The following is a 53842-nucleotide window of genomic DNA, read 5'->3' as shown; positions in this document are numbered from 1 at the left end:
AATACGTACTTCATGGCTTGTTCTTAAGAATGACATCTGAAGCACGGTGTTCAAGACGTGTGCGCGCACACAGCCTTTGAAACACGGCGTTCAGCTGGCAAACTTCGCGCATAGCATTGCCCAATTTGTTTAAAGAGCCCCCTTTATTCCAAGCATTTTTTAAGCATTTCCGGCCAAGGCCCATATCCGGCAGAGGTGTTAAAACGCCCCCACCCCATGGTTCGATAATTACAAATTGCTTTACCATGGAGGTATTGTACCCTATATCAAAGGCATCTCAAAATCCTCTTCTTGTTTGATTATGTTGCTGACGTCGGCAACCTTTTCGGTTGAGCCTTCATCCCAACGGGTGAGAAGCTCTTCGACAACTTCACGGCTCTTGGCATATTTTTCTCGAGACTGCGCGATTATCTCGCGGCTAAAATCTTTATCTTCATATTTGATGTCGAGAGTTCTTCCGGAAAACGCCTCAGAGAGTTCGCCATCGATAGAAAGTTTTGTATAAAATTCTCGTACTCCGAGATTGATAATATCTCGAACAGAGAAAACCGGAGTGTATTCATCAGCGAGGATTATGGCATCTTCCGCACCAACACGAAATGAAATCATAGAACCTACATTACCAAATACAGTTTTGCGGACATCGTCATTAAGCTGCCCGATATACTGATGCGCAATTGTTAGACATAAGTGATACTTACGAGCCTCGGAAAGGATTTCCGAGAAAGTGTCCGTTGCGAAATTTTGAAACTCATCTACATAGAAGTAAAAATCTTTACGATCTTCTTCTTTCATATCGGCTCTGGCCATGGCCGATTGATAAACTTTTGTAATAATCATAGAACCGAGAAGTTGTGAGTTTTCCTCTCCAAGTAGACCTTTTGAAACCTTCATCAGAAGGATTTTTTGGTTATCCATCACGTCACGAATGTCGAAGGTATTGATAGGTTGTCCGATCATATTTCGCACCATGTTTGTAGATACAAGCTGTCCGACTTTATTCAAAAGTGGCGTTATCGCTTCCGCATCGAATTTCTCACTCCATCCGGCAAATTCATTTACCCAGAAGTTTTTTACGACGGAATCCGTGATTCTAGCGACAATGCTCTGACGATAGTTTTTATCCGAAAGCATTTTTAAAATCGAAAGTACCGTTGTGTTTGGCGAATCCAAAAGTGCTAAAGTTGTATATCGAAGTACATGCTCAAGTCTGTCTGACCAGTTGGTACCAAATAGTTTTTTGAAAATATCTATAAATCCGATCGTGAGTTGCATCTTGTATTTTTCATCAACTTTTTCCAGCGGATTAAACGCAATTGGAAATTCCGTATCCCCCGGATCAAAATAAATCACATCTTTCATGCGGTGCTCCGGAACCATGCGAAGAATATTATCAACGAGATCTCCATGTGGATCGAGCACACCTACTCCATGGCCATTGATTATGTCTTGCTGCACGAGCATTTCCAGTAATTTTGATTTACCGGTACCGGACTTACCAACGACATAAAGATGCCGCCTTCTATCTTCACGTTTGATACCAAATTCTTCAAAATTATTATGATAATTGGTCTTACCAAACATAGAAACATTCTCTCCGCCGGTTGGCAGATCCTTTGGTGGTTCATGTTTTTTTGCGAGTACGTGGACGACATGTGGTACGTGGTCTGCATTTGGAAAATGGTAGAGTGTTGCGAGCTCCTGCGCACTCAAGATCGAAGAGGTAGTCATTTTGCGAGCCTTGTATTCTTTCAAAAACGCATCACCTTTTTTTGCCTTACTTAGTATGAATTCATTGTAGTCGGTTTTGTTGAATTGATAAAATGCCTTTGCTATCGCTATTAGATTTTTCTTCGCCTCCGCTGGGGTTTTGGCTACAGCTCCAAACTTTATTTGAATTTCAAATGGATTGAATTCGGTTTTGCTTACAAAATTCGAATTCTCCTCTTCGAAGAATACATTTTTATCTTTGAGCCTGGCGTAATTTTTGAGTCTGAAATTTCTTTTGAACTTATTGTATTTCATTTTCATTTTACGTTCAAAATGGTACGCCCAGTTATCATCCCGAGGGTTCACGAGTATCTGAATCCAAGCTTGATCCTTGTGTGCCATCTTTGAAATCACCGAGAATATTCCGGACAAAGAATCCTCTTCGAATTCATTGTAAATTTTCAATGGATATATATCACTCATCTTGAGGGTGATACTTGTACCCATAAGCGTATTTTCTTCCGGGTTATAAAATCTGGTATAGTCATCCATTGGCTTGATTTCGGCCCCTGGAAAAGTCGAATAAATCAAACCCTCCACAAGTCTGGCGACCTCTGTTTCAACGGCTACAAAGAAGTATGTGTATTGGTTATAGCCGAACATTTCAAAGGCCATTCTTTTGCCCTTAGAGGTATTATGCAAATTATCAAGAAAACTCAAAAAGAGCTTTTCAAGTTTCGGATTATCAGGTGTACCTTGAGACACGATGACGTGAAGAATTTCCATTCCACTTGAATGTGCTGAATGATCCTTTTTTTGTTCTACTTTGTCACCCATAAGTTTATCTTTTTGAAATCTTTTACATGCATTTTAAATATAACGTAAAACCATACATATTTAATATACAATTTTAGCATAAATATGGCTTTTTTACAATGCTCATCGGCTACCTCACCCGCGCCCCAACATTGACCCTCAACCCCGCATCACCAACTTCCTATTTAACCACCACCCAAAAAATTTCCCATTCATCAACTCACATTTTTTTAGCACGCAAACGAAAGTACCTCCGCTTATCCGTCTGCGCCCACACGCCAAAGTCTGCCCGGGCAGACTTTTGGAATTATAGATTTATATATGAAGATTTAGTAAGAATTTTATAGTATTCCGCACCGAGATAAAGACTTCCGAGGCAGATAATAACATCCGTTTTTTGTGCCAGCTTTTGAGCTTTTGCGTGCGCTGTAGCGACTGAATACGTGATATGGGCGTGCGCTCCATTTAGGCACTCGGCTATAGTATCAACATCCAAACCTTTATATTTGGCTTGAGTAAGGATTAATTCATCTTTGGGAGATATCAAATCTTTAAGCAGTATCTCTAGTATTTTGGCATATTTTTTATCTTCCGAAAATCCGGCGATAACTATTTTTTTCTTTTGATTACAGAGTTTGTTGAGGGATTGCACGACTCTTTGTATTGATTTTGGCGTATGCGCTCCATCGATAATTATTGTCGGCATGTTTTTATCTTTCAAATTTATCACTTCGAGTCGGAGTGGCCAACTTACATTTTTGAGTCCATTTCGAATGTTGTTTTCATCTATCTTTACTCCCTTTGTATTCAGTGCCTCGCAGCACATTATTGCGATCGTCGCATTTGAAGTTTGGTGTCGTCCAAGTAGAGGGATTTCTACGTTATTATAATTCATAAAATTAAAAACCTGACCCTTGATAGTTTGACTAATCAAATCCGTGTCAGATGGCTCGAGCACTATCAATTTCGCTTTTTTTTCACCGGCCTCTTTCGCAAAAACTTCGATTAATCGACTATCCGTTTCGGCAGTTATACACACTGAACCTTCCTTAATTATCCCGGCTTTATCCAGCGCAATTTTCTCCAATGTCTCCCCAAGTATTTCAGTGTGCTCAAGCTCGATATTTGTAATAATTGAGACTATCCCATCAATCACATTTGTCGCATCCTTTCTCCCCCCTATCCCGACCTCAACTACGGCAATCTCAACTTTTTGTTCGCCGAAATATCCAAGTGCAATCATAAAAAACCTCTCCATTTCAGTGAGCTCAATTTGAATTTCGCTACATATTGTATCAACCCGATTCTCAAATATTTTCAAGTCTTCATCACTTATATCGACACCATTTACCCTCACCCGCTCATTCCATTTTTGAATATGCGGAGAGGTAAAAAGCCCAACTTTCCACCCTGCCTCTTTGAGTATTGATGCCGTCATAGCGCATACAGAACCCTTGCCCTTTGAACCTGTCACATGAACAAATCTTATGTTTTTTTCAGGATTTCCAAGGACACCCATCACCAACCTTAATTTTTCAAATTTTTCGTAAATCACTTTAATAAAAATCATACTTTAAAACCGGAGACAGCATAACAGCAACGTTTGATTAATCAAGATTGCGATATAGCAACCCTTATAGATTTTTGTACGTCAAAAAACCTCGACAATTTTTTTTAGAGTTTTTTCAGAAAGTTTTTAATAAACTTCCGCTAAATAACACTTCTCACAATAAACTTTCTCAGGACGCTCCGGGGCGTATGAACTACTTATATTAGCTGAACATTTAGTGCAATTCCTTTCCCAAAGCTTCCTTGGATTCCTCAGAGCCAATCTATCAAGGTGTCGACAATCACAGCATTTCCTAGGAATTGGGAATCCTTTTTGGCGATAAATCTTGAGCTCTTGAGGTACTAATTTAAAATTCTTGCCACAGCAGGTACATGCCAAAATTTCTTTCAAGATCCCATCATCTACTTGTGAAATATCTTCGGGAGTTATGTATGTTTGTGCTAAATATTCTTTTGGATCTGGGTCTCGCCATTTGAATCCACGTTCCAGGGCCTGATCTTTAGTCAGTGGATAATACTCAATTGCCATAGTTTCATTGTATCCAAATGGGCTCACCGCTGGTGGAAAGAACGTGCCCCACTCTCCAGTCGATTTCATATAAGTTTTAATTTTTTCAAACATAGGCCCCCATTCCGCCTCGGTATATTGTTTGTTTAAAATGCAAAACTTTTTTTGACGAAGCCCAACGCACCCGAATAAATTTTTATTATTATTCATGCAAACCAGAGAGTGATATATATTGTTGGCCCCAACTCCGGCATAGAAGCTCCCGATTACATTTTGAGTCCCAGCGCCAGCCCCAACACAGTTAAAAACCATGCTTGTATCGCCACCCCAAATATTCACATCGTAACAGTCAGCCGCACCCATCTGTACATTTGTGCAGTATTTGCAATCTCGCAAATTATCACAGTCATAGCATTCGGTCGTGTCCTTGCAGTTATTCAAATTATCCCCAGTGGCATTGTCATTCATAATCCCATTGATATGTTTTCTAGGAAACCCAAGAAAAAACGCCTCGATCTCTGATCGGAATTTCACAAGATTTGAATGATTTGAAAGTCCGTATGAAGCGACGATTTTCTCATATTCTTCTTTGGAATAAGGTTTATTAAAAACATGATATTCCTTTTGCTGAAGATTCACGCATCCAAAACAGTTCTTGCAACCCTTGCAATTAAGTAGGAAACTCGAATCAGAACAATTTTGAGAATATCGGGAAAAATTCACATTGTAACACCCCTTGCAGTTCACCGTTTCATAGCAGAGCTCGCACTCTTTCGTGACAAAAAAATCCATGCAATTCTTGGTGTGAGAGAACGTCTCTCCATAATAGCAATCCCTCGCCTGCTCCCCATCAAATGTTAAATAACAATTCTCTAAGCGATAGGCATCATGCGCATAATCACTATTTATATTATCTCCGAGTACGAGTAGTGCGAGCTTTGGTACAGCCTCATGAAGCTCACGAATTTGATCAAAAGCTGGTCGACTAAAATCAAAATCTCTTCCATAACCAAGTGGATCCCAGCCGTCTCCCCACCAACAAGTCGTGCAATATACGAGGTACGGTTTACTTGTCCCGCCAGCTAGGCGGTGATCAGGCGAATAAATAGCGACAATCGGCTTATTACACAGCCCACATTTATTGTGATAGAGTTTCCGCTCATTACGAAAAGAAAGTTTCAACTGTTGTCGACAATCAAAACATTCAGTTGGTTCCGCCACATCCATTTTCTTGAAAAATTCTATATCCCAAGAAGTGATGGGAATCTCACCATCACAGCAATCGTTTGAACATTTTTTAGTGCGAATAATTCCTTCCATAAATTTTTCTTAATTTCAGAATGCAAGTTTACATTACTCCAGCGCCTTTTCCAATCTCTTATCAAAAGTAAGTACCTCGCCTTCGAGCATTTGGGCGATTGCAATTAGCGAACAATCGGTATAAGAAAATTTATGATGGCCAAGTAGATCGAAGATTGCCATGGTTTCTTCAAAGTGCCCTTCAACTTCATTCATCACCTGTATAAAGTAGCTAGATTTAACAGCTGTAAAAAGCGCGAAGGCTACTTCACTTGAGGATTTGTAAGTAACTACGGTAACGAACTCTTTTAAAACATCATGTGTGACAAGCAAATCATCCTCAATTGTTGCGGCAATTTCAAGAGCCTTCTCATGATGAGGATCTTCCTCGATCAAGTAGCCTATCAAAAAAGATGTATCTGCAAATATCATAATTCATAAACAATTTTATCAATATCTTCAGGTTTGAAGCCTTTGAACTCTGGCACAGAAAAAGTTTTCAAATCAGAAAGCCTCTTTTTACCCTTATTTTTCTTTTCAAGTTCTTTGAGAACAATGTCGCGAATCCATGCGGCCATCGGCTTGTCCTCACGCTTGGCCTCTATTTTGATTTTAAAATATACGCTCTTTGGGAAATACACCTGGGCCGCCTGAGTTTTGTTTTTTTGAGTTTTCATAATTTCAAAAAGTACTGTTACTGTTAACAGTATAGCGAAGCAATTCCTTGAAAACAAGATGATGTTATGGAAAGCCATTTTTTAGAGTTTTTTTTAAACGAGATTTTAAAGAATTTTTAACTTTGTATGCTATCTATATAAACACAGATTTTTATATCCATTGAAATGGTGTAACACTTATGGTACACTATAAACGTAATTTTATGAAAAACTTACTCATGCCAACCAACAAAAAAAGAGTTAACTTAACGCCTTCTGAGAAGACGTATGAAGCTCTGGAGGCACTCGCAGAGCGCGACGGAATCTCTGTCTCGTCAAAAGCCGTTGAGCTTATTGAGGTTGCAATTGAGTTAGATGAGGATGATTTTCTAAATTTGCTCGCAGAGGAAAGGGATAAAAAAGATACAAAATTTATATCCCATGAAGATATTTGGTCATGACGTACAATGTTATATATGTGAGAGAGGTCAAAAATGTTGATATCCCAAAATTATCATCACCAGTTCGAGATAAAATTAAAAAAGCAATTGAGCAAAAACTCATGTCATCTCCCGAGCAGTTTGCAAAACCACTCCGGCGCTCACTCAAAGGCTACAGGAAGTTAAGGGTTGGAAATTTCAGAGTCGTTTTTAGAATAGAAGGTAAAACAGTCAAAATCTTCGCGATCCGCCACCGCTCAGATGTTTATATAGAAGCGGGAAAAAGACTCGCTTAGAGACTTAGTACACATCAGCCAAATAACACTTTTCACAAAGTATTTTTTCGGGGCGGTCTGATTTGAAAGATGATTGTAAGTTTGTATTACAATTTGAGCAAACCCTATCAAAAAGAAATCTAGGGTTTTGTAATTTAAATCGCTCTGTATGTCTTTGATCGGCGCTGAGACGTGGTATCGGCAATCCCATTGTTTTATAAAACTGTAATTCGCGTGGAATTATTTTATAATTTTTATGTGTTACTTCGCATGCTAAAGTCATACCGCATATATCATCAGATACATCATGTATTCGATCGGTTATAGCGAAATTTTGTGGTAGATAATCCTTAGGGTCTCGATCCCTCCACTTCAGATCTTTGCTAAGAGCGACTTCTTTTGAAAGCGGAAATTGCTCATAAGCTTGAGTTTCATTGTAGCCAAATGGACTTAAACTTGCTGGGAAAAATTCACCAAACTCACCACTGCTTTTCATATGCTCTATTATCCTCGGCACCAATTTTTCATATTCTTCTTTTGAATATTTTTTATTCAAAATGCAATATTGTTGTTTTTTTAAACCAGAGCAACCGAACAAATTGTTCGAGCCATTTGTACAAAATTCCGAGTACAAGATGTCGTATGACGAACTGATTATGAAACTGGAAAAAAGTACGTTCAATACAGATTCCCCAACAGTTTGCCCTTCATATACACGTTCGGCCCCGCTTCCGCCCCAGCCATCCATGTCGTAGCAGTCGTTGCATTTTTGACAGTCATTTAAGTACGCGCAGTCCTGACTCGCCTCTACATGAAAACATTCTGCAAGGTTTCGTGAGTTATTAATGTAATCACCGGATACATTTTCATTATTTATTCCATGAAGATATTTCATTTGAAATTTAAGCAAATATTCTTGGAACCGCCTTTTGAATTCCTCAAGGTAGCTATGACTATCAAAGCTGAATTCTTTTAATTTTGCCTCGTATTGCCCTTTCGTGCACTGCTCATTGAAAATACAATATTCTTTATTTCTTAAGTTGACGCACCCGATACAATTCTTGCATCCAACGCAATTTTTCAAAAACCACGAGTCATAGCACAACTGTGAATCGTAGATAAATTTACTATTGTAGCAATTAAATGAATTAATAAGCTCATAGCAAAGTTCATTTCTATTTGAAAATGAACAGTCTAAACAACTTACATTATAAAACGAATCCCCAAGATAATATGACTGTTGATTACGATCGGAATAAAACACAAGGTAGCAGTCTTTATTCCACCCTGCATAGCTTGTATATTCTGAATTCTCATTTGCTTCATTGAGCAAGCAGGCTCTTGGGGCCACCTGAGACAGTTCATGAAATTGCTCAAAAAATGGACGGTTGAAATCAAAATCTCGCCCATATTCAAGCCCATCCCATTTGTCCGAATACCAATGTTCGACAGAGTATACGGGGAAAGGCGTCTCAGGATGATATACAGAAATTATATCTTTGGAAGTGCCATCACACTTCCTTTGATAAAGAGTCCTTCCATTTCTATATGTAAGCCGTCTCATACTTCGACATGCCGGACACAAAGTCGGACTTGGGATTGAATATTTCACACCACTAAAAACCGGAGAAATTTTATCATAAAACTCACGGTCATTTCCAGTAATTTCAAATAGAGTTTTGCATTGTTTGCAGTTTTCCATGGTGGCGACGGTTCATTCGAGTTTTAAGTTGGGTAAATAGTATAGTACTCTTGAAAAATTGTCATTTATTTTATAGTTTTTTTTACTAAAGATTTTAAAAATATTTTAAGATCTTATGATATAAGTGCATTTACGTTTTTTTAAATATATGCATTGATACATATTCTAATATATAGTAAAATATATAGTGAAATCAGTATTTATCTATATAACTAAATATATATGTCTAAAATTATAACAACAACACAGGCGCAAAAAAGAATGTGCGAAATCGCAAATAATATCGAAATGACTACTTATATAGTCACGAATCGTGGGCAAGGAAAAGTTGTTATGCTCCCATATTTTGATGGTTGCCAAAGTTTGATCGAGGACTATTTGGAAGATTATGAAATAGAATTAAACAAGGAGGCCTTGAAGAAACAGATGCAAGAATCACATGATTCTGGCCCAAGCGGTTTTGTAATATAAGCAAATGAGTATTTTTGAATTTACAAAAAAGGGTAAAAAGACATTTGAAAAACCGTCACAGGATATACAAGGGCGGATAGTAAATAAGCTCAAATCAATTAAACGTCACCCCGACATATTTTCCATACTTGTTTCGGTTGAATGTATAGAGCCGGCAACCCATCGTTTGCGCGTGGGCGATTATAGGTTGCTTCTTGAGTATCTAGGTCGAGAAAAGAATGAGGATTATTTTATGATTCTTAAAGTTCAACACAGAAATGGCATTTATAGAGACTCTATATAAATTCTTCCCTATAAGCCTCTTCGCAGTAAACTTTTTCAGGTCTTTCTGGAGAGTATGTAGTCCAGATTTCCTTGTGAGTCTTGGCGCATTGTCTTTGATAAAGCACCCTTGGGTTTCGTCTAGCCATGCGATCGGCGTGCCGTTGGTCTGGGCAGCGTCTTGGGATTGGTAGATTCATTTTACGCAAAAATCTCAGTTCCTGTGGAATGACTTTGTATAATTTCCCACTAACTTCACAGGTCAAAATTTGCGAACAAATATCCTCAGGCGCATCAGTTATATTATCGGGGATTTCGACTTTCGGGCCTTGGTACTTAGCGATTGCATCTGCCTCTTTCCACATATTTCCTCGAGCCAAAACTTCCTCACGATTGAGAGGCGTATATTCAACAGCGAGCGTTTCATTGTACGCAAACGGCGATCCTGAAGTTGGGAAAAATTCGCCAAATTCTTTAGTTTTTTTCATATGCTCAATTATCCTCGGTACCAATTCTTCATATTCTTCCTTGGTATATTGTTTATTCAAAATACAATACTTTGCCTTTTTTAAACCGATACATCCGAAGCAATCAGAGCTTGAGAAACAGTGGTCACAGTATGTGAGATCCGAGCAGTTGCTCCAACAAAGATTACAAAATCTCAAATTAAAAAGATCATATCCGCAGGCTTGGCATTCATAAATTCTTTCGGCGTTTCCTCCCCAGTATGTGTAATCCATACAATTCCTAACTCCAACTTCAACGCTTGCGCAGTGCGTCGCATCCTCACAGTCAGTCACCATATAACTCCAAAAACTATTTTTGCAATTTGTTATATGGTTGCCTGTTACATTTTCGTTATTTGTTCCGTGGTATTCTTTTACGATCATGCCGGATTTCATTTTTTCAAATGTCGCGACATGCTCACTAAATTTTTTATTTGAGCCTAAATTCATTTCCTGTTTGAATTTTTTAAACTCATCTTTTGAATATTTTTTATTAAAAATACAGTACTCTTTGTTTTTTAAATTTGTGCAAAAAATAATATTTTTACAGCCGATGCATGCTTTGGAAAAATACACATCATTGCAGTTATGGCACTCTTCGGAGTAGACACAATTGTAACAGCTTTCGCAGTCGTTGGTTTCGTAAGCTAGTTCATTTTTAAGTGAGTTTTCGTTGTCCACGCAGTCTTTTGAAAAATTAATCCACGAGCCGTAATAGCAATCCTCGCAATGATTGGTTGAAAAACACAGATAACAATTTTTATTCTTCGAAGCACAGTTGCAATATTCACTATTGATCATTGGGCGTTGCTGTTGCAGCGCGAGGCGCGGCACTTGATCACGCAGCTCAAAATATTGTTCAAAAAACGGCCGACTAAAATCAAAGTCACGCCCATAATCCAGCGGACTCCAATCATCGCTCCACCAAGCATCAGCGCAGTACACAGGATATTTTTTATCTTGAGATGCAGAAGAAATAATCTGCTTCCCAGTGAGATCGCATTTGCGATGATACAAAAGTCGTTCATTTCGAAATGAGAGTCTGCGTCGCATTCTTTCATATGGCGAGATGGTCGGAAGTGGCACTTCCATTTTGCGTAAAAATTCTTGTTCCAAATCACTGATAACGAACTGAACTCCGGACAGGCGACATGTTTGAGTGATTGGTGTCATATTAATTAACATTTTCTAAATAGCACTTTTCGCAGTATACGATTTCTGGGCGGTCTGGTGCGAAGGTCGTCTGCATTGGGGCAGCGCACTTAGCACAATTTCTATCAAAAATTACACGGGGATTTCGGAGGTTCATTCTGTCTTTGTATCTTTGCTCAGGAGAGCGCCTAGGGATTGGTATTTCATTGTTTTTGTAAAATCTAAATTCTTGTGGGATGATTTTAAATAATTTTTCAGAGGTCTCGCATTTCAAAATTTGTTTGCAAATAGATTCATCAATATCATTTATATTGTCAGGAGTACTCGGAACAACTCCTTGGTAATCACTGGTATACCCAACCTCTTCAAACCTAAATCCTTGCGATAAAATCCCTTCTTTTGTAAGTGGGTAGTAGTCTGTTGCTACTGACTCATTGTAAGCATGTGGGCTTAAATTCGCAGGGAAAAATTCACCCCACTCGTTTGCTTGCCCCGAAGGAAGCGGTTTTCTTTTCATATGTTCTATGATTCTATCAACCATTTCAAAATATTCTTCCTTTGAATATTGCTTGTTAAAAATACAATACTCAGCATTTCGTAGTCCTATACATCCGAAGCAATTTTTGGATTTGGTACAAAGATCACAGTACAAAAGATACGAATCATTACCCCAACAGTTTGTTGAGAAGGCGCAGTTTTTTACGCCCCCAGCAGAGCTTTGCATCTCGTAGCACAGTTCTCCATCAGAGCCATAATAATCCCAATCCATTGAGTCTTTGGCGTTGATTATATGAGAGCAATATCGTAAATCTTGAGATTCTTTCACATCAAAACAGTGGTAACAATTTTGTGAGAAAAATACATAATCCCCAAGTACATTTTCGGATCCGGTGGTTTCGACCGCACGCCGCGGGAATTGTAAGAAGAATTTTGCAATTTCATTCCTTGCATTATTCAGTCCAATTGCAGAATGCAGATTCCATGCATCAACTTTTTGTTGCCATTCTTCAGGGCTTAATTTTTCATTGAAATAATAATATTGTTTATTACGAAGCCCGATGCATCCGAAACAATTTTGGCATCCAATGAGATCTCTGCTCAAAATACAATCTGAGCTATTTGTAAGATTTTGTGAATACAGGCAGTGATAGCATTTTTTTACATCAGTGCATTCATAACAAAGTTGAGACTCTGTAATAAAACATGCATCGCAACAATCGTTATTTTTTAATGCGTAATAGATGTAGTAGCAGTCTTCATTATAATCAGCAGTACATGTGAGATAGCAGTTTTTGCTCCATCCTGCGAAGCTGGTGAAGTCACAATTTTCATTGTTTAGACCATTTACGGAAATGCGTGGAACGGTTTTTAAAAACTCTTCGAATTGTTCAAAAAACGGCCGACTGAAATCAAAGTCATGCCCATATCGCATCGGATCCCACTTATCCGTCCAATAAATATTTGCATCATAAATCGTGTATGCGCATTCACTTGGGTATTGTGAAAGAATTTGTTTATCCGTTAAGTCACATTTTCTATAATAAAGAGTCCGATCATTTCGAAATGCCATCCGTCGTCTTTGCCTTTCTTCTGGGCAGAGTGTCGGAAGTGGCAAGTCGTATTTCTTTCCATTGAGCACCGGCGACAATTTACTGAGCATAGCTTGGTCTTCATCGCTTACGATAAATTGCTTTCCTGAAATCCTACATGTTTGAGTTAAATGTGCCATTAGTAAATTACTTTTAAAAATTCTTGTTCAGAGTATACAGGGACTTGGCTTTCAGGTGGGTATGAAGTCAAAATCTTCTCACCGCTTGCAGCGCATTTCCTTTCATATAATTTATATGTATTTCTTCGAGCGTACCTGTCCGCATGCCTTTGTGCAGGGCATCTGTGCGGGAGCGGTATACCAAGTTGTCTATAAAATTTCAATTCCTGTGGAATGATTTTATATAATTTCCCAGACGATTCACACTTGAGAATTTGTTTACAAATCTCGTCATTCACTTCATCGATAGAGTCGGGTATTTCAACTTTTGGGCCTTGATACGCATTGGAATCATCTTCGTCGCGCCAGCTATATCCGAGTGCAATTGCCTCAGGTTTTGTAAGTGGGAAATTCTCCATAGCAATCGATTCATTGTATGCGAACGATGATATTTCTTGCGGGAAGTATCTGCCCCATTCCCCAGTTTTTTTCATGTGCTCAATAATTTTCGGCACAAGTGCCTCGTACTCTTCCTTGGTATATTGCTTGTTGAATATGCAGTATTTTTTCTTTTTAAGGCCGACGCATCCGAAGCAATCACTGCAACTTGTGAGCATGTAGCAGTAGGTGCAATTACTTACGTTTGTGGTGCAGCTACTACAGAATTTCAAATTGTATACGTTGTCGCCACAAGCACTACTCATATATATTAGCTCAGCTTTAAATCCCCAAGAGGTGTAATCCATAGCGGACTTAACTCCTCCCGCAACTCTCACGCAATTTATGCAATCTTCTAAATTTGATGAATCGAAACAATTCGAACTATTTTTTGAATGGTATAAATGATCACCAGTTGAGTTTTCATTATGTTCTTGTTGCAACGCTTTGTGCGGATGTTGGTTAAAAAAATCTTCACATTTTTTTCTTAAGTCTGCAACTCCAGGGTGTGTATTCAATTGGAATGCCGTCTTATATTTTTCATATTCAGCTTTTGTATATTGCACATTGAAAATCATATATTTTTTGTGATTTTGGTTTATGCAACCAATACAGTCACTACAGTCTTTGCAGCTATATAAAAAGTAACCGTCGCGACATTGTGTGCATTCTTCAGAGTACAAAAGTCGGTTACAGCCTGTGCAGTCAACGCATTGATAACAAAGTTCAGATTCCGTGCAATTCGATGAATCCATTACATCTTTGCTATGATAAATTCTATTTGAAAAATAACAATCCTCATCATAATCAGATTCGGAAATCAAATAACAATTTTTTATATATCCGGTGCAATTTGTATAGTCGCTGTTTTCAAGAGTCCCACTAATTACAAATGCTGACATGTGTGGTACTTTATTTTTTAGCTCCAAATACTGTTCAAAAAATGGCCGATCAAAATCAAAGTCCACTCCATAATCAAGTCCATCAAATGAATCGCCCCACCACTGCGTAGCTTCATATACGGGGAAAGGGCTATCGGGATGATGTTGAGAAAGTATTTGCTTCCCGGTTAAATCACATTTTCTATAATACAAATTTCGCGCATTTCTTTCATTCATAAGTCTACGAATCCGCTCCTCTGCGCAAATATCTGGAACTGGAACTTCCATTTGCTCGCAGAATTTCCGCTCCTCCTCCGTGATAATAAAGGGTTGATTTGTCACTCGACATGTTTTTGTGATTGGGTTCATTTATGATGCAATAAAATATTACAAGTGGCAAGTGTACCAACTTCTTGTAAGGGAGTCTATACCAACGTATTGCATTTGGCTACCAAAAGCGCTAAAATACTGTAGAAAAATATTTACAACAGCTTGGGCCGGGTCTCGATTTAGTTGCTTTTAATAAGTATTAAATGTATCTTTCTAATGTCATAATATGACTATATGGTAAAAGCTGTAAAAGACAAAAAGGCGATAAAGAAATTCATTCTTGATAATAAGAACGTTATCGAAGGGTACGGGGCGAAAAAACTTGGACTTTTTGGATCCTTTGTTCGTGGCGAGCAAACGGACAGCAGTGACATTGATTTTCTAGTCTCGTTTCATAAAGAGAAAAAAAACTATGACAATTTTATTGACTTGGCCTATTTTCTCGAAGATGGTTTGGGTAGAGAAGTCGAGCTTGTCACGGACAAGGCGCTGAGTCCGTATATTGGTCCTTATATTTTAAAAGAAGTTGAGTATGTTATCGAAGAATCCAATTGAATATTTATGCCACATGAAAGATGAGGCGGAGTTTATTTTGCAAGAGTCAAGGGGGCTTGATTTTGATAGTTTTTTTGGAGATAAGGTTTTATGCAAAGCGTTTTGTAAAAGTATTGAAATCCTTGGTGAGGCTGCAAAACGAATTCCAAACGAATTAAAAGAAAAGTATCCGGAGGTTGAATGGAGGAGGATTGCTGGCACACGTGACAAATTGGTTCATGACTATTTTGAAATAGACTACGAGTTACTGTGGAGTATTATTCAAAATAAATTACCAAAATTGAAAAAGGATCTTGAAAAGATGATTTTAGAAAATTAAAACTTTTCGTGCTTAACTCAGACCTTCAAAATATCGGCCTAACCAAAGATGAAGCTCAGGTTTACCTTACAATAATTGAGCTTGGTGGTTCGTATGCGAGCTCAATTGCAAGTAGGTCGAGCGTCCCACGCGTGAATTGTTATCACATACTTGAAAAGCTGAAGAAAAAAAGACTCATCACAAGTTATACAAAGGATGGGACGAAATTTTTTGTAGCTGAGCCTCCTCAGGTTTTGATTAATCAACAGGAAGAAAAACTCGAGCTCGCAGAAAAGATAGTTCCTGAACTTCTTAAATTAACAAACGTAGATGCGTTCAAGCCGATTATAAGATCATTTGAAGGTATCGAAGGGATAAAGGCTTTGTTCGATCAAACACTCGAAGCAAAAAGCGAAGTATTAGGTTATACAAACCTCGAGGCACTTGGTGAATTTTTACCAGACTACCTACCTGAATACACAAAAAAACTTGTGAAAAAAAACGTAAAGGCTCGATTTCTCTCGCCATCAACAGAGGCTTCACGAGCATTTCTCGACACTTTTTACCCAAAAGATTTTCCACGCGAGCTTGTAGAAATTCTCTTCGTAAACCCAAAAGAATTCGACTTCGAAAACCAAATCTCTATCTACGATAACTCCGTCGCCATAATCTCACTTAACCCAGATGAACTTATCGGCATCCTTATCGAGTCTGCCGTCTACGCCAAAACCCAGCGTGCTGTATTCAACCTTTCTTGGCTTGGAGCTACCGCATTCGTCGCTCAGTAAAAATCACTCTCCAACCATCCTTAAATAATCTTTCAGACCCTCAACGATTACACTCATAGTAAATTCATCAAAAGCCTCTTCGCCGTTTTGAATACTGCGTATATATTCGAGCCTGCGTACAACGGGAACGATCACAGGTGGAAATCCATTTTTAACAAGAATCAGGTTCATCAACAATCTCGCCATTCTACCATTTCCATCTATAAAAGGATGTATTTTAACAAATTTATAATGAAATTTTGCAGCGAGTAAACATGGGTTTAAATTCTTTGACTCTTCATACCAAGAATACAATTGTCGCATCAAAGAAGGCACCTCTTTTGCTGGCGGTAATATATCTTCACTACCCGAGATATATACTTGTACATTTCGGTAGATGCCTGCATTTTCTGTATCTATATCATTAAGCAACACTTTATGAAAATTTAAAATTACACCCTCCTCAATTTCACCTTGCCCTTTCACAAAATCAAACATTCTCTCAAGAACTTCCTTATGATTTTTCACCTCATATATTTCACGTAAAGGCTTGCCACCTATTGTTATCCCGTCCTCTATAACAACTTTTGTTTCAGCGAGCGTGAGTGAATTTCCTTCAATTGCATTTGAATTATAGGTGTATGTTACATCGTACCATTTACGAAGTTCTCGCAGCTCACCTTCATTGAGCGGTCTCTTTTTATCTAACTCGATTTTAAGCTCACGAATTTTATTTAGGTATTCTTGAATTGTCATATTTTGGATTTATTTGTAGGTTAATTTTAACGTATAGATATCTATTTTGACATAGGAACTTCAACACCGTTCACTCATGAAGCTTTATTAATTTTATGGTTTTTTCAGCTTGTTCTAGGAAGTGTTTTTGGAAATTTCCATATCTGCCTTCGACTGCTTTCGTGATAGCTTTGCAATGAGAGGCGTGATTTTCGGTAAAGAAAACTATCGGCATATAGTCAGTGTGAAATAAAATTGCATCAAACAAGATTCGGCCAGTTCTTCCGTTACCATCTATAAATGGATGTATCGATTCGAATCTTATATAAAATTCAATTGCCAAGAGTGGCGGATACATCCTTCTTTTTTCCATTTTCCAACTATCAATGGATCGTCCAAATCATTCATTAGAAGATAATGGATTTTACGAATATTCAAAGCATTCCAATTATATAAATCTGGTAAGCATAAAGTTTTAAGGCAAGTAAAAGAAGCACTTGTTAACGGTTGAGACCGTTCTGGGTCCGAAGATTCCCTACAAATGCTTGTACGTATATTATCAAAAGCACTATATGTTTGCAATTAAAAAGGAGTTAAAACTTTCTTAAATTACTTCCCTTCGAATCTTACAAAAACCCCACATGGCAACACCATATCGCTTGCGCTAGCTTTGAGCCCTATCTCTCCGAATTTGATTTCGCCTTTGTGGGCTTTTCCGACTGTCGATTCGATCATATTTTTAATAGCCATTGATGAAAATCCTGCGGTATATGAATTTACTATAAAGAAGAGTGGTTTTTTGGAAAGTAGCTTCGCACATTTTTCTATAAATTTATAAAGGTCATCTTCGCATCTCCAAGTCTCACCTTTGGGCCCTTTGCCATATGCCGGAGGATCCATGATGATTCCGTCATAGGTATTACCACGACGAAGATCACGATCTACAAACTTAATTGCATCGTCGACCATCCATTTTGTTTTCGCATTCTTAAGCCCTGAGAGTTCCGCATTTTCACTGGCGCAATAAACCATACCTTTGGCTGAGTCGACGTGCGTAACCTCCGCTCCGGCCGCAGCAGCAGCGACCGTCGCCCCCCCTGTATATCCAAACAAATTCAATACTTTAATAGGTCTTCCTGCTCCCTTGATCGCTTGCATCATATAATCCCAATTTACACCTTGCTCAGGAAAAATCCCGGTATGTTTGAATGACATAGTTTTTACAAAAAATTTCAAATCCCCATAATTGATTACCCACTTATCAGGGAGTTTTTTATTGTACTCCCAACTCCCTCCACCCCGAGCACTTCTATGATAAACAGCATCAGCATTCTCCCAGAGCGACAAATCAAATTTCGGCCATATCACTTGCGGATCAGGACGACGCAAAATAGCATCTCCCCATCGCTCTAATTTCTCACCATCCCCCATATCGATGAGCTCATAATCCTCCCAATTGTCCGCAACCAAATATTCCATATGGGCGCATTATACTTAAATCCAAAAGAAACTTAAGTCATTTTTATGATTTATTAACTCGACATTCTCACTAAAAGTATGATATAGTAGTACTACTAATTAGTACGATAATTAATTCAAATCATATGAAAAAAGTACATACACAAAATAAATTCAAAATATCAGTGACCATTTTGCCATCTATCAATGCAATGTTGGACCAGTTAGCAGAAAATATGAATACGAGCAAAAGTTCAATAGTAGAGGCTGCATTGAGAAATTATATAGATCAAAGATTGGAGCAGGAGGCCAAAGAGTTGTCAAAAATCACATGCGACGACTTACCCTCGGAAGATGAATGGCTTTTACTTGGGGACGAAATATCATTTTAAATATGAAAGAAACTTTAATACAACAAGGGGATATTTGTCTCGCAGATTTGAATCCTGTTAAGGGTCACGAGCAGGGCGGCTTTAAGCCTGTGTTAATTTTGCAAAACAATAGATTGAACGAACATCTCAATACGGCGATCATCGCCCCAATTACTTCTAACTTACAAATGCAAGGTTACTCAACGACATATTTTCTTGAGAAAAAAATATCACAACTAAGCCAAGATAGTGTCGCATTACTTTTTCAAATTAGGACACTTGATAAAAAAAGATTAAAGAAACGAGTTTCAAATTTGGATAAAGAAACATTCCGAGAGGTCAAAGGAAGAATGGCTTTGGTGTTTTAACTTACACTATCCAAATCGCTTTTCAACTTCCGAGTTCCTGGTTCTTTAGCCTTTTGTATTGACATGGGTTAGTTTAAGGCGTAATACTTATACCTTAAACGATTAAATAATTGTTTAATCAAAGAATCGAAAGTCTTTACATATAACTAACCCATGAAAACTTATGCGTAACAAAGCACCGATTTTGGCAACCTTAATGGCCTTGGCGGTCGGCAGCGGATGCAGCGACACCTCGTTGTCCTTAGCTCCAGAGATAGAGCCCGAATCACTGTATTCGGATACACCGACATTACCTTCGCCTACTCTAAATATCACTTCAAGTGGTATACGTGGATGTATTTCTGATGCATTAGGAGCATTGTCTGCGAATTTAATTTGCCCCCATCCTTTAGATGGTATTGCGAATGCCGATTTTATCACTGCACAGGCAAACTATGATTTGTGTGCGATGAAAGTGCCAGATGTGAAGGATGCGATGTCTGGAGAAATGCTTGGTTTATTATTGCCATATCTTCCATCTAATATTGACCCAAGCGACCTTACTGAAGAGGAAATTGAAAACCTCATTGAAGACGCTGAGATTCCTATTACTTTTGTTTCTCAAAATGAAAACGATACTAATTCTGAGCCTTTACGAAAAATTCGTACTCAGATCCTAATTCCCGGCTTTCCGGGTTTTGCCAATGGTCCGGAGTTCAGAGCGAACCCACTTACTTATTTGATTAATGAGGGCGACACCGGGTTTACCAGTCTCAGAGCTGTGACTCATCATAATTCTGAAGCTGAAGACCTTATGGAAACCGAAATCGCAGTTTTCCCTAACGGTCATTCTGGAGCTGTTCAATTTGATATGCGTAATTGGTGGACAGCATTGCACATGAATTTGGACGATGGAATTAATAATGATGAAGCGGAAGGGCCTAATGAAGATGCGATCATTCGATCAGTAGATTTTAGAGATCCCTCGCTCGATTTTGATGATGCATTCAGCAATCGAAATACAGCTCAATTTGTTCAAGACGGTATTGCCAGTTGTATTGAGGATGCCGTTCGTCGTGTTCAGGATCAGCCGGGCATGTCGGTAATTCATGTGCAGTAGAGACATAAATAATAATACCATTGACGTATTTTGACCAATAGAGTATCAATTAAATAATTGTTTAATATTAAAACTATGTTACGTAAAAAAAATTCCCCTAAAATAAAAAAACTATTTAACGAAAAAAACAAAGATATTGTCGCTGTATTCAAAGCGTTGAGTGATGTCAATCGTTACCATATTTTTTGTATTCTTATGCATGAACCGAATTGTTCGGTAAGTGAGATAGCGGAAATCTTAGGTATTTCTTTGCCACTTACTTCACAGCATATCAAGATCTTAACACTCAACAATCTTCTCCAAAAAGAACGTGAAGGAAAAAAGATCATTCCAAAACTTGAAAAAAGCAATCCACTTGTAAAAGCGATCATCAAGATACTTCAACAGACTTCAAAGTGATATTCATGATGACTACGCGGGAATTCTTTTAGTCATTTCTGTTATCTACCCAATCAATTTTAAGTATTCTTCTTCTGAGTAAACTTTTTCAGGGCGATCAGGTGCGTAAGTTGATTTAAGCGCTACTCCAGAGGCAGAGCAAGTTCTGTCATATAAGTGTCGTGAGTTTCTGAATTTCGCACGCTCTTGATGACGAGTTTCCGGGCAAAGATTTGGAATCGGTAATCCGACTTTTTTGTAAAACGCAAGTTCTTGCGGAATGATGCGGAAGTTTTTCCCGGTTTCGATGCAGGAGAGGACTTGGCTACAAATCGAATCATCTATGTCTTTCAAGTCATCAGCTACGGCTATGGATTGAGGCACGTATTGCTTATCATCAACCTCCTCCCATTTAAATCCGCTCGCTATCGCTCGCTCTTTTGTCAGTGGAAAAAAATCCATCGCCACACTTTCTTGGTAAGAATATGGGCTCAAATTTCCAGGGAAAAATTCACCAAATGAGCCGTCATTTTTCATATGTTCAATGATTTTCGGTAACAATTCTTCATACTCTTCTTTGGTATATTGCTTGTTCAAAATACAATATTGTGATTGTTTGAGGCCGACGCATCCGAAACAATCTCGGCAGTTATTCATACAAGAGTCGCAGTACATTAGGTCTGATCCGGAGTAGCAGTTTACGCAGAATTTTGCGCCAAATGGCATCGGGAAACATTCGCAATTTTCATAGCCGAACTCATTATTCACATAGCAACAATCCATCGCATCTTTTACTTGAAATGCGCCTTGAACGTATTTGCAATCTTTGGCTTCAGTTGCTTCGAAGCACTCTTCGCAATTCTCGACATCAGTCAAGAAATCTCCTGTAGAATTCTCAATCCGTCCGTTACGTCGCATATATAGATATGGCGCATCTTTGATGAATTCCAAGAAATGATTTTTGAAATAATCGTAATTTGTTCGTGACGTAAGTGGATATTTTTTCATGTAATCCTCGTATTCCTCTTTTGTAACTTTTTTGTTAAACAAGCAGTATTCTTGATTGCGAAGTCCGAAGCACATGAAGCAATTGGTGCAGTTTTTGCAATCAAGTAGAAATGCCGAGTCGGAGCACAAAGATGAATACATGCACGTTTTACAGTTGTAGAGTTTTTTTGAGAAAATACAGTCGTAAGCGAGCTCTGAGTCATCGAGGAGTAAGTTGTCGAGACAGTCATTTGAGCGCTGAATCCAGACCCCGTAATAACACGAACGATTGTAATCGGATGAGAAGAGTAAATAGCAATCTTTTAAATTTGTAGCGCAATTCGTATAATCCGAATTTTCATTTTGCTCTTGGAGCACGCCGAGTCTTGGGACTTTTTTTTGTAATTCGGCGAATTGCTCGAAAAATGGACGGCTAAAATCAAAATCTTGCGCATAATCTTTTGCGTTCCATTTGTCGCTCCACCAATGTTGAATGCTGTAGACTGGAAATGGGGCTTCGGCTCGATAAGTTGAAATAATATCTTTACCGGTACCGTCGCACTTTCTTTTGTATAAATTTCTTTCGTTTCTGTGCGCGAGCCGACGCTGTTGTCTTTCATCCGGAGTAGTCGTCGGAAGCGGTATCTCAAATTTCTTCCCATTTATAACAGGAGAAATATTTTCAATAAATTTTTTATCCTTGTCCGAAACTTCAAATGTAATGCCTGATTTTTTCGATGTAACTTGTGTCATAGTAAGTGATGGTTAGGGGTTTATATATGTAGGTGATCTTTCGTAAGCTATTATAAAACATATTCAAAAGTTTTCAATAACCTTTATTTTATGATGCAATAAATATTGCTCGTATAAGCCAATTTATGCTATACTAAACTTGTCAATAATTTTCTGACAATCACGCAACTCGCCGAAGGCTTGAGTTGCGAAATAAGGTACGAAGTAACAATTTCCTATGATTTCAAATCTTCTCTCAACTTGCGGATTCAATCCTAGCGAACAGGCTGTGCTGATACATCTGCTCAAGCGTGGGGCTACGACTGCGACTTTGATTTCCAAGGCGACGAACTTAAAACGTCCGACTGTTTATGCGATACTCGAAACTCTAATCGCTCAAAACTTAGTCGCGAAGCAAAAGCGAAAAGATACGACATATTTTGCGTCACTCTCACCGCAGATGATTTCAAAAGTTTTGACAAAAAATGCTGAGCGAAAATTTAATGATCTCAAAACTTCCGCGCACCTACTTGAAACTCACCTCGACGAAATAGCATTTAAATCAGATCAAGACTTTGGCGTGTTCGACATTCGCGCTCTTGATTCTATAGACACTGTATACGCCTCGCTCGAGACCGCGCTCGGCGGTGGGGATTACTGTTCGATCTTCAATCCGGGGATTGTATTTCATTCAGATGAACTTAAGAAAATCGGACTCGAACATCTCAAAGAATCCGCTATAACAAAACCGCATATCCGCGACATAGTTGTTGACGGCCCGGAAGCGGATTGGTTTATAAAGAATTCAAAAAACCCCAACCATAAATTCAAAAAGATTTCAGCCGACAAAAAAATACTTTCGGACATGATCTTCATGGGCGGCTCCGTCTACCTACTTCACTACGCACCAAGCAAAGAAGTTGCTATCAAAATCACCCAACCGGACTACTTCGCATCCATGATGACAGTATTCGAAATGCTTTGGGAGCAGTTATAAAAAAAGACCTCCGCCAAAAGCGGAGGTCTTTTTGGTCAATCACTTTATTTTTTCTTTGTAGCCTTTTTCTTCTTTGCCTTCTTAACAACAACTTTTTTTACAGCAACTTTCTTAACTGCTGCTTTTTTCACAGCAGCCTTCTTCACAACCGGCTTTTTAGCAGTAACTTTCTTCTTAGCCATTTTTTTCGCTACAACTTTTTTTGCAACAGTAGGCGTTGCTTTTGCAGGAGTTGGTAGAGAAGTTACTCTAGCCGGCCTGTCTTCATTTATAAAACTAAGACCAAATGCGATTAGGACCGCAACGCCACCTGCAGTAAGCAAGCTCCATGACTCTGTTCCAAATCTTTCAAACCATTGTGTGTAAAAATGCAAAGCTGCAAAAACAGTGACAACATTCAAAACAAAAGCACTGTTTTTTCTAACAGCCCATATTCCGATAAGTATGATTGCAACAGCCCATGCGATAGCAAAGAAATTTGGAGAATATATCACTGCCCCACCGAACCATGATGGCAACAAAGTGTTGTATGCAGTTGCAAGCTTATCGTAATCCGCCTCAGCCATTGCTTCATAATTTATTCTTCCAACAGTATCTCCAAGTAGTGACCCTGCCCAAAATGCAACGTTGATTATAACAAGAGATGTACGTGCAAAAACAAGAGCTATTCGCCCCCCGGCCGGCTTAAGTTTTTTAGATAATTGTAGCGCGAAAGCTCCAAGAATAACGAAAACTACTATAGCAAGAATTCGAGATTCAAGACCTAGTAGGTAACTACTATTGAAACCATATTCAGCACCACCACCTACTGTCGCAGCAATAGCTATAGCAGACAAAGCACTGAGGAATCCGCTGTTAGCAATGACTGCAACAAGCATAAATAAAACTGCAGATACAAGTGCCGCAATTTCAACATTTGCAAGTTCCATGCTTATTCCACTAGCAGTCAAAAGCGAACCGGCGACCAAGGCAACGAAGCTCACAAATGCCCATGAATATTCACCTTTCACTCTTCCAAAAACAATTCCAAGACCAAGCATAACAACACCGAGAAGCGTCATCATTTCAGGCCCCGGTTTCATAGCAAAAGCTCCTGCTCCGAGTGCGAGTAAGCCAAATATCATAAGTAAACTAACAGCGAACTGGAACGTAGCCTTCATAGAAAGGCTTTTAAATCTACTAGCTTCCGAGCTTGTAATAAGCTTGTTCTCAAGTAGATGTTTTAGATTTAGTACGACTCTCATATGTACGTAAATTAAAAAATAAATACAAAAATAAATACATCTTGTATCTTATATCACAAAACTTTTTAAATAGAAAAACAATTTAATTCAAAGTACCCAAATAACATGCGTCGCAATAAACTATATCAGTTTTATCCGGAGAGTATGTTGTTTTAAAATCGGTCGAGCATTTCATACAAACCCTCTCCCAGAGCCGCCTTGGGCTCTGCCATGCCACTCTTTCAAAGTGCCTGCAGTCTGGACATTTTTTTGGAATCGGTAATCCAAGTTTCTCATAAAATTTTCCTTCATAAGGAATAATCCTATAATTTTTTCCGCAATCAACACATGCTAAGATTTCGTTTGTTCCGGGTAGGTATTGCCTGATATCTTTTTCTCTCCATTCCCAACCTTTTGCCAAAACTTCTTGCCGAGTCATTGGGAACCACTCAAAAGCTTTGGTCTCATTGTATCCATACACAGTTAATTCAACTGGGAAAAATTCTCCATATGATTTTTCTTTTTTCATGTGCTCGATTATTTGCGGCATCAACTCTTCATACTTTTCTTTTGTATACTGCTTATTCAAAATACAAAATTTATTATTTTTCAAACTCATGCATCCAAAAGAATCATGTGCATTTTGACAGTTATCGCAGTATTGCAAGTTGCTTGAGTAATAGCAGAGATTACAAAACTTACTGTAATTTAAATCTATAATCGCTTTACATTCGTAAAGCATTTCTCCCGTGCCGATCCTGGTACAATCACAGCAGTCTTTCATATCACCTGTATCCTGGCAGTACCTTACATCTTCCAGATTTTTTGAGTCATAACAATTTGTAGCATTTTTTGCATTTACCAAATTATTTCCGGTGCAATTTTCACAATTTTTTTCCATCGCAAAACGCTTTGGAGTTTGCGCTTTTAATTGATCGTAACTTTTCAAAAATTCTTTTCTGTATTCCGGGTTGGTTTTTAATGCATGCAAATATTTTTCAAATTCTTCAGGAGTAACTTTTTGATTTAGGACCATGTATTCTTTGTTGCGAAGCTCACTGCATCCGATAAGATTGTTTGAACCTCGACAATCAAAACAAAGGTAAGAAAAATTCAAACCTTCAGAGTGTTCAAGGTACATACTGCTATAACATTTTTCACAAGAAAAACAGAAGTAACAAAGTTCGCAACCGGTACACATATATAGATCGAGAGAGTCCTTACAATAAAACCCCCAATCCGTGTAATGAACATCTTCGCAATCGACAAGCGAGGAAGACATGTAGCAATTTCGGTTACCACCACTATGAACGGTATATTCGGAGTTCTCACTTTTGGAATTAAAAATCGCAATCCTTGGGACTTTTGACCTCAAACTTTGCATAGATTTTTTCATCTATATCTGTGATAGGGAAATCCTTACTACACGTTCCACATTTTTGATTCCTCAAGATATTTTCCATAAGACAAAACTAATAAACTTAAGTACCGGATCTTACACTACACACAAAATTACTCAAGTAAAAACTGGGCTATTTCTTTTTTTTGCTACCTACAAATGGGCATTTAGCGTCGCATCGGTTGTATAGCCATCCGAGTAGGAACATGCCGATAAATCCATCGGCGAAGCCATAGGCGAATCCAATAAATGCACCTGGAACAGATAGTTCATATCCTGGATACATACCCATAAGCATGTCAAAATAACCAGACGCATAACCTACGAAATACATTCCGATAAAAGTAGAAACAAGCATACAAGATCCCCAAAGCAAACCTCCGGACATTCCTAGCGCTTTTGCATTTAACATAAATTTTTGATTAAGAATAACTTACCCCCGATTGTATCAGACTAAGTGGTGGATGTAAAATTCAGCGACCTCTTCATGCTACTACCTTCTTCTTCGAGCTCTTTTGCTCGCCTGTGCCGCAAGCGCATTTCTATGAGATGCGGCGCGTTGCAAAGTAGAAGCTAAGTTAAAATGCAAAGCTCGCAGAGCAGCTATTCTTTCCTCGAGAACTTCTTTGCGATTTGGCATGCCTTTGGTAGTTTTTGGTATACGTATATATACAATCTCAACCACTGTTTCAGCAGTTAATTTAGCGCTGGGCGCATTACCTGTTGCAGCGACCATCTCTCCGGTTAGGTTGCCCTCGCTTATTCTTGCGAGAACCTTATTTTCGCCAAAACCTGCAGTTTGATTTTCCGCTACACTTAATACTCCACTTTTTATATAAGCTACATAACCTTGAAGTAGCTCAATATCATCACCGGCGTAATATGATCTGGCAGTTACATCTTTTCCACTTTCAATATCCTCATCATAAGTTGAAATATCTGCAGCATTCACAGCTTCAGCCAATCCGGAATCGATAAGCCAATTTAGAGTTTCTTTTGGTAGGCTATTCATCGGAATTGTATATGGAGCGGTATCCTCAGCTGTATCCATGGTCATATCAAGATTTAACCCACTTAAATAATTTCTGGCTTCGAGCCCTCTTGTCAGCAATTCAGCTTGAGCGTCAGCAGGCAGAGCCTGTATTAGGCTAGCCGGTATAAAAAGTGCATTTAGGGGAGACCTACCCATATAGCTGACAGTTGCTGATGCGGGTAGACCATGACTTGTCGCTTCTCCTACTACTCCCGCATGAGCTTTTTTGAAAGATGAAGCCAAAAGCCCATCTCCGGTATCCTTTGGACTTGAAGCCAAGAGGGTGATGTCTGTATCAGAATCCTCAAGGTTTAATATATACATGCCTGGACCCTTGATAGGATTCTTAGATATTTTATCGGCATCACATCGTATAAGTACATCCAAAGATTTTATCCATACGAAGCCGGCTTCAGGATTTTCCAATATTAAGTTTGCAAGTCTTGCCATAGCTTTTGGAGAAAATCTTCTAAACATCGACTTGCAATTATCAAGCAAGATTTTTATCTTCGCTTCTTCAAGCTTTTTTTCTAAATCATCATCCCATCCATCCGTCATTTCAGTGAGAGCTTTAGCAGTATCGGTGCGCAAGGCCTCCATAATTGGGACGGTACGGTCCGAGACTCCAAAGCTCCCATCCTCCTCCAAAGGCTCGAATGCAACTACTGCGCCCCCTGTTTCAGCGGCACGTTCAGGTATTAGAGTTTCAACCCCAACGCTATTATCAACAACAGGAACTGAAATTTCAGGATCAACCTCTTTGGCCTCTTCAAAAACAGGCTCTCCATTAAAAAAACTATCAGCATCAGTTAGAACTCTACCGGTAGCATCATCTTCTACTTCATCTACGGTTGGCATTTGCCTAGTTGGACCTGGATCTTTTCTTCCCATGATTTTCCTTTAAAAGGAAGAATAGTACCCTACTTATAGGTTTTTTTGCAAGCAAAAATGGCGGAGAGACAGGGATTCGAACCCTGGAGACCTTGCGGCCTGACGGTTTTCAAGACCGTTGCATTCGACCACTCTGCCATCTCTCCGCAATGTAAAACGTTTGGTCGAAACAACGCTATGTATTAATAGCCAGTTTGCTTCACTATTGCAAGGAAATATTACATTCTCTCAACAGTTTCAATACCGAGCAGATAAAGTCCGTTTGCGAGTACGTTCTGAATTGCTTTTAGGAGTTCAACTCTAGCGCTGAGCAGTCCGGCTTCGGCTTGAGCCACGCGGTTGTTCTCATACCAACGAGAAAAATCAGCTACGAGACTGACCAAATAATGAGCTGTATTGTGAGTCGTGAGCTCGTTTGCAGAAGCCGTTACTTCTTCTTCGAACCTAAGTATTTGCTTAGCAAGGGTCCAGTCCAAATCATTGAATTGTGAAAAATCAGCATCTCCTGACTGTCCTTCGATTTTTTTCAAAATCGAAGCTATACGAGTATATCCGTATTGTAAATAAGGCCCGCTATCTCCGGTGAGTTTGAGGGATTGCTCCATATCAAAAGCGATATCTTTTTTGGAATCGGCATGAAGCATGGTAAATTTCACCGCTCCTATAGCGACTTTTTCTGAGACGTCTTCTTTTTCTGATTCGCTTAAATGTGAACTCCCGGACTTTATGTTTTCATTTAAGATATCCATTATTTTTGTTTTGGCATCATCGATCAAACTCTCCGCCGTGACAATGTCCCCGGTGCGACTCGACATTTTCCCAGAAGAAAGCTTCACCATTCCGTAATCGACATGAAATTGCTTTCCTTCAAATTTTGGCTCAATGAGCTCTATAGCCTTGAATACAACTTTGAAATATCCGGATTGTTCATTTGCAACTATATGTACGATTTTATCAAAATTCCAAACGCCGTATTGTGTCTCGACATTAGCAAGTTCTTTGCCTTCATAGGTTGAATTCCCTTCGCTTGTGATAAAAACACGAGTGTGTAGTCCATAATTTTCACCTTTGAACACAATCGCCCCATCTGATTCTTCAAAAATCTTCCCCATATATTTTTTTACAATTTCAGCCCCTCGCTCGTACATTTGGCTTTCAAAAAATAAGTGGTCAAAACGGCTACCGAGGCGGCTATACGTGTAATCAAAATAATCCAAGCTCCATTGGCGAGTCACTTCCCATAGTGGCATGATAGCAGGGTCTTTTTTGTAAATTTGCATGTTAATTTTTTTGATTTCAGCCTGAATTCCTTTTGAACCGTCTTTGTCGGATTCGTACGCTTTGCCGCCGAAGGCATAGGCAGCACCAAGATATTCAACTTTGCGCTCTGGCGAAGTTAGATAATTAGACTCAAGCTCCCTCGCCTCAATCTCGCTATGAACAGGGCTGAGCCCATCCTTTTCAGGCATATTTTTCATACCCCATATACATTTTGCTACATGCGGACCGATATCACCTTGGTAGTTGGCACGGAAAACATGAGCACCTTGTGACTCCAAAAATCTTACCAAAGATTCACCAAGGCAGATATTGCGCAAATGCCCTATATGAAACGCTTTATGGGTGTTTGGGTGTGCAAATTCCAGCATTATTTTTTGCCCTCCCAAGCCTTCTGAATTGCCAAATTTATCACCTCTTTCGACAGCATCTTTGATAGAATCAATAAGCACTTCATTTTTCACACGAATATTTATAAATCCGGGCCCTGCAATCCCCGGAGTGCCATCTATAATTTTTTCAACGCCGTCAGTTTTCAAAATAGCCTCTACCAAAATCTCAGCAACTTCTCGAGGGTTTTTCCCAAGAGGTGCTGCTATCTGCATAGCGACATTTGTCGCATAGTCTCCGTGTAGAGCCTCGCGCGGATATTCGATGTGTATTTGAAAATCGCTCATCCCAGAGCTTTTTAAACCCTCCCAGAGGCTCGAATCTTCAAGCGCGCGCTGCACCAAAACCTGAATTTTTTCTAAAGTTGTCATTGTTTAATATAAGAACCTCAGCGAGCTTAACAAAATGATAAGTTGAGAACAATAGACACATTTAGACATTCCTCAATAATTTTACCAGCGACTCGCCGCTAAGAACTTACAACCAATGATTTCAACCTCCCCATTTGGATACACCTTAACCAAGCCATTAAGCCTCGTGGCCAGAGCTTCAGATATTGCAGTCCGGGTCCCGGTCTTAAGCCATTCTATTGCCCCTAGTCTATAATACTTATCTAGCTCATAGCTCATGATAACTCCAATTCTAGCATCCCATTTGTCGCGCTCATCAGGAAACTGAGGCTTACCCCTAGGAAAATAATCATAATGCTTTTCAACAATTGCCATTGGAATTCTTATTAAGATAGACAGCCTTGTACGTCAACACGCAAATAAGTTGATAAATAAGATTTAATAACAAACTTATCTGCTTGGTTTTAAGCGAGAGAGGGTTAAGAGCGTTTTATGAATTCTTTATGCCAACACCAAGGCCTCCCCCACTTGTAGTGAGCCAATGAGCTTGAGACCCGTAATGATATTGCGCAATGAATTCATAAAGATTCTTTTTGTATGGAAGAATAATACCCATATGACAAATTTTGTCAAACTTATTCTGTGTTTACCTTTATAATAGAAAAATGATATTATTAGGGGTGTACATAAACGTATGCACAGAATAAATTTTAAAGATTTTAATACAACCCCCTTAAATGGACCTCCCCAGTATACTTATACTACTTATCCTAATTGTATTATCCGCCTTCTTCTCGGCATCAGAGACAGCATTAACGAGTCTAACTCAATCAAAGGTTCGTGAGCTTTGTGATAAAAAACGTAAGTTCTCACACGTAGTGGCAAAGCTAAAATCTGACCCGGAGACATTACTTATTACGATTTTAATTGGTAATAACATAGCGAATATTCTCGCTTCAGTCTTTGCCACGGTAGTATTTTCAAGGATTTTTGAGTCTAGTGCTATCGGTATTACTACCGGAATTATGACATTTCTTCTTCTTGTTTTTGGAGAGGTGATGCCAAAAACATTTGCAGCCAAGTATGCTGTGAAGCTTTCACTCTTAGTGAGCCCTGTGTTATTCGTACTTTCCAAAATTCTACTTCCAATAATTTGGCTTCTCAAACTTATAAATAAAGCCGTTGAAAAAGTGGCTGGAGCGCAAGGTGTAGTAATGCATGCCAGTGAGGATGAGTTACTTGCGATGGCGTCACTTGGAGCGGAGGAGGGCTCGATAGAGCACTCCGAACGCGAACTTATAGAAAACGTCCTTGATTTTGATGATACGTATGTAGAGCAAGTTATGACACCTAGGGTATCGATTGATTTATTGCCAAGTAATGCGACGGTCAAAGAGGCGGGTCAATTTGTATTGGATCATACTCATAGTAGAATCCCCGTTTATGAAGATTCAACGGATAACGTTATAGGGGTAGTCACAGTAAAAGATATACTGCTTCATTTACAAAAAGGTGAGTTTGATAAACCTTTAAAGGATCTTGATTTACAGCAAGTGTTACAGGTCCCGGAAACTAAAAAAATAAATGAGTTATTTAAAGAATTTCAAAAAAGCCATATACATATAGCTATGGTGCTCGATGAGCATGGTGGAGTCACTGGACTTGTGACATTGGAAGACCTTCTCGAAGAAATAGTCGGTGAGATTATAGATGAGCATGATGAAGCGGAGGATGAAATAACAAAAATCGGAAATATGGAATGGGAGGCTTCCGGTGGAGTTGAAATCTATGATTTAAACAAGGCGCTAGGAGTCATATTGCCATCCCCTCCGCACAAGCCATTGTCATTTTTTATACTTTCACGCTTAAACCGCTTCCCGCGCAAAGGAGAGCGAGTTGAAGTATCCGGATTCGTGTTTATCGTTGAAGAAATGAAAGGTAAAAAAATCGAAAAAATTTCTATAGAAAAATTAACTGGTTAGTAAAAAGTGATTTTTCATCGTTACTTTACTTAAAAACATGAATGTTATTACAGAACATCGTATTCGTCGAGTCAAGACCTCATGCATGAATAAGAAGTCTTTTTCTGCTATAATCTTATGATTTGAATTTAAAAATAAATACAAAAAACAATATTTAAACCCAAAAAAAATGAACACAGAAATGTATAACATAGATGCCGCTCCCAAAGAGGCGCGAACATGCGGGCCGCGAATGGATACGAGCTTGGCTTGCACTATAGGGAGCGAAGCAACAGCATCCAACTTTAATGCGCATGGCCGCACATCTACACTCAGGAAATTACTCGCAATGGTAACAGGATTCGTTCTGGTTACCGCTATGCTGGTGAGCTTAAGCTCGCTTGTCTTTGCAGAAGAAGGACCTGCCGACCTAGAGACTCCATCTGACGTTGAAAACGTTAGAGCGACTGCAAGTGACTCGATGATAGATCTAACTTGGGACGTTGCAACTGATAATGTTGGAGTTGAAGGTTATAAGGTCTATTACGGACTTGAGTCTGTAAATGCGCAAGGTGGTCAATACTCAAATACATTAGAAGTTGGTGATACGATTGAATATGAAATAAAAAATATTGAGAACGATGTAACATATTATTTTGCTGTTACTGCATACGATGCAGCCGGGAATGAAAGTGAGAGTTACAGTTTTGAAGTTGAGGCGACTCCGGAGGCGGCATTTGTTGAAGAGGTTGTAACGCCACTTCCACTTGGAGATGATGGCAAGGCTCCAATGGTAAAATCAGCCGAGGGATATTCAAACGTACAAATCAAGGTAGTATTCTCAGAGCCGGTGCAATTGCCTGAGGATGAGCCTCAAACTGCATTTTTGGTCGAAGATAATCTAACCGGAGAATTTCTTCCATTACTTGGAGCAGAGATTTTGAATACAAATAAGAAGGTTGTAATTATTGAAACTGCCCCACAAGATCCTGATAGTGAATATATTTTGACAGCAGGTATAACTGTTGAAGATCTATATGGTAAATCAGTACGTAGTGGAACATCAGACACAGCTACATTTATAGCAGGTACCGGTGATTACGTTACAATTAATTCAGGATTGAATGGTGCTATGGATGACATGTTTGGAGATTTGACTCCTGAAGAAATGGCTGCTTTAGAGGCTGCGCTTGGAGAGGCTGTTGAAAATGGTGACATCACCGGAGGTACAATTCTTGATGAAGAAGAATTAGGAAATTTATACAATGCAGCGGAGGAGAATTTACCGGAAGGTGTTACTTCCGTAAAAGTTGTATCAGATGCAGAGCTTGAAATCATGTTTTCAGAGCCGGTACAATTTGTAGAGGCTGAGACACATTTTATGGTTACAGAAAAAGATGCAGTGGCCGACCCTATGACCGGAGAAGTGCCTATGCTGGTAATAAGTCTTGAAGAATTAATGGAAGACAGTATGTCAGCTAAGCTTATAGTAGAAGGTATGGAGCCAGGGCATGACTATGTTTTATCTATTATGAATGTAGTGACTGCATCCGGAGCTGTTATAGATTCAGGCGATGGAATCGAATTTCAAGCGCAAACACTTGAACTTATAGATGTTATTCCACCGGAAGAGGTAACTAATTTCTTAGCAAGTTTAGGGGACAAAATGGTTCATCTTACATGGACTATCAGCGTCTCGGAAGATGCTATAGAACAGATCATCTATCAAAGTACGGATGGTACTGATTTCTCTGAAAAAATCGTGCTTCCACCACTAGTATCGGAATACGATATCAGTGACTTGATGGCCGGTATGACTTACTGGTTTAAGATTACTTCTAGAGACGCTGCCGGAAACGAAAGCGAAGGAGTGGTTGTAGAAGTAAAACTTCCTGAAACAGGGCCTGGTCTTGCCCTTATGTTCGCTCTTTCAATGCTGGGGACAGCATTTGTAAGTCTACGTAAAAAGAGATCTATCTAATACTGGTAACCGGCTTTTATCACTAAACATGATACCGGCCATCATACCACCACTCCCATTTAAAATCGGGAGTAAAAACAAAAATCCTAATGCCGTGAGGTATCGGGAACAAAAACAAAAAGGAATGCGCCATAAAGCCGCACTCCAGGGAAAAGGTCACTGAATATAGAGAGGTGGCCTTTTTCTTTGTAGTGGAATAAAGCTGATGCCTTAAACAAACTTGACAAAAATCTATCAGAATGCAAAACTCACGGACTAAGTTTTATTATTTAATATAAATCTTTATGACAAGATTTTCAGATAGAAGAATGCATCGTCAAGTATTGAGTGACGTCCCGGTTGCACAGCCACAGGCTCCCAAAATTAATTCAAGCGATAGTGCGACCAGGATTACATTATTTGAAGTGAGGTCAAAATTGAAGTTGCTTGAAGTTCAAGCCGAACGGAGAGTGGAAGAAGGAGTTTCAAATCGCCCAGCAAAGGGATTAAGAAAAGGTATTAGAAGATTGAAGGCTGAGGAGCGTAGTATTCTGGAAGGAACGAATCAATAGATTCAGTTCATTCGAAATATATAAATTTATTTATTATCTATAATTTATTATGACTGGATTAGAAGGCGGTACTTTGGCTAGAGCAAGAGCCAAGGGACCAAAACCAATTAGAGCTGGGAATCATCCTGATAAGCATCATAGGGCTCGGAGTAGATGGGTCGAAGCAGAGAAGGCGCGCAAGAAAGCCAAAAAGCCCTTTAAGATAACTGAGTCGCAAGGCGATAATGTCGTATTAATAAATGGCGTTAGTTATAGGTATAGAAGGTTACCATATAGCAAAGTGATGGATGGCATACCTCCATGTGATATAATTTTAGATATGTCGCCTGAAGAACGAGTACGGTTTGGAGTAGAGGCTTTGATAAGTGAAGAGGGGATTGCCAATATACTTGATGGTACGAGGGCTCAGGTCTCATTTTTGAAAAAACGCATAGAGGTGCCAAAGGATTTGCAGGATATATATTGGGGAGATGAGTCGCCTGTGCAAAGGAGGCTGCCAAATATTCGCCCTGAGCCGACATTGGATGACATTCGTGAGGAATTATTGTTCCTACTTAGGCGTGCTTACGAGAAAGCTCTTGAAAAAGAGATTATAGTAAAGAAAATTGGAGACGAAGAGGTTGAAATTATTCGTAAGGGAAGTTTGAGTAAAGGTGAAAGAAAGCAAATTCGAAAACTTAAAATGGAGTACAGGGAGAAGTCTTCAGGTATTGGGATGCTTATACCGGCGGCAATAGGTTCCGGGGCTTGGATTGAATTACTAGAAAAGCAGCCCCTTGCCGCTTAGTGGATTTTAAAGTTTTTTTAACTTTGTAGAGTATAAAAGCGGTATTCTTACTGACTTTTTATGCTTCAATTCGTTTTAAAACACATAAATAAGCTAATAATTGGACTTCTTATCGCAGTGGCTTTGCTTCATTTAACATTCGTTAAAATTCCAACACAAGCTGAGGTAAATTTTCTCGATATTGGGCAGGGCGATTCTGTGCTTATAGTTACGCCGGAGCTCCATACTATACTCATAGATGGTGGCCCGGGTGAAACCGTACTTGAGCAAATCGGAGAGGTTCTGCCATTTTTCGCACATGATATCGATCTTATGGTTTTAACTCATCCGCATAGAGATCATTTGGAGGGGCTTCTTGAGGTAATCCAGCGCTATAATGTGCATCATTTACTACTTGCCGGCGACGATTATGGGAGTGGTTTATATAGACAATTCCTTGAATTTGCCCGTATGGAAGAGGCCTCTTCCGGCCTACAAATCCACTTTGCAGAAGCTTCTACTGACATCAAGGTTCCGTCCGGCGATGGGGAGATTTTACTAGATATTTTTCATCCGATTAATCTGATAACCGGTCAAAAGTACGACAATGCAAATAATGCTTCTATAGTTATTAGAATGTCATACATTTCAAGGCTCCGGAGCCTTGAATCTTATTATAGGAGTTTTATGTTTACCGGTGATTGTGAAAAAGAATGTGAACAACAAATTTTAAGTGTATATCCCGCAACCGCACTTACAGCCGATATTCTCAAAATTGGTCACCATGGCTCTCGAACAAGCTCTTTGCAAGCTTTCCTCGATGCAGTTTCGCCAAAAATAGCAGTTATTCAGGTCGGGGCAGATAACCAATTTGAACACCCACATCCGGAAACATTGGAGAAGCTTTCAGCTATGAATGTAGAGGTTCACCGCAACGACCTCGAAGGCCGGATAACAATGCCTATGAATTTAACTAACCAATAATCATTAACTATTAATCACCAGCAACTATTGAGCTGTTGGTCAGCCATCATTACAGCCACATTAGAGCGAACCTAAAAATCCGACATTCGTTACTCGCACTAACACAGCACTTACATAGCACTATTTTCGCACTGCCTATGTGTCTGCGTAGTTTTAAGTCTCAAAGCTAACCCGACCAGGAGACACCTCTATTATGGGAAATAACAAACCTTACTATGTTCAATTACACCATCATGCCCTGCACTAACTTTGCACCAACAATGCATTTATATCGCATCAACGGCGTAAGTGCACATCGTACTATTGCCTTTTACTCATCATGCAAACTCAGTCCAATATTTCGCTACATCCGGCATCCAACTATATGTTCCAAATTAGAACCTAAAATTATTACCATTTAACATCTTAAGCATGGCAAATTTTACAATTCGTTTAGATGAATCGCGGAGGAGGCGGGCGCTTGAGCAAGCCAAAAAGCTTGATATACCACTGACCTTGGTTGTGAAAACCGCACTCGAAAATTTCGTCAAAAACCCTATCATTATAATAAACGGAAAGGATATTATTGAGTCAGCGGTGAGTATGAAGCGCGAGCTTGATAAGCTTGAACTGCTACTCGCCCGCAGGAACTAATTTATTCAATCCTGTTGATGTTTGCGCCGAGCGCTGTTAGCTTACCTTCGAGGTCTTCGTAGCCGCGGTCTATGTAGATTACATTTGAGATTTCTGTTTCGCCATCAGCGATGAGGGCGGCGAGTACCATTGCGGCCCCGGCGCGAATGTCGCAAGATGCGATTGGTACTGCATTTAGTTGTGTAGGTCCGAAGATTTTTGCTTGATGAGGATTTAAGAAGGCGACTTTTGCGCCCATCTTTTCGAGTTCAAAAAGATATGCGAGCCGTCCTTCAAATAATGTTTCAAATACTTCACTCAGGCCTTCGGCCTGAGTCATGAGTACGGCAAATGGAGCTTGAAGGTCCGTAGGAAATCCAGGATGAACGGCAGTTTTAATATTTACTGCATTTAGTTTTGTCACCGGTTTGAATGTCACAGAATTACCATCGAATTTAAACTTCGCGCCAGCCTCTTTCAGCTTATAGAAAAAGAAATCCAAATCTCTGAGATTGACATCTTCAAGAGTAACTTCTCCGCGCGTAAGCACAGCGGCAAGCGCCAAAGTTCCGGCTTCCAGGTAGTCGGAAACGATAGAATATATGCCTCCGGATATATTTGAAACTCCTTCTACAACTAGGCTATTTGACCCAATTCCTGAGATTTTTGCTCCAAGATGATTTAAGAAATGGCATAAATCTTGAACATGCGGCTCGCATGCAGCCAGGTGGATTTCGCTCACTCCTTTCGTAAGAACTGCAGCCATAATGATATTTTCAGTAGCGGTCACACTCATCTCCGGCATGATTATCACGCCTGATTTCAAAGGCCCCTTTATAGTGATTCCTTTTTCATTTTCTTCTATCTCTGCTTTGAATTGTCGGAGCCCATCGGTATGTGCACTCATAGATCTTTTCCCAAGTACGCATCCTCCGGGAAATGCCAAGCTTGCCTTTCCGCATTTTGCAGTCAGTGGGCCAAGAAGTAAGCTGGAAGCCCTCATCTTGCTAACTAGGTCGTGTGTAATCGGAGCGCATTTGAGCCCTCGCGGATCAATTATCAAAGTATTTCCATCGGCAGTTCCCGCCTTCCCTTTCCATTCTGTCTTCACACTGAGTGCCTTGAACACAGTTCTCATTGTATTTACATCTGAAATCCTCGGTACATTTTGCAAAGTAACTTTGTCATCTGCCAAAAGAGCTGCGCACATAATAGGCAAGGTCGCATTTTTTGATCCACTGATTTTCACAGTCCCTTTTAGGGCATGCCCACCTTTTACTAGGAATTTTGACATCAGTCATGCAGTTAGTTTGTACGAATAAAGTTATAGAGGATTAATACGCCTTAAGTCCAATGTATTTTAGTATATAAATTATAGTTCTTATTGACTCAACCTATACTACTTTAGTACTATCCCTACGCTCTTTTAAAGTGTATGGATTTAAGCCACCTTAGCTCAGTTGGTAGAGCGTCCGCCTTGTAAGCGGATTGTCGTCGGTTCGACTCCGACAGGTGGCTCCATCTTTTTTTAGAGAAGTAAGCTGTGGGCAGGTTCCGGAGTGGTTAAACGGGGCAGACTGTAAATCTGTTGGCTACGCCTTCAGGGGTTCGAATCCCTTCCTGCCCACCATTTTTTTTACATCACATAGTGTTTAAGGCATTTCCACAATTAAGAAGGGACGAGCCTCTTAGCAAGCATTGCTGGTACGCCCTCGGTGGGCCTGCTGATTTTTTTGTAGAAGTTGATAATACGGATGATATCCCAAAATTAATTCGTGAAGCACGTGAAAATAATTTGCCTTATTTTGTACTTGGAGGTGGCTCAAATACGGTATTTCATGATGAGGGACTTAGGGGGCTTATAATAAAGGTAGCCGCTAATAATTTTGGATTTAAAGATGATTTTGAAAATGATAGCCTTGTAATTGCTGCCCCTGGGGCTTTGACTTCTCAGATCGCAAAAGAGTCAATCGACCGAGGCCTTACGGGGATTGAATCTCTTTATGGATTGCCGGGCACCGTCGGTGGGGCGATCTTTGGCAATGCTGAAGCTCACAAAGCAAGCATTGGAGATTTCGTGGAATCGATAATTTTGTACGATGCGGATATGGATTCCATAAGAGAGGTCAGCGCAGAATATTTTGGATTCGCATATAGGCATTCAGCCCTGCATAAGACTGGTGAAATTATTTTGAAAGTAATTTTGAAACTTGAGAAAATAGATAAAAATGATGAAGCCAAGCAAAAAGCGATAGATGCGCTAAATTTTCGTAAAGAACATCAGCCAGCTGGTCGAAACAATGGGTCTTTCTTCAAAAATCCAGATGGAGACTCTGCTGGTAGACTTATAGATGTTGCAGACCTTAAAGGGACAAAGATTGGCGGTGCCTATATATCTGAGAAGCATGGAAACTTTTTTATGAATGACGGCACCGCCAAAACACAGGATTTAATTGATTTAAAAAATCTCGCACAAAGGACTATAAAAGAGAAATTTGACATAAATTTACGCCCTGAAGTTCGCATTATTATGCCGGATGGGACGTGTTTAAGTGATTAGAAGTCTTATTTGTAAGTTAAATATATTGGATATTTCTAGCATTATTGCTTGTATGAGCTAAAAATCTTTGTTAAAATTACTAAGAACTAATAAAAAAACTCAAATAGATAACCAAAATATCCATGAAAAAAGCACTTAAAACACTTTTTTCGCGACAAACTTTGTATTTCATTCCACTTTTAGGATTGGCAGTTTTGTTCGCGTACCACTTCAATGCGCCGGATTTGGCGTTCGCACAGACAGATCTTATTACACCTACAGATAACCCAACTCGTATAGGTGATGCAACTGGAGGAGACTTTCGTATGTTACTTCTTCAATTCCTGAATTTCTTCCTTGGGTTCCTAGGACTGCTCGCAGTACTACTTGTGATCTACGGAGGATTCTTATATATGACTGCAGCTGGTGACGACGGTAAGACTGAAAACGGTAAGAAAGTTATTCTTTACGCTGTGATCGGTATCATCATAATCTTGATATCATTCGCACTTGTAAATACTCTAATCAATGGATTACTCGTAGGTACCGACTAAGACGTCCGCAATTTAAGTGCTATAATTTAATTACAAAAACGCCCCATCAAAAATGGGGCGTTTTATTTTCGCGCTCCGCGCGAAACCACCCTCAATCTATATTTACCGTATCGCCTATATTGATGTCATGATTTTCAGCGAACCCGCTATTTACTTCAAGTACATACAAACTTGGGATAACTGGTTTAAAAGAAGTTGGATAAGTATCTGGGTTTACATTTTGTCTTATATCAAATACTCGTAGTTTGCCGTCTTTAGAGTCATCAAGACCTATCCAGATTATATCTATTGGAAAATTCATATCTTTCATCCAGATACTATGGAGCCCCGGGTTCTCAAATACAAACAGAAGTCCGCTATCCTCACTTAGAGATTCCCTGCCTGAGAGCCCGAGCATGCGATCAGAGTCGCTCCGCGCCACCTTTACCGGCACATCTACCCCATCTATCAATACATTAGCTTTCTGCGCACCGCACGAAGCGAGCGCGAGCGCTGTGAACCCGAGTACCGTGAAGGATTTGAATATTGGAAGTGCTTTGCACGCCTTATTTCGCAACGCAAGCTGCGCGCGTTGCGTGAAGTTTTTTTTCATCATAACTTAAGCGGTAACAACGGGGACAGTTTTAGCTTTTATGGTTTCATGCAGATCTTTTACAATTATTTTATCAGCTTTTATCTCTACGATGCTCTTGTATTGGATGAGCGTTTCAAAAGTAGTGTAAAAAAAGAATTTTTTCTTTATAAAAATCTGCCATAGCATCATAGCTTTGGTTTCGATAGAAAAATCATACACACGCCCGATAAATTCATTACTTTCGGTGTAAACCGGCTTGTAGAGTATGTCATCAGAACCCTTTGGGATAGTTTGCAGGCGAATCACATTTTCCTTGGTAGTCAGTGCTTCGCTATCATTTATATGTACAAATTTACCCCATTTAATAATATCAAAAGGAGTCAAAATTTGCTTGAACCCACACTTAAGAGCAATCACACTCCCATTTTCAGGATCAATACTAACACCGGTCACCAGCGAAATCACGCCTTCAGCTTGATTGCTCACCACATTTGTCCCCAATATTTTTGAAAATTGTATTTTCACACGCATTATTATAACTGAGATCCCCCAACTCTCCAAAACGATGTGAACTCCACCTTGCCAAAATTAAACTTGATAGTTTAGAATCCAAAACTATTATTAATTCAAGCATTATGTTATCAAAATCAGAAAGGGAGGATAGAATTGGCGATGTAGAGGATGTAGCGGCTGGGTTGTATGGAAGTGAAAAATTCGTTGGAGTTTTCCGAGGTACCGGATGGGGTGGGCTTTTATCAAACTCTCTACCAATTGAGGGTACACGTTTGGATTATTGGCCTCTCGTTCCCGGTGTCGAACTTGGGCAGGGTGGGCCGGATGGGCATACGGAGAAGAGAGCGGAGGTAAGGGAGGTAGATGGCGTTGAATATCTGGATCTATCAAAAGTTCATGGATATGAAGGTGGGCAAGAGGCTTCAGATATAATAATAACAGGATTACGTAAGAATTTACGCGGAGTGATATTGTCATGTGGAGCCGGGTCTCTGGCCGGACCTCTGCCACTTGATGAAGATATAGAGAAAACTTTATCTCGATCAGAGGCTGATATTATGCGTAAAATGATCAATGAAGCGATTGAAAGAGATGCGTTGGTCGCTCGTGGAGGACGTCCACTTACACATATGCAAGTTGGACAAATAGGAATTATACGTGAAATCGCACCTGAAATGGTGCAGACTGCTATGCATAGGTATGCAAGTGGATTTACAGGCCCGTATTATGCATGGCTGCACAGCCATGATGATAGATACTTTGCTTTTTTACGAAAGACATTAATGGAGGTTCAAGGATCTGCTCCGGAAGTAATTTATGCTGATACGTTTGGACCCACTTGGGAACCACCTAGACTTCAAAGGGTACTTGCCCGTAATGGTGTTGATATGGTTGGAATGAGTCAAGCTAGAGATGCTCGGGCTTGTGCAGAAAATAATATTCCCGGAGGGGCCATTGCTCTCACAACAAATGGAGTAGGCGTTCATAGTCATGAGGCAAATCAGGCCGTAGGCAGGAGTAAAGAAGATGTTTTGCTTGAGTTTGCAAAAAATGCGATTCGAAACTTCCCAAGGGATTAATATTGATACACTGGAGTTTTGTAAGGTGTTTTGATATTATCGGCGTATGAAAACAAAGTTTACAATAAAAAAGTTTTTGATATCGATTAGTTCGGTCATCGTAGCTTTGTGTTTTTATGTGAATTCGGCGTACGCATCTCAGGATATTTATTATGGGGACGCGCTGAATTGGGCGGTTTCTGAGGGGATAGTAGATGGGTCGAGCGTGAGCTCGGCCACTAATTTTGCATGGTTTAGGCCGGGAGATAGTGTAAATCGGGCGGAAATGGCAAAAATGATGATGATTGCACTTAAATTGCCGGTAGAACACGGGCTCACGCAGGCATTTTTGGATGTTTCTCCATCGGCATGGCATTATGATTATGTGCATTCCGGTAAGAAAAATAATCTTTTTGGTGGATATACAAATGAGGATGGTGTTGCGACGGGCTTTTTTGGGCCGCGTGACGAAGTCACGCGGGGAGCTATCGCAAAAGTGCTTACACAAGCTTATGAATTTGAGAATGTAGCCTGTGGCACTGTATTTAAAGATGTAGATTATTATGCCTGGTACTCACCGTTTATAGATACTATGTGTGTCGCGGGGATTATTAGGGGAGATATTTTGGGACGCGCTCGTCCCGGCGTCGCCGTGACTCGCTCCGAATTTGTAACCATGCTCTACAGAGCCGCAGGCTCACCATATGTTTTAACTGAAGAGGATAAAAAGGTTGTGCCGGTTACAAGCATATTCCCGGAATTAGATGCTGATTTTATACCATATTTAGAGCCGAACGTTACTGTAGGGCCAAATGTCGAGATGGATCCAATTGAAGAGGACGTACTAATTCCTGAAGTGGATTTTCCGGATTTTGACGCCGTGACATATAACAATTTTGCTCGGTTAAATGCGCCCACTGGAACTTGTCCGAATGGATCTTGCGCAGCACACATCGCACAATTCGAAATCACACCAATATACGATAGTATTATCTTCCGTGGGCTTACACTCAGGAACGATGATGATTCAAATAATTTCAGCGGTAGATTTGGTACATTTTTCCTTGTCCACGAGGGCAAAGTTATAGATACGGCCTCTTTTAGTGATACGAGTGGGGGCGGTGACGCAATTGTGAATTTCAATGGATTCTCACATGTTTTACCCAAAGGTAAGCGCCACAAATTAAATGTGCTTGCAGAGATTCATGATATTTCAAACGCAGACCGGTCCGGTTCATTTCTCAAGCTTTATATAGAAAATGGTGGCGCTATAGATGCTATTTCAAATACCAATGGACTTTCGGTAGCTTCAAACAACATAACCTTAAACGCAGGTCCAACGGGCCCTTATATTCAAACTCATATAATAAGAAAGAGCTACCCTATTATAGAAGTGGATAATGAATTTATTCCAAAGAAAATTTATACCTCACTCAACAATACAAAAGTTTATAAATTCAAAATGAGCGCGCATCCAAATGGAGACGTGGAATGGAGTAAGCTTACATTTAATATCCAAGAATCTAGCGGGATCACATCTTCAAATTACAAACTTTATGTGGAAAATTCAGGCAATGCTATCAATACAGCCGCATCAGTTTCCGGCGGCAAGGTAACGATTGTCCCGGCAACGCCTATGAAAATCCCTTCCGGTCAAACTGTAACATTTATATTAAAAGCAGATATTAGCCTTACCAATACGGCTCAGTCGCAAAACCTTGCCCTGACCTTAACGGCAGCCAATGATTCCACCCTACTCACCTCTTCAGCTACCGCCCTCTCAAGTAGCGATTTCATATGGTCGGATATCTCCGACAAAAATCACAGTCTTTCAACCCTTGATTGGACAAACGGTTTCGAAGTCGACACATTCGACTTCGAAACCCAAAACATCAGCTACCAAGGATAGTCTTATAACCAAAAATGGTCGCAAATACTGAACGAAGCGTTTTCGTAATCTTCGTGCTCGTAAAGCATGTCGGCATATGCCCAAATCCAGTTAGGGTGATGTGGATTTTTTTCAAGTGCTTTTGTGTAAAATTCGCTCGCCTTACAGTTTTACTCTACGTAGATAGAAAATTGCGTACACAACCATATATGCGAATGGGATGAGTGACAGGAACAGACCAAGGCGTTCGTTGGGCATATCGGTGGATGGCACGGAGTTGAGATGCGGGAATGAATGAAACAGGATAAAATACATACCCAACGTGAACACTCGTGCCTGGAGCCATCGGTCTTTATTTGTGAATCCGATAATCAACGCGGACGCAAGCACGGCAATGTGCTGCAGGGAACTCTGAAATCCAAAATTGAGATATATGAACATCCAATTCCATAACGTATACCCGATAATCCACGGCAAGGTCATGCCACTCCAGTACAAATCCATATATCGTCCAATCTTATCGATATGGATTGTGCGAAGTTTTTCCAAAGTTGCCACTAAGAGAAAACCGGTCACGACATTCAAATAATTCGCAGTGTCGCCGGTGACCGCGTCCCTCATGGTCGCCTCTAATATGTTCACCACAAGAAACGCGTAAACTATCAGTTGAATGATCGTGGCATTACCGCCGAGTCTTGTGACTCTCAATAAGGAAAGCATAAAGATCCCACTCGCAATGGAAAGGACCTTAACCCATGGGAACCAATCTATGTTTCCCACCAGCAATATCCAACAGGAAGACAGTATAACTGTGGCAATTGAAAAAAAAGCCAAAGCAAACCGCGGATAGCGATGAAATATCTCCTCCGTAAGAAGGAGGCCGGCGAACAGCCATATGGTGAAAAAAAACATCTCTTTTGCTTCTTAATTTTTTAAATGTCATACGGTCTCCCTGGACTTTACTACAAAGGTCGAATTATGCAAACTCTTTAATTTTAACAAAATTGATTTCAAAAAAGTTGAGGAGGGAAAGATAGACTTCCCAGAGGATGAAGGGAAAGGTCGGTTTTAAGGACGAGCGGAAGGATAAAGATTGCCTCCCCACAAAATTTTCCCCGGGGAAAAAGTGGTTGAGTTGGGCTTGTATAAGCCGTTTTAGTATTTCCTTGTTAAATTGTACCCTCATTTTGTGTTTCATTTTTTTTGCATTGGCATCGCATCTGTTTATAATGTTCAGTTTTTCCACCTGTTTTCTGACTTTCAAAAGTGTGCGGGCGCACACTTTTAGCCTCATATAATAGCTCAAACAAGCCATTTTGTTCTGATAAAATGTAAACTGCATTCAATAGCTTACCTAAACCTAAACCTAAGCCCCATCGTTCGCCAAAGCCAAAACTAAACAGGAAGAGGAACTATTTTTTACCTATATCCCCAAATCTACGCCTTTTTCGGGGCGGAATTAGGGTGAGCTGGGTGGGTTTATCTATATTTCTTTTATCACCTTAACTTACTTTTTAATTGTTCCATATATATTTCGCCGCAACTCTCATGCATTCTGAACAAAATCAACTGAATTGTTTTGTATGAACCGGTCGGCAAAGAATCCACATATTTATATCTTTTATATTTAGGTTCCCACATATAGCCCAATAACTCATTCAAGGATACATATAAACTCAACAAAATATAATTTGATTTTTCCGATTTTGATTTACTGTGCTCATATTCCGGACAGCGAATATGAAAAGTCAGCGGCCCAAGTTCATTTTCCATCATACGCCTAGCAGCATTTCTGATATTACCATTTTGATTTTTAAGCAGATACAAAAACCAGGGAAACAAAAAATCCGGCTGCTGTTCTCTGCCATGCAGGAAATATAAGACTGACACGGCCACAACAAAATTTTCCATCCGCCAATCCTCAATAATGTTTACATATTCATTCGGTGCATTTTCTATGATTGATTGAATCTCGTGATATTGTCCACCGCTTTTAGAGTCATGCAAAAGTTTCCTTACCCCTCTTGCCGCTTTGCGGCTCTCCTCTTTATCTCCGTTCAAAATAACATCAAATAGTTCGGTGAATGTTTTTGTCGATTTTGTTTCCATGTGTTTTCAATTACTTGTCTCTGTATCAATTCTCTATCAAATAAATTCTATCTTCTGCTTCGTTAATTAGGAAGACTAGATTTATACTTCACTGATTATATCAAACCCTTTGGCGGAACCGGTAAGACTTAGCCCAAAAACTTTTTCGGCTTGTTCCTGATGTTTCATTTTTCTGGCGATTTCGTGCATGGTCGCTCCGGAACCGACTGCGTCATCAATCACCAAAACTGTTTTATATTTTGGAGATTTTAGCACATACATTGTCGTGGCGGCATTCCCAATTCGCTCATGAAGCTTGGAAAGTGATTTCTGTGGACGAACAATTTCCATCCTAGCCTTTTGAACTTCTATTTTTGGCAATTCAATATTGAGCTGTTTTTCCAAAACATGCATGAACTGAATTTCTCGTTTTATTGAGGGTGGCGTAAAAGCCACGGCATCAATTTTTTTCCAAGAAAGAAACTCCTTAAATTTGGGTTGCGCAATAGTCAAAATTTCATCAATCAATTTTCGATCCTGACCTTGTTTCGCATACAGTAAGAGTTGTCCAAGTTTTGTTTTCCCAAAAATAGGCCAAGCGTAAAAATCCATATACCACATGCCATCCAAAATAGAATCATGGAATGTTTCTTTGAGTTTTTCTTTTCCATTAAAAAAGCCGTTTTCTTTTTGTTTTTCATATTTTTTGAAAAGCTCAACATATTCTTTAGCTTTTTGGTCAACCAAAAACTCACGCTCTTGGCACCACTTCGTGAAGCCGGCAGTTCCATATACCTTTTTACCCAAAGGAGTAATGAGCAGAAAATTATCATCAATAATCCTCTCCTCTTTCCCAAATATCATTGTGGAATCTGCTTTCTCTTGAGATTTTGTTCGATCAATTGGCAGAGCTCTTATTGTGGGAACATAGAACACACGGGGAACTTTCCCTATTTTTTCTACTGAACCGGATTCTATCAGTTTTTTGAGATGGTATTGAGCCATGCGCCTTTCAATATCAAACTGCTCCACCACTTCCTTCACGGTAATTTGTCCGTAGCGTAGGATAGAATCCATTATTTGCTGTTTTGTATTTTTTGGCATATTAGTGAATTTATTGCGTATTGCATAATGCAACGTGCAATATACATGAAAAGTTTAAGAAATTCAAGAAAAAGGCGGTGAGGACTATAGATTGCTGATTGTTTTATGAAAAGTTTATGGATGCTAGCATCCATACTTTCCGCTAAAATAGGTTCGAGCTTCGTTCAGTATTTTCTGGTCGGGGTGAAAGGACTCGAACCTTCGACCTCGCGGTCCCAAACCGCGCGCACTAGCCAACTGTGCTACACCCCGATGTGTATCAAACTCCTGATTGTCGCTTTATTATCAGTAAAACATCCGTTTCAAAGCACGGGGAGTATATAAAATCTGCTATTTGAAGTCAATTACTGATTTGAAAAATGTTGGACGTTTCCAATTTCACTAGATGTGCCGTTCAAGCGTGCACTTATATTATCCGGCATCGTGCTAAATAAGATTGCTCCTATCACAACGAGTGTGAGAGCGACAACGAGTAACCTAATTGGTTTCATCTTTTTTGACATTTTTTAAATCTTTATAAATCTAAATCGTATAATTATACCACAAATAAGCCTACTGGTCAAACATTTAGGATTTCAAGATTATAGATGACTCTGGTCATTTCACGCTAAGTTCTACGCAAAATCTCATAGGCGATGCTCATCATTTCTTCTTCTTCTTCGGGGGTCATGTGGTCGTAGTTGAATATATGTAGGATGCCATGGAGGGTTAGGAAGGTGAGTTCAGTGATGAAGCTTTGGCCGATTTCATCGGCTTGTTCTTGGCATTTTTCGAGTGATATGTAGATTTCGCCAAAAACTTCCTCAGGGAGATTTGGTATTTCGTTGTTGTGTAGTGAATCAGTTAGTCGAAGTGAGAGTACGTCTGTTGGACTATCGATAGATCGAAGATTTTTATTTACTTCTGCGATTTGGTCATTTGACTGAAAGTTCACTTCGATAATCTCTACGGAAGCCTCATCTATATGGTTTAGAGCTATGAGTTTTTTGTTTGCAGCCAAGATCAGTTCGTTGAGAGCGGTCTCCCATCCATCCGGAAGAAGTCCTGCTAAAGTATCTGCGTGTAAAAATGTTTTTAAGTGAATCATAGTGGGTAATATATTATTAACGGCTAACTACTCCAAGCCATTTTTCGCGCCAGGTCTTCCATTCTGATTTATCTGTTGTCCATCTGGCATAGATAGCGAGGCCTATGAGATCGTCAGGGTTTGTACGTATATTTTGCAGTCCGATTTTCACTCCATCTATGGCGGTACTTACATTCTCTATATTGGAATCAAAATTATTGCGGACATCTTCGTAAGATGGGATCCCCATGAGCGCTTTGCCAGGAGCTACTTTGAGTAAAAATATAAGCTCTTGCTCCATGAACCATTTATAAAGTTTAAGATCTTTAAAGCTTGTGTCATAACTCATCATAACGACGTAGTCGAGGTTTCCTGCTATTTCTTTTGTGTATTTTAGGCTGCTATAGTTGAGGGATAGATCATGGCCAAGAAATGAGTCTTTGGAGATCAGTTTAAGAGCCTTTATCGGCAATTCCGGCACTATGGGGCTGATTGCTGCAGAGAGCTCCGCCGGAACCCCCTCTGCTTCAAATTCTCGACGTAACTCCCAGATAAGTAGTGCGAAATCAGGGTCTGACTGCATAGGTTCTATATTTAGATGAATTCCATCAAAACCGATGTCTTTGATTAAGTGAATTGAATCTTTGATAATATTTTGTCGGATTTCCGGATTCTCGATATGTAATTCGTTGCGTACCTGCCCTATCCAAGCGTGAAATTTCATATCCGGAGCAAAGCTTTTGGACATCTCCAAGAACCTTTTAGCCTCCGGATAACGAGACTCCGGTATGATGCCATCATCCCCTATTGGCCCTGTATGTAGGAATATAAGTGAAATGTCATTACTTATCATTTCAGAAAGTAGGGTGTGAACCTTTTCATTCGGAGATTTTATTTGCACCCATTCATGAGCCATCCATACAGCGTTTGTTTTTTTGAGTCCGATGTCGGCTTTGATATTTGTATGAACTCCAAATACAAAATATTTTATTAACCCAAGCGCAAGTAACCCGAGCACAAGTAGGAGGATAAGTATCTTGGAGCAAATTTTCAGAAAAGTATGCATTAGTTATTTTTTGTCAGTTCAAAGTAGACAGACTAACTGTACAAAGAATAAGTAGACATGTCTAGGTTGGCGGTGCAAAACTTTGTCTATAGACGTCTATTGACATGTCTATAGAAGAGTGTCACACCCTTTGTTACACTCTTTATTTGCCAATCCAAAAAGGTGTGGTAAAATGTCTGCAAGATAGGTGGTGGCACTTCCTTAAAAATATTGTATTATATAATGTAGACACGAGTAGACATGAGTAGACAAAGTAGACAAAACATGGATGGGAGGATAGACAGGCAGGCGGCTGCTGATATTTTGTCAATTAGTCAAAGAACACTCGATAGACACGTGAAAAATAAGCGTTTGTATAGCCGAAAGGTGAATGGCCGTATTTGGCTAGATGAAGAGGAGGTTAGGATGTTTAAGAAGGCTCGTGAGCAAGGTGTCCTCGAAGATTCGACTAGACAACATCAGGGCCTAGAAACTGGCGAAAATCATGGTATAATCAATATAGACACGAGTAGACACGATGTAGACAAAGTAGACACGGGGTCGTCATTGACTGAGACGCAGGAAAAGGTGTTGTCACTTCTTGGAAAACAAGTTTTGCACAATGACAAAATCGAAGAAAATGTTGTGATTCGGCCGTTACACATTGCTCAAAACACCGCTCCAAGCATGACTCCGTACGCCCCGCAAAATTCATCTTCTCAGTTTGCATATTATTATTCTGAGGGGATTTATCAGAAACTATATGAGGAACTAAAAGAAGAACACAGATTGAACCAAAAGCGCATAGAGTCGGCAAATTACAAAGTAGGGCAACTTGAGGCTCAAATAGAGTCTATGATTCCTATGCTTGAATACAGAAAGCAGAAGGAGCAATTTCGTAAACTTGAATCCGGCCTAAAGGTGCAAATAGAAAAGCGTGAGATCCAACTCAAAAAAGCTCGTCGATTGGTGCAGAGCGAGCAGCTCAATAAATGGATTTTCGCAATCCTAGCAATCTCATTGATAGTTTTGCAGCCAATTATCTGGTTGATGAGTAAATAGGTTATCTAACGGCATTCATTGTAATACTGTCAATTTGACTGACATTTATTTTGATACCAGGGTAAACATTTGAGATGCGAGCGGAGATAGATCCTTGCTGTACCAGTATTTTCACCAATACATCCGCATTACCTATGGCCTCTATTTTGTATGGCACACGAATTGGGACTTTATTTAAATAAATCTGTCCGTTGAAATTTTCAAACCCTTTGGTATACGGCGAAAGCCGAATACCATTTACTGCGATAGCCTCGGCCCCTGCTGTCCATAGCTCGTTTTGCGTATCTACAAGCCATGACGTATCAATCTTTTTATCCAATGTCATCATTATCCCGGGGCCTTGCACAGTTGTTAGCCCGGCGATGATTCTGTTTTTCTCAAGTGCCGTACGAATAGATTCTAGAAATGAACGCCCATCCGTCAGATTTTCTAATTCGAGAGTCAGTTCGACAATTTCTTGTTTGAGCTCATCGTTTGTAAGTTTCAAAACCTGTATTTCACGAAAAATATTATTTGCATTGCTATCACGAACTATATTTTCAACTTCTTTAAAAGAGCGAAATTGCAAAACTATAAAAAATCCGCATAGGGCTCCAACTATTATGAGAAGAGGCTTTAACTGTTTGTATTCCTTTGAACCCATTTTTATAGATAATTATTGTTGTATTTCTGTAATTTTCGCCAGGTTATCCGTTCTAAAATTCCCATTATATAGTGGAAGTGAAATTGAATCTTTGGCTTGAAATTTTAGCACAATACCATGATCCTCTACCCTTCTGTATATATCAAAAAGTAGTTTGTCATCAGTAAGAAGCCGCAATATCTCAGTTGGATTATCGGTGACAACTGAAATTGTAAATGGTGGAAGCATGTTAAAGTTATTTACAAGGATCGTATTGCCTACGCAATTGATAGGGGAGCTAAATATTATACGCTGGTTGTTTATGGCAATTCCCTTGGTATTTGTAGAAAATATCAAATTGGTCAAATCTCTTAGATCGGCGGCGTGTATTAGTGCATCGTTATTTACATCGAGCTCTGGACGATTTACGGTAGGGGAGTCTTCAAAAATTATTTCGATCCCGGGGCCGGTGATTTGTGTAAGCCCAAGATCCGATTTAATTTTATTTAATTTGTTTTGCTCTTCCGTTGGTATAAAATATGAATTTTGTTCTTGCAGATCAGCGATAGAAGAACGGAGGTTTGTAATTTGGCTCTTGAGCACACCCTGTTCCTCAGTATACAGCATAACGAGCTCATGCTGAGCTTCTATCACCTCGGTTGGGTGTGAACCGGGGATTAGGAGGTTTTCTGTAAACTGGGTGCTAAAAAGCACACCAATCAAGGCTCCGGCCATTAGAAACAAAAATGTAATTGTGATAGTCGACCTCATCAATAGCCTTGATAATATAAATATATCAGACAATAGACATCTTAACGCTAAAGTAAGTATTGTGCAAAACTTTGTCTACCGGTGTCTATAGACAAACAAAAAAGGCCTGATCTTGCGATCAAAGCCCCTTTTGCTCAATATTTTTCACCCACAATGAGTTTATATAACAATCTTTTCTATTGCAACATTAAATAGACCAAAATGTAGTATGTAGACACCTCTGTCAACACAAGATGCAGTGTTACTCTGTGAAATCTTTTAGTTGGCGTTTCCTAGTTGGGTGCCGCAATTTGCCAAGAGCTTGAGCTTCGATCTGCCTAATGCGTTCACGGGTGAGGCCAAATTCTTTACTAATTTCTTCAAATGACATTGGGGCGCGTAGCTTCGGATATCCTTCGCATGGTAATCCAAATCGCAATCTCATTATTTTTTCTTCACGTGGACGCAGGTCAGCGAGTACATCATTTAGTCGTGCCCTTAATTGATTGTTATCAGTGGGACATTCAACAACTTCAGCCCCATTATTAGAAATATAATTTCCAAGTGTATTCTTACTATCTTTTCCAATAGGCGTTTCAAATGAGAGTGGGTGTAGGCTTATCAGTAGAAGCTCTCTTACCTTTGTTATTTTAATATTTAGCCGCGCTGCAATCTCTTTGGGTGTTGGGTCACGATTGAGCTCATTCGTCATTGCTCTTATAGTCATCATGATTTTATTTGTATCTTTTACGGCATCTATACTTCGGTGAATTAGATGAGACTGTCCGGATATTCCTCTCTTTACCGCTTGCTTTACCCACCATACAGCATAGGTGGAAAATCTAACTCCACGATGATATTCAAATTTTTCGGCCGCACGCATAAGCCCAAAGAAGCCCTCCTGGACTAAATCTGCAAATGGGAGGTGGGGTGCTCGCCAACATTCTTTTTTTGCAACAGATATAACCAGTCGTATGTTATGTTGTACAAGTTTAAGTCGAGCAGCGGCTTTTATATCATCATTTTCGCCTTCTAAAGATAATTTGCCGAGATCTTGCTCTTGCTCCCTTGTGAGATTGGGAAATCTTTCGGCGGCTTTAAGTAGTTTGCCAATCAAACTTTGCTCTTCATTACCTTCTTCACTTCTTGGTTTTGATCTGGCTTTTTGCTTTAAAACAGCATCCCCTAGGTTTATAGCCTCCAATAGGTCATGCCGATTCGGTGGCAGCTCATCATTTGCAATAGCGTCATAATCGTAACCACCACCAGTTACTGAGTCATTAGTATCTCGGCCTTTTTTCGTCGCCGAGCCAATTTCAAGACTAGCTTCTTCAGGCCATTTCCCAGCAGAGTCAGACATGTTTTTTTATTAAAAATCTTAGAGGTAAAGATACCATCCCTTTACTAATTTACAAGATATTCTGTAGTAGCGATTGAATTAAAGCTTCACCATTTTTCAAATAACGAGGTCTGTTTTTTTGGTGCGGTTTTGTTACCTGCCTCCAACCTTCGTTTCGCTTCCACCTGGCAACTTTCATGATTTCACCTCACTTTTCCCCACCTCACCCGTCACCATCACTTTCCCCCCTTCATCTTCAAAAACCTCTCGTCAATCGAGTGAGCGATGTCATGGTGCGCTTTGCAGAATGGCGCCATGAAATACGGATTGTGGCTATGGGTAAGCTCAAATCGCTTCGTTCGATGAATCTGTTCAGCGTTTTTTTCGCAATTCCGCACCGCACATTTTGTGCCGAATTCTTTTTTCACAATTTCCTTAACTTTTCGTGGCACATACCTCGATACTTCTTCGCCATTCGCCATTTTTTCTTGCTCTTTTATAGCTATCTCTTGCTCAATCTCCGCCTTCTCCTCCGCGATTCCTTGGTTTCTTTTTTGTAAGAATTCATTGAACAATTCGTCTATTTTAAGCCCTTTTTCTTGCAATTCCAAAAGTTGGTTAAGCGTATTTTCGGAAAGATTAAGTTGAAGTTTTTTGCGCGCTGACCCGTTTTTCACCGCATTTTCAACTTTCGTCCCACAATCTGCTGCCACCTCAACTTCTCCTTCACTCGTTTTATCATCCTCGATCACCC

General features: G+C 39.6%; 53 protein-coding genes and 4 tRNA genes. 24 read left to right on the top strand and 33 right to left on the bottom strand.

Translation table 11 applies throughout. The features are described 5' to 3' along the window. Positions 1–261 precede the first annotated feature (261 nt). The 5 genes from Q8P68_00645 to Q8P68_00625 all read right to left on the bottom strand — a co-directional run bounded on the left by Q8P68_00645 (position 262) and on the right by Q8P68_00625 (position 6579). Positions 262–2547: a type IV secretion system DNA-binding domain-containing protein gene (locus tag Q8P68_00645; GenBank protein MDP4007680.1), complete on the bottom strand. Its 2286-nt coding sequence runs from the start codon at positions 2545–2547 to the stop codon at positions 262–264. 286 nt (positions 2548–2833) lie between these two features. Next, positions 2834–4096: a folylpolyglutamate synthase/dihydrofolate synthase family protein gene (locus tag Q8P68_00640; protein ID MDP4007679.1), complete on the bottom strand. Its 1263-nt coding sequence runs from the start codon at positions 4094–4096 to the stop codon at positions 2834–2836. Positions 4097–4222: 126 nt separating this feature from the next. Then, the gene (locus Q8P68_00635) at positions 4223–5923 is read right to left on the bottom strand and encodes a hypothetical protein (GenBank protein ID MDP4007678.1); all 1701 of its coding nucleotides are present in this window, start codon (positions 5921–5923) and stop codon (positions 4223–4225) included. A 33-nt stretch (positions 5924–5956) separates the two neighbouring features. After that, positions 5957–6334, bottom strand: a complete 378-nt coding sequence (locus Q8P68_00630; protein ID MDP4007677.1) for a PIN domain-containing protein — start codon at positions 6332–6334, stop codon at positions 5957–5959. Next, the gene (locus Q8P68_00625) at positions 6331–6579 is read right to left on the bottom strand and encodes a hypothetical protein (GenBank protein ID MDP4007676.1); all 249 of its coding nucleotides are present in this window, start codon (positions 6577–6579) and stop codon (positions 6331–6333) included. Before Q8P68_00625 ends, Q8P68_00630 begins: the two co-directional genes overlap by 4 nt. 203 nt (positions 6580–6782) lie before the next feature. Here Q8P68_00625 and Q8P68_00620 point away from each other — a divergent pair, with 203 nt between their 5' ends. Both Q8P68_00620 and Q8P68_00615 read left to right on the top strand, forming a co-directional pair. Further along, positions 6783–7019 carry a hypothetical protein gene (locus Q8P68_00620; GenBank protein MDP4007675.1) on the top strand — a complete coding sequence of 79 codons (237 nt, stop codon included), beginning with the start codon at positions 6783–6785 and terminating at the stop codon, positions 7017–7019. Beyond that, positions 7016–7294: a type II toxin-antitoxin system RelE/ParE family toxin gene (locus tag Q8P68_00615; GenBank protein ID MDP4007674.1), complete on the top strand. Its 279-nt coding sequence runs from the start codon at positions 7016–7018 to the stop codon at positions 7292–7294. The genes Q8P68_00620 and Q8P68_00615 overlap by 4 nt, the downstream gene beginning before the upstream one ends. Positions 7295–7298: 4 nt before the next feature. Here the strand turns inward: Q8P68_00615 and Q8P68_00610 are convergent, their stop codons facing one another. Next, complete coding sequence (locus tag Q8P68_00610; protein ID MDP4007673.1) at positions 7299–8975, bottom strand: hypothetical protein; 1677 nt, start codon at positions 8973–8975, stop codon at positions 7299–7301. Positions 8976–9197: 222 nt separating this feature from the next. Here Q8P68_00610 and Q8P68_00605 point away from each other — a divergent pair, with 222 nt between their 5' ends. Then, complete coding sequence (locus Q8P68_00605) at positions 9198–9446, top strand: hypothetical protein (GenBank protein ID MDP4007672.1); 249 nt, start codon at positions 9198–9200, stop codon at positions 9444–9446. Between the two features lie 275 nt (positions 9447–9721). Here Q8P68_00605 and Q8P68_00600 read toward each other — a convergent pair whose 3' ends face one another. The 3 genes from Q8P68_00600 to Q8P68_00590 are packed head-to-tail and all read right to left on the bottom strand — an operon-like array spanning position 9722 to position 14761. Further along, on the bottom strand, positions 9722–11386 hold the full coding sequence (locus tag Q8P68_00600; protein ID MDP4007671.1) for a hypothetical protein: 1665 nt from the start codon (positions 11384–11386) through the stop codon (positions 9722–9724). 1 nt (position 11387) lies between these two features. Further along, positions 11388–13094, bottom strand: a complete 1707-nt coding sequence (locus tag Q8P68_00595) for a hypothetical protein (GenBank protein ID MDP4007670.1) — start codon at positions 13092–13094, stop codon at positions 11388–11390. Next, positions 13094–14761 (bottom strand): hypothetical protein, encoded by a 1668-nt coding sequence (locus tag Q8P68_00590; GenBank protein MDP4007669.1) that lies wholly within the window; start codon positions 14759–14761, stop codon positions 13094–13096. The genes Q8P68_00595 and Q8P68_00590 overlap by 1 nt, the downstream gene beginning before the upstream one ends. A 195-nt stretch (positions 14762–14956) precedes the next feature. Between Q8P68_00590 and Q8P68_00585 the strand changes: the two genes are divergently transcribed. From Q8P68_00585 to Q8P68_00575, 3 genes are read left to right on the top strand one after another with little or no spacing between them, the layout of a single operon-like run. Next, positions 14957–15277, top strand: a complete 321-nt coding sequence (locus Q8P68_00585; protein MDP4007668.1) for a nucleotidyltransferase family protein — start codon at positions 14957–14959, stop codon at positions 15275–15277. Further along, entirely contained in the window at positions 15255–15596 is a 342-nt protein-coding gene (locus Q8P68_00580; protein ID MDP4007667.1) for a DUF86 domain-containing protein, read from the top strand. Before Q8P68_00585 ends, Q8P68_00580 begins: the two co-directional genes overlap by 23 nt. 8 nt (positions 15597–15604) lie before the next feature. After that, positions 15605–16363 carry a helix-turn-helix domain-containing protein gene (locus Q8P68_00575; protein ID MDP4007666.1) on the top strand — a complete coding sequence of 253 codons (759 nt, stop codon included), beginning with the start codon at positions 15605–15607 and terminating at the stop codon, positions 16361–16363. Between the two features lie 3 nt (positions 16364–16366). On the opposite strand, the gene Q8P68_00570 is transcribed toward Q8P68_00575, so the two are convergent. The 3 genes from Q8P68_00570 to Q8P68_00560 form a co-directional block, all read right to left on the bottom strand. Continuing rightward, positions 16367–17098, bottom strand: a complete 732-nt coding sequence (locus tag Q8P68_00570; protein MDP4007665.1) for a Fic family protein — start codon at positions 17096–17098, stop codon at positions 16367–16369. 70 nt (positions 17099–17168) lie between these two features. Then, positions 17169–17450, bottom strand: coding sequence for a Fic family protein (locus tag Q8P68_00565; GenBank protein MDP4007664.1), 282 nt, complete (start codon positions 17448–17450; stop codon positions 17169–17171). Between the two features lie 236 nt (positions 17451–17686). Further along, positions 17687–18556 carry a class I SAM-dependent methyltransferase gene (locus Q8P68_00560; protein ID MDP4007663.1) on the bottom strand — a complete coding sequence of 290 codons (870 nt, stop codon included), beginning with the start codon at positions 18554–18556 and terminating at the stop codon, positions 17687–17689. A 125-nt stretch (positions 18557–18681) separates the two neighbouring features. Here Q8P68_00560 and Q8P68_00555 point away from each other — a divergent pair, with 125 nt between their 5' ends. The 4 genes from Q8P68_00555 to Q8P68_00540 all read left to right on the top strand — a co-directional run bounded on the left by Q8P68_00555 (position 18682) and on the right by Q8P68_00540 (position 20772). Next, entirely contained in the window at positions 18682–18927 is a 246-nt protein-coding gene (locus tag Q8P68_00555) for a ribbon-helix-helix protein, CopG family (protein MDP4007662.1), read from the top strand. A gap of 2 nt (positions 18928–18929) precedes the next feature. Continuing rightward, on the top strand, positions 18930–19274 hold the full coding sequence (locus tag Q8P68_00550) for a type II toxin-antitoxin system PemK/MazF family toxin (protein MDP4007661.1): 345 nt from the start codon (positions 18930–18932) through the stop codon (positions 19272–19274). A gap of 202 nt (positions 19275–19476) precedes the next feature. Continuing rightward, positions 19477–20373 carry a hypothetical protein gene (locus Q8P68_00545; protein MDP4007660.1) on the top strand — a complete coding sequence of 299 codons (897 nt, stop codon included), beginning with the start codon at positions 19477–19479 and terminating at the stop codon, positions 20371–20373. 75 nt (positions 20374–20448) lie between these two features. After that, positions 20449–20772: a metalloregulator ArsR/SmtB family transcription factor gene (locus tag Q8P68_00540; GenBank protein MDP4007659.1), complete on the top strand. Its 324-nt coding sequence runs from the start codon at positions 20449–20451 to the stop codon at positions 20770–20772. A gap of 45 nt (positions 20773–20817) precedes the next feature. Here Q8P68_00540 and Q8P68_00535 read toward each other — a convergent pair whose 3' ends face one another. Then, complete coding sequence (locus Q8P68_00535; GenBank protein MDP4007658.1) at positions 20818–22491, bottom strand: hypothetical protein; 1674 nt, start codon at positions 22489–22491, stop codon at positions 20818–20820. 217 nt (positions 22492–22708) lie between these two features. Here Q8P68_00535 and Q8P68_00530 point away from each other — a divergent pair, with 217 nt between their 5' ends. Beyond that, positions 22709–23467, top strand: coding sequence for a helix-turn-helix domain-containing protein (locus Q8P68_00530; GenBank protein ID MDP4007657.1), 759 nt, complete (start codon positions 22709–22711; stop codon positions 23465–23467). Positions 23468–23511: 44 nt separating this feature from the next. Here Q8P68_00530 and Q8P68_00525 read toward each other — a convergent pair whose 3' ends face one another. The 7 genes from Q8P68_00525 to Q8P68_00495 form a co-directional block, all read right to left on the bottom strand. After that, positions 23512–24711 carry a hypothetical protein gene (locus Q8P68_00525; GenBank protein MDP4007656.1) on the bottom strand — a complete coding sequence of 400 codons (1200 nt, stop codon included), beginning with the start codon at positions 24709–24711 and terminating at the stop codon, positions 23512–23514. Positions 24712–24793: 82 nt separating this feature from the next. After that, entirely contained in the window at positions 24794–26086 is a 1293-nt protein-coding gene (locus Q8P68_00520; GenBank protein MDP4007655.1) for a hypothetical protein, read from the bottom strand. 136 nt (positions 26087–26222) lie between these two features. Next, positions 26223–26501 (bottom strand): hypothetical protein, encoded by a 279-nt coding sequence (locus Q8P68_00515; protein ID MDP4007654.1) that lies wholly within the window; start codon positions 26499–26501, stop codon positions 26223–26225. An 81-nt stretch (positions 26502–26582) separates the two neighbouring features. Continuing rightward, positions 26583–28013, bottom strand: a complete 1431-nt coding sequence (locus Q8P68_00510; protein MDP4007653.1) for a hypothetical protein — start codon at positions 28011–28013, stop codon at positions 26583–26585. A 58-nt stretch (positions 28014–28071) separates the two neighbouring features. Then, positions 28072–28159: transfer RNA gene (locus Q8P68_00505), tRNA-Ser, on the bottom strand. 72 nt (positions 28160–28231) lie between these two features. Continuing rightward, positions 28232–30052: an arginine--tRNA ligase gene (argS, locus tag Q8P68_00500; protein MDP4007652.1), complete on the bottom strand. Its 1821-nt coding sequence runs from the start codon at positions 30050–30052 to the stop codon at positions 28232–28234. 81 nt (positions 30053–30133) lie between these two features. After that, positions 30134–30406 (bottom strand): hypothetical protein, encoded by a 273-nt coding sequence (locus tag Q8P68_00495; GenBank protein MDP4007651.1) that lies wholly within the window; start codon positions 30404–30406, stop codon positions 30134–30136. A gap of 362 nt (positions 30407–30768) precedes the next feature. On the opposite strand from Q8P68_00495, the gene Q8P68_00490 reads away from it, so the two are divergent. The 6 genes from Q8P68_00490 to Q8P68_00465 all read left to right on the top strand — a co-directional run bounded on the left by Q8P68_00490 (position 30769) and on the right by Q8P68_00465 (position 36907). Next, positions 30769–32013 carry a hemolysin family protein gene (locus Q8P68_00490; GenBank protein MDP4007650.1) on the top strand — a complete coding sequence of 415 codons (1245 nt, stop codon included), beginning with the start codon at positions 30769–30771 and terminating at the stop codon, positions 32011–32013. A 169-nt stretch (positions 32014–32182) separates the two neighbouring features. Continuing rightward, positions 32183–33973: a fibronectin type III domain-containing protein gene (locus Q8P68_00485; protein ID MDP4007649.1), complete on the top strand. Its 1791-nt coding sequence runs from the start codon at positions 32183–32185 to the stop codon at positions 33971–33973. A gap of 284 nt (positions 33974–34257) precedes the next feature. Further along, positions 34258–34524: a hypothetical protein gene (locus Q8P68_00480; protein ID MDP4007648.1), complete on the top strand. Its 267-nt coding sequence runs from the start codon at positions 34258–34260 to the stop codon at positions 34522–34524. Positions 34525–34573: 49 nt separating this feature from the next. Next, entirely contained in the window at positions 34574–35311 is a 738-nt protein-coding gene (locus Q8P68_00475; GenBank protein ID MDP4007647.1) for a hypothetical protein, read from the top strand. A 60-nt stretch (positions 35312–35371) separates the two neighbouring features. After that, positions 35372–36274, top strand: a complete 903-nt coding sequence (locus tag Q8P68_00470; protein MDP4007646.1) for an MBL fold metallo-hydrolase — start codon at positions 35372–35374, stop codon at positions 36272–36274. 411 nt (positions 36275–36685) lie between these two features. Beyond that, the gene (locus Q8P68_00465) at positions 36686–36907 is read left to right on the top strand and encodes a hypothetical protein (protein ID MDP4007645.1); all 222 of its coding nucleotides are present in this window, start codon (positions 36686–36688) and stop codon (positions 36905–36907) included. A 1-nt stretch (position 36908) separates the two neighbouring features. On the opposite strand, the gene murA is transcribed toward Q8P68_00465, so the two are convergent. After that, positions 36909–38180: a UDP-N-acetylglucosamine 1-carboxyvinyltransferase gene (gene murA / locus Q8P68_00460; GenBank protein MDP4007644.1), complete on the bottom strand. Its 1272-nt coding sequence runs from the start codon at positions 38178–38180 to the stop codon at positions 36909–36911. A 151-nt stretch (positions 38181–38331) separates the two neighbouring features. On the opposite strand from murA, the gene Q8P68_00455 reads away from it, so the two are divergent. The 4 genes from Q8P68_00455 to Q8P68_00440 all read left to right on the top strand — a co-directional run bounded on the left by Q8P68_00455 (position 38332) and on the right by Q8P68_00440 (position 39979). After that, positions 38332–38407 (top strand) — tRNA-Thr (locus Q8P68_00455). A 24-nt stretch (positions 38408–38431) separates the two neighbouring features. Further along, positions 38432–38516, top strand: a tRNA-Tyr gene (locus Q8P68_00450). Positions 38517–38534: 18 nt separating this feature from the next. Further along, entirely contained in the window at positions 38535–39446 is a 912-nt protein-coding gene (gene murB, locus Q8P68_00445) for a UDP-N-acetylmuramate dehydrogenase (GenBank protein ID MDP4007643.1), read from the top strand. 122 nt (positions 39447–39568) lie between these two features. Continuing rightward, complete coding sequence (locus tag Q8P68_00440; protein MDP4007642.1) at positions 39569–39979, top strand: hypothetical protein; 411 nt, start codon at positions 39569–39571, stop codon at positions 39977–39979. 91 nt (positions 39980–40070) lie between these two features. Here Q8P68_00440 and Q8P68_00435 read toward each other — a convergent pair whose 3' ends face one another. Continuing rightward, a complete protein-coding gene (locus tag Q8P68_00435) occupies positions 40071–40574 on the bottom strand; it encodes a DUF192 domain-containing protein (GenBank protein ID MDP4007641.1) in 504 nt (167 codons plus the stop codon). A 3-nt stretch (positions 40575–40577) separates the two neighbouring features. Continuing rightward, positions 40578–41078 (bottom strand): PRC-barrel domain-containing protein, encoded by a 501-nt coding sequence (locus Q8P68_00430; GenBank protein MDP4007640.1) that lies wholly within the window; start codon positions 41076–41078, stop codon positions 40578–40580. Between the two features lie 110 nt (positions 41079–41188). Here Q8P68_00430 and Q8P68_00425 point away from each other — a divergent pair, with 110 nt between their 5' ends. Beyond that, positions 41189–42145: a hypothetical protein gene (locus tag Q8P68_00425; protein MDP4007639.1), complete on the top strand. Its 957-nt coding sequence runs from the start codon at positions 41189–41191 to the stop codon at positions 42143–42145. A 46-nt stretch (positions 42146–42191) separates the two neighbouring features. Then, positions 42192–44033, top strand: a complete 1842-nt coding sequence (locus Q8P68_00420; protein ID MDP4007638.1) for an S-layer homology domain-containing protein — start codon at positions 42192–42194, stop codon at positions 44031–44033. A 1476-nt stretch (positions 44034–45509) separates the two neighbouring features. On the opposite strand, the gene Q8P68_00415 is transcribed toward Q8P68_00420, so the two are convergent. The 6 genes from Q8P68_00415 to Q8P68_00390 all read right to left on the bottom strand — a co-directional run bounded on the left by Q8P68_00415 (position 45510) and on the right by Q8P68_00390 (position 49336). Next, on the bottom strand, positions 45510–46121 hold the full coding sequence (locus tag Q8P68_00415; protein ID MDP4007637.1) for a hypothetical protein: 612 nt from the start codon (positions 46119–46121) through the stop codon (positions 45510–45512). Between the two features lie 81 nt (positions 46122–46202). Then, the gene (locus Q8P68_00410; GenBank protein MDP4007636.1) at positions 46203–47204 is read right to left on the bottom strand and encodes a hypothetical protein; all 1002 of its coding nucleotides are present in this window, start codon (positions 47202–47204) and stop codon (positions 46203–46205) included. 175 nt (positions 47205–47379) lie between these two features. Continuing rightward, a tRNA-Pro gene (locus Q8P68_00405) sits at positions 47380–47456 on the bottom strand. A gap of 92 nt (positions 47457–47548) precedes the next feature. Then, positions 47549–47707: a hypothetical protein gene (locus Q8P68_00400; GenBank protein ID MDP4007635.1), complete on the bottom strand. Its 159-nt coding sequence runs from the start codon at positions 47705–47707 to the stop codon at positions 47549–47551. A gap of 104 nt (positions 47708–47811) precedes the next feature. Further along, positions 47812–48291: an rRNA maturation RNase YbeY gene (gene ybeY / locus Q8P68_00395; GenBank protein ID MDP4007634.1), complete on the bottom strand. Its 480-nt coding sequence runs from the start codon at positions 48289–48291 to the stop codon at positions 47812–47814. A 16-nt stretch (positions 48292–48307) separates the two neighbouring features. Further along, complete coding sequence (locus tag Q8P68_00390) at positions 48308–49336, bottom strand: glycosyl hydrolase family 18 protein (GenBank protein MDP4007633.1); 1029 nt, start codon at positions 49334–49336, stop codon at positions 48308–48310. Between the two features lie 240 nt (positions 49337–49576). Between Q8P68_00390 and Q8P68_00385 the strand changes: the two genes are divergently transcribed. Further along, positions 49577–50377 carry a hypothetical protein gene (locus tag Q8P68_00385; protein ID MDP4007632.1) on the top strand — a complete coding sequence of 267 codons (801 nt, stop codon included), beginning with the start codon at positions 49577–49579 and terminating at the stop codon, positions 50375–50377. 1 nt (position 50378) lies between these two features. On the opposite strand, the gene Q8P68_00380 is transcribed toward Q8P68_00385, so the two are convergent. The 4 genes from Q8P68_00380 to Q8P68_00365 all read right to left on the bottom strand — a co-directional run. Beyond that, positions 50379–51020, bottom strand: coding sequence for a DUF881 domain-containing protein (locus Q8P68_00380; protein MDP4007631.1), 642 nt, complete (start codon positions 51018–51020; stop codon positions 50379–50381). 12 nt (positions 51021–51032) lie between these two features. Continuing rightward, a complete protein-coding gene (locus Q8P68_00375; GenBank protein ID MDP4007630.1) occupies positions 51033–51770 on the bottom strand; it encodes a DUF881 domain-containing protein in 738 nt (245 codons plus the stop codon). A gap of 241 nt (positions 51771–52011) precedes the next feature. Continuing rightward, on the bottom strand, positions 52012–53109 hold the full coding sequence (locus Q8P68_00370) for a sigma-70 family RNA polymerase sigma factor (protein ID MDP4007629.1): 1098 nt from the start codon (positions 53107–53109) through the stop codon (positions 52012–52014). Positions 53110–53324: 215 nt separating this feature from the next. After that, positions 53325–53842 (bottom strand): hypothetical protein (locus tag Q8P68_00365; GenBank protein ID MDP4007628.1); only part of this gene is annotated, 518 nt, incomplete at its 5' end.

The organism is Candidatus Peregrinibacteria bacterium (assembly GCA_030700255.1).
Taxonomy (GTDB): domain Bacteria; phylum Patescibacteriota; class Gracilibacteria; order UBA1369; family JABINC01; genus JABINC01.
The sequence above is the reverse complement of the archived record's forward strand: the minus strand, read 5'-3'. Positions and strand labels throughout refer to the sequence as shown.

Excerpts from the sequence above, each read along its gene's own strand:
- Q8P68_00645 (MDP4007680.1), bottom strand. The coding sequence starts at position 2,547 with ATGGGTGACAAAGTAGAACAAAAAAAGGATCATTCAGCACATTCAAGT.
- Q8P68_00640 (MDP4007679.1), bottom strand. The coding sequence starts at position 4,096 with ATGATTTTTATTAAAGTGATTTACGAAAAATTTGAAAAATTAAGGTTG.
- Q8P68_00635 (MDP4007678.1), bottom strand. The coding sequence starts at position 5,923 with ATGGAAGGAATTATTCGCACTAAAAAATGTTCAAACGATTGCTGTGAT.
- Q8P68_00630 (MDP4007677.1), bottom strand. The coding sequence starts at position 6,334 with ATGATATTTGCAGATACATCTTTTTTGATAGGCTACTTGATCGAGGAA.
- Q8P68_00625 (MDP4007676.1), bottom strand. The coding sequence starts at position 6,579 with ATGAAAACTCAAAAAAACAAAACTCAGGCGGCCCAGGTGTATTTCCCA.
- Q8P68_00620 (MDP4007675.1), top strand. The coding sequence starts at position 6,783 with ATGAAAAACTTACTCATGCCAACCAACAAAAAAAGAGTTAACTTAACG.
- Q8P68_00615 (MDP4007674.1), top strand. The coding sequence starts at position 7,016 with ATGACGTACAATGTTATATATGTGAGAGAGGTCAAAAATGTTGATATC.
- Q8P68_00610 (MDP4007673.1), bottom strand. The coding sequence starts at position 8,975 with ATGGAAAACTGCAAACAATGCAAAACTCTATTTGAAATTACTGGAAAT.
- Q8P68_00605 (MDP4007672.1), top strand. The coding sequence starts at position 9,198 with ATGTCTAAAATTATAACAACAACACAGGCGCAAAAAAGAATGTGCGAA.
- Q8P68_00600 (MDP4007671.1), bottom strand. The coding sequence starts at position 11,386 with ATGACACCAATCACTCAAACATGTCGCCTGTCCGGAGTTCAGTTCGTT.
- Q8P68_00595 (MDP4007670.1), bottom strand. The coding sequence starts at position 13,094 with ATGGCACATTTAACTCAAACATGTAGGATTTCAGGAAAGCAATTTATC.
- Q8P68_00590 (MDP4007669.1), bottom strand. The coding sequence starts at position 14,761 with ATGAACCCAATCACAAAAACATGTCGAGTGACAAATCAACCCTTTATT.
- Q8P68_00585 (MDP4007668.1), top strand. The coding sequence starts at position 14,957 with ATGGTAAAAGCTGTAAAAGACAAAAAGGCGATAAAGAAATTCATTCTT.
- Q8P68_00580 (MDP4007667.1), top strand. The coding sequence starts at position 15,255 with ATGTTATCGAAGAATCCAATTGAATATTTATGCCACATGAAAGATGAG.
- Q8P68_00570 (MDP4007665.1), bottom strand. The coding sequence starts at position 17,098 with ATGACAATTCAAGAATACCTAAATAAAATTCGTGAGCTTAAAATCGAG.
- Q8P68_00565 (MDP4007664.1), bottom strand. The coding sequence starts at position 17,450 with ATGGAAAAAAGAAGGATGTATCCGCCACTCTTGGCAATTGAATTTTAT.
- Q8P68_00560 (MDP4007663.1), bottom strand. The coding sequence starts at position 18,556 with ATGGAATATTTGGTTGCGGACAATTGGGAGGATTATGAGCTCATCGAT.
- Q8P68_00555 (MDP4007662.1), top strand. The coding sequence starts at position 18,682 with ATGAAAAAAGTACATACACAAAATAAATTCAAAATATCAGTGACCATT.
- Q8P68_00550 (MDP4007661.1), top strand. The coding sequence starts at position 18,930 with ATGAAAGAAACTTTAATACAACAAGGGGATATTTGTCTCGCAGATTTG.
- Q8P68_00540 (MDP4007659.1), top strand. The coding sequence starts at position 20,449 with ATGTTACGTAAAAAAAATTCCCCTAAAATAAAAAAACTATTTAACGAA.
- Q8P68_00535 (MDP4007658.1), bottom strand. The coding sequence starts at position 22,491 with ATGACACAAGTTACATCGAAAAAATCAGGCATTACATTTGAAGTTTCG.
- Q8P68_00530 (MDP4007657.1), top strand. The coding sequence starts at position 22,709 with ATGATTTCAAATCTTCTCTCAACTTGCGGATTCAATCCTAGCGAACAG.
- Q8P68_00525 (MDP4007656.1), bottom strand. The coding sequence starts at position 24,711 with ATGAGAGTCGTACTAAATCTAAAACATCTACTTGAGAACAAGCTTATT.
- Q8P68_00520 (MDP4007655.1), bottom strand. The coding sequence starts at position 26,086 with ATGAAAAAATCTATGCAAAGTTTGAGGTCAAAAGTCCCAAGGATTGCG.
- Q8P68_00515 (MDP4007654.1), bottom strand. The coding sequence starts at position 26,501 with ATGTTAAATGCAAAAGCGCTAGGAATGTCCGGAGGTTTGCTTTGGGGA.
- Q8P68_00510 (MDP4007653.1), bottom strand. The coding sequence starts at position 28,013 with ATGGGAAGAAAAGATCCAGGTCCAACTAGGCAAATGCCAACCGTAGAT.
- argS (MDP4007652.1), bottom strand. The coding sequence starts at position 30,052 with ATGACAACTTTAGAAAAAATTCAGGTTTTGGTGCAGCGCGCGCTTGAA.
- Q8P68_00495 (MDP4007651.1), bottom strand. The coding sequence starts at position 30,406 with ATGGCAATTGTTGAAAAGCATTATGATTATTTTCCTAGGGGTAAGCCT.
- Q8P68_00490 (MDP4007650.1), top strand. The coding sequence starts at position 30,769 with ATGGACCTCCCCAGTATACTTATACTACTTATCCTAATTGTATTATCC.
- Q8P68_00485 (MDP4007649.1), top strand. The coding sequence starts at position 32,183 with ATGAACACAGAAATGTATAACATAGATGCCGCTCCCAAAGAGGCGCGA.
- Q8P68_00480 (MDP4007648.1), top strand. The coding sequence starts at position 34,258 with ATGACAAGATTTTCAGATAGAAGAATGCATCGTCAAGTATTGAGTGAC.
- Q8P68_00475 (MDP4007647.1), top strand. The coding sequence starts at position 34,574 with ATGACTGGATTAGAAGGCGGTACTTTGGCTAGAGCAAGAGCCAAGGGA.
- Q8P68_00470 (MDP4007646.1), top strand. The coding sequence starts at position 35,372 with ATGCTTCAATTCGTTTTAAAACACATAAATAAGCTAATAATTGGACTT.
- Q8P68_00465 (MDP4007645.1), top strand. The coding sequence starts at position 36,686 with ATGGCAAATTTTACAATTCGTTTAGATGAATCGCGGAGGAGGCGGGCG.
- murA (MDP4007644.1), bottom strand. The coding sequence starts at position 38,180 with ATGTCAAAATTCCTAGTAAAAGGTGGGCATGCCCTAAAAGGGACTGTG.
- Q8P68_00440 (MDP4007642.1), top strand. The coding sequence starts at position 39,569 with ATGAAAAAAGCACTTAAAACACTTTTTTCGCGACAAACTTTGTATTTC.
- Q8P68_00435 (MDP4007641.1), bottom strand. The coding sequence starts at position 40,574 with ATGATGAAAAAAAACTTCACGCAACGCGCGCAGCTTGCGTTGCGAAAT.
- Q8P68_00425 (MDP4007639.1), top strand. The coding sequence starts at position 41,189 with ATGTTATCAAAATCAGAAAGGGAGGATAGAATTGGCGATGTAGAGGAT.
- Q8P68_00420 (MDP4007638.1), top strand. The coding sequence starts at position 42,192 with ATGAAAACAAAGTTTACAATAAAAAAGTTTTTGATATCGATTAGTTCG.
- Q8P68_00415 (MDP4007637.1), bottom strand. The coding sequence starts at position 46,121 with ATGGAAACAAAATCGACAAAAACATTCACCGAACTATTTGATGTTATT.
- Q8P68_00410 (MDP4007636.1), bottom strand. The coding sequence starts at position 47,204 with ATGCCAAAAAATACAAAACAGCAAATAATGGATTCTATCCTACGCTAC.
- Q8P68_00400 (MDP4007635.1), bottom strand. The coding sequence starts at position 47,707 with ATGTCAAAAAAGATGAAACCAATTAGGTTACTCGTTGTCGCTCTCACA.
- ybeY (MDP4007634.1), bottom strand. The coding sequence starts at position 48,291 with ATGATTCACTTAAAAACATTTTTACACGCAGATACTTTAGCAGGACTT.
- Q8P68_00390 (MDP4007633.1), bottom strand. The coding sequence starts at position 49,336 with ATGCATACTTTTCTGAAAATTTGCTCCAAGATACTTATCCTCCTACTT.
- Q8P68_00385 (MDP4007632.1), top strand. The coding sequence starts at position 49,577 with ATGAGTAGACAAAGTAGACAAAACATGGATGGGAGGATAGACAGGCAG.
- Q8P68_00380 (MDP4007631.1), bottom strand. The coding sequence starts at position 51,020 with ATGGGTTCAAAGGAATACAAACAGTTAAAGCCTCTTCTCATAATAGTT.
- Q8P68_00375 (MDP4007630.1), bottom strand. The coding sequence starts at position 51,770 with ATGAGGTCGACTATCACAATTACATTTTTGTTTCTAATGGCCGGAGCC.
- Q8P68_00370 (MDP4007629.1), bottom strand. The coding sequence starts at position 53,109 with ATGTCTGACTCTGCTGGGAAATGGCCTGAAGAAGCTAGTCTTGAAATT.